Raw genomic sequence first — 54,798 nt, forward strand, 5'->3', positions numbered from 1 at the left:
CGTGTTCTGCCTGGCCCTCCCGGCCGACGCGAGCACCGCGCCCTCCCGCGCCGCCGCCCCGGCGGTCACCGCCGCCCCCTCCACCGTCCACGCGGGGCAGACCGTCCGGCTCCGGACCAAGGCCTGCCCCACCCGGCCCGGCTACGCCTATTCGCCGGCCTGGGGCCGCAGCGTCACCCTGCTGCCCAACGGTGTTCGGGCCGCGGGCACCGCCACCGTCTGGTCGGGCACCAAGCCGGGCACCTACTCGATCTCCGTCGCCTGCCAGGGCCAGCCCTACCCGACCGCCTTCGGCTACCTGACGGTCGTGGCCGCCGGGACCTCGGTCACGTACCGGGTCCAGCACGTCCGCAAGGGCAGCCGCCTCAACATGCGGTCGGGCCCCGGCCTGAAGCACGAGGTGGTCGGCAAGCTCAAGTGGAGGGCGACCGTCCAGGGCTCCCCGGTCAAGAAGGGCGGCTGGGTGAAGATCACCAGGAAGGACGGCACCACCGGCTGGTCGTACGGCTACTACCTTCGCCGCGTCTAACCGGTCACCAGATCGCGGGTCCGTTCGGGCACGTCCCGGCCCGGACGGGCCCGCCCCCGGCAGGTCAGCGCGGCCAGCGCCGTCGTGATCGGCACCGCCGCGACCAGCCCGATCGTCCCCACGATGCTCCGCACGAGCTCCTGCGCGACCACCGGCCCGGTCAGCACCTCACCCAGGGGCTCGTTCCCGATGCTGATGAGCAGCAGCAGGGGGAGCGACGCACCGGCGTACGCGAGCACGATCGTGTTGATGACCGAAGCGATGTGCGCCCGCCCGACCCGCGTCGCGGCCCGGTAGAGCTGCCGGGCCGTGTACCCGGGGTTGGCGTGGGCGAGTTCGGCGACCGTGGCGCTCTGGGTGACCGTGACGTCGTCGAGGACGCCCAGCGAGCCGATGATGATGCTGGCCAGCAGCAGGCCCTGGGTGTTGATCTGGTAGTTCGTCCCGAGCAGCCAGCTGCTGTCGTCGCTCACGCCGGTGAGATGGGCCCAGTCGATGGCCAGCATCGAGAGCACCCCCGTGAGGCCGAGGCTGACCAGGGTGCCGATCACGGCGACCGAGGTGGGCACGGAGACGCCGTGGGTGACGTACAGGACGATCAGCATGATCGCCGCCGCGCCGACGACGGCGACCAGCAACGGGGATCTCCCGGCCAGGATGGCCGGGAGCACGAACGTGAGCAGCAGCCCGAACGTGATCGCGAGCCCGGCCAGCGCGGTGAGCCCCCGCCAGCGCCCGAAGGCGATCACCGCCAGCGCGAACGCCGCCCCGAGCAGCCACATCGACGACGAGCGGTCGTGGTCGGAGACGGCGTAGGTGCCGTCCTGCAGGTCCAGCACGATGACCTCGTCGCCGTCGGCGAACGTCGCGGAACCCGGCGCGGTCGGCAGCAGGGCGCGGACCGTGTGGAACCGCGACAACTCGACGGTCGCCGTCTCCTGGGAGATCGACGTGATCGTCCCCTTGAGCTCGGGAAGCTGGGGCTCCTGCGCTTTGCTGACGTCACCCGGCCACAGGACGACGAGCGCGACCAGCGTCGCGATCGCCAGCGGCACGATGACGGCCAGCACGGCCCAGACGGTTCTGCGGTCGGCGGGCGCGACCGGCCCGTGCGAGTGCCCCATGGCCCGGAAGGGTAACTCAGGCCGACATGATGGCGACCCCCAGGCACATCTCGTCGGCGGTCCCCTCACCCCAGACGACGTAGCGGGGCTCTTCCTTCTCGAACTGCGGCAGCATCGACCGGAGCTTGGCGTCGTGGGTGCACGTCACCCGGACCACGTCACCCTGGCCGACCTTCACGGGCGTGGCGAGCGGGACGAGGGCCTGGTTGTCGAAGTTGTATTCCGGGACGTCCAGGAGCGTCCGGGCCTCGGCCTTGCCGGGGTTGAGCTCGACCTTGATGGACCGTCCGAGCAGATGCATGTGCCCCGTCAGCGCGTGCAGCAGACCCGGCCGCCGCACGGGGATGTCGCAGTGCTGGGTGGGCCCGGGTTCGGCCGCGCCACACATCTGCGCGAGCCCGTCCGGCGTCGCCTGCGACTCGGGCCCGAACCGGCGGCCGATGTCCTGGATGGCGGCCCCACGCTCGCAGAGCGGCCCCGACTCCTCCGCCGTGCACGGCAACTCGACCCCGCCCGGGAAGAGCGCGGTGCTGAGGGGTTCGAGCTGCTTGTCGCTGACCCGCAGCCGGATCGCCGACTGGTCGGGACCCGACCCGGCCCGGGTGTTGTAGTGGACCTGCATGACCAGCTGGCTGCCCGGCGGTACCGGATGGCCGTACTTCGGGTCGAGCAGGGTCTCGGTGGTGCCCGGCGCCCAGTGGGACACCCAACCGGCCTCGCGGACCCCCGCGTCGGCGAAACAGGTCCAGCCCTGGCCGGGGGCCGCGGTGTCCATCTTCTTGGCCTCGGCGACCTGCTCGGGCGACAGCCGGAAGAAGATGGCGTGGTGGACGACGGCGGTGTTGAGCGGCTGGAACTGGGCTCCCGTCAGGAACCCGCTGCCTTCGGTGCCGGGGTCGATGAGGAAGCACCGATAGTCGTCCGACCCGCCGTTGGGTCCTTTGGGGGTGTACGGCTCCGGCATCGTCAACGTGACGAACCGCTCGCCGTCCCGTAACGGGAGCGGCTTCTCCTCGGCCGCCGAATGACCGTGCTTGGGGGTGGCGACGGGGGGTGCCGCCGCCTCCTGAGTGCCACAGGCCGCGAGCGCGCCGAACAAGACGAGGGCGGCCGTAGTTCCCCATAGTCGATTCATACCTTCCACGCTCACCTATGCGGGGCCTCGCGGACATCATCCTTCGGCAGGTGGGTCTCATCCGCTCGGATGGCACGCCATGGCGACCGGGGGATGACTCCCCTGCCGCTATCCCCCGGTGGACAACGCCTTCAGCTGGGGGAACTCCCCGATCCCGATGAGACTGCCGTTGTAGACGGGTGGCCGGCAGCCCGTCCTCACGATGACCCCGACCCCGGGGCCGGCGTGACGGCTGCGGGCGCGGGCGTGCAGGCCGCACTCAGGACAATCGCCGGTAACAGCGGGGAGAGCCTCATGGACACATGGACGCTCCCCGCAGCCAGAGGGTTCACGGCCCGGTCTCAGGCGGGAGCCGTGACGGAACGTTCGAAGCGGGCGCACAGCCTCGGCCGGTGGACGCACCGGGCCCGCGCCGTGCGATGATGACCGCGAAATGACTAGCGCCACGCCAGCTTCGACGCCCTTCCGCGTCGTCCGGGCCGCCGTTTTCGGGGCGGTCTCGGTCATGCTGAGTGTCGGCGCGCACGCCTACGCGGGCGGCACGACCACGGCGGCGTCGGTGTTCGTCGCGCTCGCCCTGTCGTTTCTCGTCGGGTGCGCCCTGGCCGGGCGCGAGCGGCCGATCCAGGTGATCTTCCCGGCGCTGGCCGGGTGTCAGGCCGTGCTGCACCTGATGTTCTCCTACGCCCACACCGTCGAGCCCATGATGGCGGGGCACCACCACCCGGCCACGCTGCTGCCCAGCCTGAGCATGCTGCTCACGCACACGTGGGCGGCGGGGCTGACGGCACTGTGGCTGGCGCGGGGTGAGGCGCTGCTGTGGACGCTGCTGCGCCGCCTCGACGTCCGGCTCCTCCTGCTGCTGCGCGTGGCCATCGAGCCGGGGCATCCGCAGGTCTGCCCGCCGTCCGCCGATCGGGTCGTCGTCCCGTCGTCGGCGCTGTCCCGGCATGAGATCAGCCGCCGGGGGCCTCCCGGCACGTCAGCCTTCGCCACCGCCTGACCTGAGGTCAGCGCGGTTCTCTGACGTTGCCGTTTCCCCTGAAGGGTTCTTTCTCTCATGTCTTCGCGCTTCGCGTTGTCCCTGCTCGCCGTCGCCACCGCCGCCGCGATCTCGTCGTGCGGCTCCACCGAGACGCCGGCCGCCGCTCCCGTCGCCGCCGTTCCGGTCGCGTCCGCACCCGCCGCGTCCACGCCCGCCGCCCCCGCTCTGTCGATCACCGATCCGTGGGTGAAGACGGCGAAGAAGGGCATGACCGCCGCCTTCGGCACCCTGGTCAACAACTCCGGGGCCGACATCACCGTCGTGTCGGGCGCCAGCCCGCTGTCGCCGATGATCGAGCTGCACGAGGTCGTCGAATCCGACGGCAAGATGGTCATGCAGCCCAAGAAGGGCGGCTTCGTGATTCCGGCGGGCGGCACCCACGAGCTGACGCCCGGCGGCGACCACATCATGATCATGGACGCCAAGCAGCCGGTCGAGCCCGGCGCCGAGATCCCGTTCACCCTCACCCTCGCCGACGGCGGCACCTTCGAGTTCACCGCGCTCGGCAAGGACTTCGCCGGGGCGAAGGAGGACTACCAGCCGGGCATGGACATGGGCGGCGAGTCCGACAATGGCTGAGCTGACCCGGCGGGGCCTGCTCACCGGCGGTGTCGTGGCGGGGGTGGTCGCGCTCGCCCCGGCTGCTCCGGCCCTCTCGGCCAGGGCCGCCGAGACCGCGGTGGCCTTCCACGGCCCGAGGCAGGCCGGCGTCGCCACCGAGCCGCAGGCCCACGCCGTCTTCGTCGCCTTCGACCTGCGTAAGGACACCGATCGGGACGCGCTGGCCCGGATGATGCGGCTGCTCACCGACGACGCCAGGCGGCTCACCCAGGGCCGCCCGGCGCTCGCCGACACCGAGCCAGAACTGGCGGCGTCGCCGGCGCGACTGACCGTGACCTTCGGTTTCGGTCCCGGTCTGTACGCCCATGCGGACGCGAAGTCCCCGATCAGGCCGCTGCCCAGGTTCGCCGTCGACAAGCTGGACAAGAAGTGGAGCGGTGGCGACCTGCTCGTCCAGATCTGCGCCGACGACCCGCTGACCGTCACCCACGCCCTGCGGATGATCGTCAAGGACGCCCGTTCGTTCGCCACCGTCCGCTGGACCCAGCGGGGCTTCCGCCGCGCCGCCGGCACCCAGCCGTCCGGGCACACCCAGCGCAATGTGATGGGCCAGATGGACGGCACCGCCAACCCCAGACCGGGCACTCCGGAGTTCGACCTGGCGGTGTGGCGGCCCGACGGCACGACCCAGCTGGTCGTGCGCCGGATCAGGGCCGAGCTGGAGACCTGGGACGCCGCCGACGTCGTGGCCAGGGAGTTCACCATCGGCCGCCGCCTGTCGACCGGCGCCCCGCTCACCGGCACCCGGGAGCAGGACCCGCCCGACTTCGCCGCCGCCGGCGCGCACGGCTTCCCGGTGATCTCCGAGTACGCGCACATCCGCCGCGCCCACGTCGGCGACCCGTCGTTGCGCATTCTGCGGCGTGTGTACAACTACGACGAGGAGGTCACCTCGCAGGGCCACGCCGACTCGGGCCTGGTGTTCGCCTCCTACCAGGCGGACATCGAGCGCCAGTTCGTGCCCATCCAGAAGCGGCTGGCCGAGGCCGATCTGCTCAACGAGTGGATCACCCCGATCGGGGCGGCGGTGTTCGCCATCCCGAAGGGCTGCGACGAGAAGGGCTGGATCGGCCAGGAGGTCCTGTCGTGAAGGCGCTCGCGGCCACGGTCGTGAAAATGGCCGCGGCGCTCACCACCGTGGTCGCGGCGATTGCCGCCATGGCCTTGGTGCTGATTGCCGGGGCCGCGCCCGCGCTGGCGCATGACCAGCTCAAGGGCAGCGACCCCGCCAAGGACGCGACCGTCGAGTCACTCGACTCGATCACGCTGACCTTCTCGGCCGGGGTGCGGTTCCCCGCGATGGTCCTCCACGACGCGGCGGGCGCCACGATCGCGCTGACCGAGCCGGAGGTGCGGGGCAAGGACCTGGTGGCCGGGCCGGTGTCGCCACCACCGCCGGGAAAGTATGTGATCGGCTGGCGGGTGGTCTCTTCGGACGGGCACCCGATCGAGGGTGAGATCCCGTTCACCCTGGCGGGTTCCGCGACCGGCCCCGCGACCGACACCGCCGACAGTCCGCAGGCGGGCAGCACGCCCGCCGCCACCGAACCGGCGGCCCCGAAGGTGAACCCTCAGCCCGTCTCCGCGACCGAAGAGGACTCCGGCGGCGGTTTCCTGTGGGCCGGTGCCGCCTTGATCGTCCTGCTGGGCCTGGGGTTGTTCCTGGTCCGAGGCCGCCGTACCGGCGGATGAGATGAGTGCGGCCCCCGCCTTGGCGGGGGCCGTACCGACAGAAATGCAGGAAGGTTCTAAAGCGCCGCGACCGGCTCTTCCTTGCTGAGCTCCTCGGGGCCGCCCCGCAGCGGGACCTCCTTGACGAAGGCCGCCAGGATCGGCACGACGACCGCGAACACGACCGCCCACAGGAACACGCCGCTGATCGAACCGGCCAGCGACTCCAGGAAGCCGCCCTTGACCTCGGCCGGGAGCTGCGCGATGGCCGCCGGGCTCATCGAGCCGCCCGAGGACACCATCTCCGCGGCCTGCGGGCCGAACTTGTCGGTCAGGCTGTCGGTCAGGTGGTTGTTGAACACCGCGCCGAACAGCGCGACGCCGAACGAGCCACCGATCGACCGGAAGAACGTCGCCGCGCTGGAGGCGACGCCGAGGTCCTTCTGCTCCACGCTGTTCTGCGCGATCAGCATGGTCGTCTGCATCAAGAAGCCCATGCCGAGGCCGAGCACCGCGATGAAGACGCCGGTCTGCCACAGGGGCGTGTCGACGTTCATCAGCGTGAGCAGGGCCATGCCGATGGCCATGATCACGCCGCCGATGACCGGGAACGACTTGTACTTGCCGGTGGTGGTGATGCGCTTGCCGACGTACAGGGAGACGACCATGGAGGCGGCCATCATCGGCAGCAGCAGCAGGCCGGAGTTGGTCGCGGTCGCGCCCTGCACGAGCTGCTGGAACAGCGGCAGGAACGAGATCGCGCCGAACATCGCGAAGCCGAGCAGGAAGCCGACCCCCGAGATCAGGCTGAAGTTGCGGTCCTTGAAGACGTGCAGGGGCATGATCGGCTCGGGCGCGCGGCGCTCGACAGGGATGAAGAAGACGAACGACACGACGGCCAGCACCCCGAGGCCGATGATCTGCCAGGATCCCCACGGGTAGCCATGGCTCTGGCCGCCCCACGAGGTGAGCAGGACCAAAGCGGTGATCCCGATCGTCAGGATGATCGCGCCGAGCCAGTCGATGCGGTGTTCGGTGCGCTTCTTCGGAATGTCGAGTTTGAGCCACAGCCAGACCAGCGAGATGCCGCCGAGCGGCAGGTTCACGTAGAAGGCCCAGCGCCAGTCGAGGTGGTCGGTGATGAAGCCGCCGGCGAGGGGGCCGGCGATCATCGCGAGAGACATGATGGCGGCCATGATGCCCTGGTACTGACCACGCTCACGCGGGGGGACCAGGTCGCCGATGATGGCCATCACGCCGACGATGAGGCCGCCGGCGCCGAGGCCCTGGAGCGCGCGGAAGGCGATCAGCTCGGTCATGCCGTTGTCGACGCCGCCGAGGAACTCCGAGCCGGACATGCCGCACAGGGCCGATCCGACCAGGAAGATGACGATCGAGGTGAGGAAGACGGTCTTGCGGCCGTAGAGGTCGCCCAGTTTGCCCCAGATGGGGGTGGACACCGTCGTGCCCAGGATGTAGGCGGTGGTGACCCAGGTGAAGTATTCGAGACCGTTGAGTTCGCCGACGATGCGGGGCATCGCGGTGCCGACGATCATGTTGTCGAGGAAGGCGAGCATCATCGCCAGGAGCAACCCTGGGAGGATGATCATGACTTCTCTGGACCGCGCCGGAGGAGTGGCGACGGCTTCCGACATTTCGGGGCCCCCTTGTTAACCCGTTTGCTTACTTGCCGACCGGCAAGTGACCGTGGTTAAGGTAAGGTCCTTACCTGCCGCCCGTCAAGCTGGATTAAAGGACACAATTAACGATGAGTGAGCGGACGAGCACCGAAAGTGCGTTCGCCCCCCGGGAGACCCGCGACACCCGTGAGCGCATCCAGGAGATCGCGCTCGAACTGTTCACCGAACAGGGCTACGAGGCGACCTCGCTCCGGGAGATCGCCGAGGCGCTGGGGGTGACCAAGGCGGCGCTGTACTACCACTTCAAGACCAAGGAAGACATCGTCGCGGGCATGGTCGTCGACCGCATCTCCTCCCTCGACGCGATCATCATGGAGCTGCGCGCCCACGAGACGGTCACGCCCGAGATGCGCCGCGAGGCGATCGTCCATTACGCCAAGGGCGCATACGAGGGCCGGGCCATCACCCGCTTCATGGAGCGCAACCCGACCGCGATGAAGCACCACCCGGTGATCATGCAGATGCGCGAGAAGGTCCTGGAACTCAGCGGACTGCTGGTCTCCCACGACGACACGCTGACGGTCCGGCTGAAGCGCGGCCTCGCCCTGTTCGCCATCCACGCGGTGGGCTTCATGCTGCCCGGCCCGGAGATCGACGAGGACGAGCGCTACGAGACTTCACTGAAGGTTGCCCTGGAATTGATCGAGGCGAACGAGGGTTGATCCGCCCGGAAGGGTAGGTGAGCCAACATGCTCTTTGGCAAGGAACACGTTGAGCGTTATCAGGCGACCGACGGCGCCGAGGGTCACGAGTGGCAGGGCACGACAGCGGCCCTGCTGACCACGAAGGGCCGCCGTTCCGGCAAGGAACACACGACTCCGCTGATCTACCAGAAATACGGCGACGACTACCTGCTGGTCGCCTCCAAGGGCGGCGCTGACAACCCGCCCGAGTGGTACCTGAACCTCGAGGCGAACCCCGAGGTGGGGTTCCAGGTGCTGGGCGACAGGTTCCGCGCCCGGGCCCGGACCGCCACCCCGGAGGAGAAGCCGGACATGTGGCAGGTGATGGCCGCAGCCTGGCCCGACTACAACGAATACACGAAGAAGACCGATCGAGAGATCCCGGTCGTCGTCATCGAACGCGTCTGATCACCAGGCGAGCGTCCCCTCCTCGTTGACGAACGTGCCCGACGGGCCGTCGTCGCCGAGCAGGGCCATCGACACCGACACGGCCGCGCCCTGGGCGGCCGGTCGGGTCGCTTGGAAGCCGTTCAGGTCGGTCGCGCAGTAGCCGGGGCAGATCGCGTTGACCTTGATCGGGGCGAGTTCCTTCGCGTACAGGGCGGTGACCATGTTCAGGGCCGTCTTGGACGACTGGTAGGCCAGGGCGTTCATGTCGAACCACGGGCCGTCCGGGTCGATGGCCGAGGCGAAGCTGCCGACCTCGCTGGAGACCATGACGATCCGGGCCGCCGGCGATCTGCGCAGGAGCGGGAGCATCGCGTTGGTCACCTCGACGACGCCGAAGACGTTGACCTCGTAGAGGTCGCGCATCAGCGTGGCCGAAGTCGCCGAGGGCAGGCCCCATTCGCCGATCCCGGCGTTGTTGACGAGGATGTCGAGGGAGCCGAAGCGCTCCTCGACGGTGGCGGCGGCGGCCTTGACCGTCGCGGGCGACGTCACGTCGAGTTCGACGAAGGTCGCCCCGAGGCGGGCTGCGGCCTCTTCGCCCTTCCGGGAATCCCGGGCGCCGATCACGACGGTCACGCCCCGTTCGGCCAGGAGGCGGGCCGTCTCGTAGCCGATTCCCTTGTTGGCGCCGGTGATGAGTGCGGTTGTCATGAGCTCAACAGTGGGCGGGCGGCGTGCCGGGGACGAGAGACCGGCGGAGGCTGGGATCGGTGGTACCACCCACGCCGCCCCAATAAGAGGAAAAATCGGTTCATGGACCGAAACGGGCTGGCCGACTTCCTCCGCACCCGGCGCGCCCGGCTGAAGCCCCGCGACGTCGGGCTGCCCGACGGCGTCCGACGGCGGACCGCGGGGCTGCGCAGGCAGGAGGTCGCCGAACTGGCCGGGATGTCGATCGACTACTACATCCGGCTGGAGCAGGCCCGGGGCCCCCATCCGTCGAGGCAGGTCCTGAACGCGCTGGCCCGCGCCCTCATGCTCACCGGCGACGAACGCGCCCACCTCTACCACCTGGCGGGCGAGCTACCCGGCCACGGAGAAGACCACCCGGCCGGGGTGTCAGCAGGGCCCTCTCGTGCCAGGCAGGCGTCCAGCCCGGTAAAAGCTCCTGGGCAGGGCATTCAGGATTTCCTGGCGACACTGACCGACATTCCCGCCTACGTCCTCGACGCCGGGTTCGACATCCTGGCCGCCAACCCGCTGGCTCTGCACCTGATCCCGTATCTGACGGTGGGCGGGAACGAGATGCGCGGCATCTTCGCCGGTCCGGTGCATCGGCAGGTCTGCCGTTACGCCGACTCGTTCGCCGCGGCGGCCGTCCGCGAGCTCAGGGCGGCCACGGCGACCCGGCCGCAGCTCCGGAACCTCGCCACCGAGCTGGCCGCCGGAAGTCCCCTGTTCGCCGAGCTCTGGGCCGCCCACGACGTCGAGATCCGTCGTGAGCTGCGCAAACAGCTGCTCCATGAGATCGTCGGCGAGATCGACGTACGGAGACAGATTCTCGACGTCCCCGATTCGGGTCAACGATTGATCATGTACGTCCCGGTCCCCGGCACCGGCGCTCAGGAGGCGCTCAGGAGGGTTCGGGAACTGTTGGAGCGACCGGGATTCGCGCGGTCAGGGTGAACCCGCCGGCGGACGCCCCGGCGGCCAGGGTCCCCCCGACCAGCATGATCCGTTCACGGAGGCCCGCCAGCCCGTAGCCGGACTCCCCGAAGACCCGCACGCGCGGCGGCGCGGCGGCGTTGTGGATGACGATCACGAGCTGGTCGTCGGAGACGGTCCCGGTGACCGTGACGGTGGCCCGGGGCGCGTGCTTGCGGGCGTTGTTGAGCCCTTCCTGGACCACCCGGTAGGCGGCGTGCTCGACGCTGCGAGACAGCCGTACACCCTCGATCGCGAAGTTCAGATCGACCCGCTGCCCGGTCGTGTTGCTGTCGGCCACGAGCTGCGGAATGCCGTCGACGCCCCGGGCCGAACTGGGCAGATCCCCCGCCCGCAGAACGGTCAGCAGCTCGCGGAGTTCCGTGAGCGCCCGGACACCCTGATCTTCGATGTCCCTGGCCAGCTCGGGGTTCTCCTCCTCGTCGGTGTCCTCCTGGATCATCCCGGCCTTGAGCACCATCACGGTCACGGCGTGGGTCACGGTGTCGTGCAGTTCGGCCGCGATCCGCCTGCGCTCCCGCGCGGCGGCGTTCTCTTCCCTGATGTGTACGTCATCGGTCAGCCGCTGGATCAGATCGCGGTAACCGCGCACCCACGTCCCGAGGACGGCCGCCACGTACACGGTCGTGAACGCCCGCACCACGCTGACGAGCACGTTGGGATGCTCGTGCGGCTGGTAGTAGTTCCCCAGCGCGAACCCCACGGTCAGCAGGGCCGCCACGGCCTGCCACCACCGCACGGTCCGGTGGGCCGTCATCGCGTAGGCGGCGATCGACACGGGCATCGCCTGCGCGGTGAACAGGTAGCAGACCAGCGAGAACACCACCGAGGGCGCCGCCCACCGCCGCCGTACCAGCATGGCCAGCGACGCCACCACGGCGCTCGCCGTGGCCACCCAGATCGGCGCCGCGATGGCGGAGTCGTTCGGATCGACCAGCGCCGGCGGCAGCGTGTAGACCAGGAGCGTGGCCGACAGGGTGACGTCGACGACCCGCGACCGCCGTTCCTGGTCGAGGGAATCCCAGCGCTCCCGCCACTGGTCGATCGTCTCCCGCATCCCGCCAATGTCGGTGCTCCAGCCGGGCCGCGAGCCCCCTGACACGCGGACTTTCCCGAGCTTGTACGAACACTCTGTTCGTTCGGGCAGGTTCCCGGCACGAGCCACGGCCGGCCTTCGGCCGTCCGCGTCTCGTTTCGCTCTCCCCCTGCTTCGGGGCAGGATAGAGCGGTGAGCCTGATCGAGCGACTGCCGCGGACCCCCGACCCTGATGCCCTCTTCGAGGCGTTCGCCGCCTGGAACGAAGAGCGGGGGCTGACGCTCTATCCGGCGCAGGAGGAGGCGCTGATGGAGGTGGTGACCGGGAGCAACCTGATCCTGTCCACCCCCACCGGCTCGGGCAAGTCGCTGGTGGCGGCCGGAGCCCACTTCGCCGCGCTGGCCAACAACCAGGTCTCCTTCTACACCGCCCCCATCAAGGCGCTGGTGTCGGAGAAGTTCTTCGACCTGTGCGCGATCTTCGGCACCGAGAACGTCGGCATGATGACCGGCGACGCCTCGGTCAACGCCGACGCCCCGATCATCTGCTGCACCGCCGAGATCCTCGCCCAGGTCGCGCTCGCCGAGGGCCGCGAGGCCGATATCGGCATGGTCATCATGGACGAGTTCCACTTCTACGCCGAGTACGACCGGGGCTGGGCCTGGCAGGTCCCGCTGCTGGAGCTCCCGCAGGCCCAGTTCGTGATCATGTCGGCGACCCTCGGCGACGTGAGCCGCTTCGACAAGGACCTCACCCGCCGCACCGGCCGCCCGACGGCCGTGGTGAAGCATTCCGAGCGGCCGGTGCCGCTGGTCTATTCGTACAGGATGAGCCCCTTGCACGAGACGCTGGAGGAGTTCCTGTCGACCGGACAGGCCCCCGTCTACGTCGTGCACTTCACCCAGGCCGCCGCGATGGAACGCGCGCAGGCGCTGATGAGCATCAACATGTGCAGCAAGCCCGAGAAGGAGGCCATCGCGGCCCTGATCGGCAACTTCCGCTTCACGACCAAGTTCGGCCGCGCCCTCTCTCGTCTGGTACGCCACGGGATCGGCGTCCACCACGCGGGCATGCTGCCCAAATACCGCAGACTCGTGGAGAAGCTCGCCCAGGCCGGCCTGCTGAAGGTCATCTGCGGCACCGACACCCTCGGCGTCGGCGTCAACGTCCCGATCCGCACGGTCCTGTTCACCGCGCTGACCAAATACGACGGCAGCCGCGTCCGCCGCCTGCGCGCCCGCGAGTTCCACCAGATCGCCGGCCGCGCCGGCCGAGCCGGCTTCGACACGATCGGCTACGTCTCCTGCCAGGCCCCCGACCACGTCATCGAGAACGACCGCGCGCTGGCGAAGATCGGCGACGACCCCAAACGGCGACGCGGCTACGCCCGCAAGAAGCCGCCGGAGGGCTTCGTCAACTGGAGCGAGGAGACCTTCGAGAAGCTCCAGACGGCCGAGCCCGAGCCGCTGACCAGCCGCTTCAAGGTCTCCAACGCGATGCTGCTGGCGGTGATCAACCGTCCCGGCAACTGCTACGACGCGATGAAGAGCCTGCTGACCGACAACCACGAAGAGCGCAAGAACCAGCGCCGCCACATCAGCCACGCCATCGCGATCTACCGCTCGCTGCTGGCCGGCGGCATCGTCGAGACGCTGAAGGAACCCGACGAGCAGGGCCGCTACGCCCGCCTGACCGTCGACCTCCAGCAGGACTTCGCCCTCAACCAGGCGCTGTCCACCTTCGCCCTGGCGACCTTCGAGCTGCTGGCCCCCGACAGCCCGACCTACGCCCTCGACGTCGTCAGCGTGGTCGAGTCGACCCTCGACGACCCGCGCCAGATCCTGCACGCCCAGCTCAACAAGGCCAAGGGCGAGGCGGTCGCCCAGATGAAGGCCGACGGCATCGAATACGAGGAGCGGATGGAGCTCCTCCAGGAGATCACCTATCCGATGCCGCTGGAGACGCTGCTGTTCGGCGCTTACGAGACGTACAAGCAGGGACATCCGTGGGTGGGCGACCACACGGTCAGCCCGAAGGCCATCATCCGCGACATGTACGAGCGGGCGATGACCTTCACCGACTACATCGGGTTCTACGAGCTGTCCCGCTCCGAGGGAACGGTGCTGCGCTACCTCGCCGACGCCTACCGCGCCCTGTCGCGGACGGTGCCGGAGCACATGAAGACCGAAGACCTGATCGACCTCATCGAGTGGCTGGGCGAGCTGATCCGCCAGGTCGACTCCAGCCTGATCGACGAGTGGGAGAAACTGGCCAACCCGACCGAGGCCCTGGAGCAGCGCGACGAACTGGAGTCGAAGCTGCGGCCGGTCACCGCTAACGTCCGCGCGTTCCGGGTGCTGGTGCGCAACGCGATGTTCCGGATGGTGGAGCTGGCCGCCCTCGACCAGCAGGAGACGCTCGAAGAGATGTACCCGGACGTCGACTGGGCCGCGGGCCTGGACGCCTACTACGAGGAGCACGACACGATCGGCACCGGGCCCTCCGCCCGCGGACCGGCCTTCCTCCGGATCGAGGAGGAGACCGGGCTGTGGCGGGTGCGCCAGGTCATCGAAGACCCGAACGGCGACGGCGACTGGGGTGTGGCGGCCGACGTCGACCTGGCGGCGTCCGACGAGGAGGGGTCGGCGGTGCTCCACGTGGTGGGCATCAACCGGCTCTGATCCGGCCGACGACGTTTGCGTACATGCGGACGGGGTCGGGCGTAGCGGCGTCCACATAGCCGGGGAACGAAGGCAGGTCGCGGCAGAAGCTCAGCAGGCGGTCGTAGACGACCGCCGCTGAGGCCGGACGCTCGCCCGGGTCCTTGCGCAGCAGCCAGAGCACCAGGCGTTCGAGATCCTCCGGTACGCGCCGGGAATGGGTGTCGGCCGTCCTGATCGGCGCCGCCGTCCTCATGGGCCTGACCGTGGTCGGCGCGATCGTCAACGGCGGGGCCGAACCCAAGGTCATCACGGCGAGGGCCGCGCCGGAATCGGAGCAGGCCAGGGCCGAGGCGGAGCCCGAGGAGCCGAAGGCGGCCGGCATCGGCGACACCGTCAAGGACGGCGACTTCGCCTTCAAGGTGACCAAGGTCGAGAAGGGCCTGTCGCAGGTCGGCGAGGGCTTTCTGGTCTCGGAGGCACAGGGTCAATATGTCCCGGTGAGGTCAGCTCCCGGCCTTGGCCAGGTCGACGATGACGTAGCGCCCGTCCTGCTGGTAGCTCAGCAGCCGGTCATCGGAGGCGGGCACCGGGATCGCGACCCCGCCCGCCTGCACCCCCCGCGCCGGCAGCGGTTTCACCCCGAGATCGGCCACCTGCCCGGAGACCAGGTCATACAGGCCCGCCCAGATCTCCCCCGGCCCCGCCATCGTGCTCGACGTGACGAACCGGTCGAGCGCGGGCCGGGAGACCGGCGGGTCGGTCAGCTTGGTCGCCCGCAGCCCCGCCCCCGACCGCGCCGACGCCAGCCGATCAGGCCCCACGCACAGGTTCACCCCGCACAGCGACCCCGCCCGGGTGACCCGCCGCTCCCCCGTCTCGACGTTGATCGCGGTCGTGAACTCACGGGCCGGCGACCCCACCCACGGCCACTTCAGCACGTGCTGCCCGGAAGTCCCCGGTACCGCCGTCGGACGCCCGCCCTCGAAAGGAACCCGCCACACGCCCCCGGCATCGGTCGACCAGACCACGCCCTGGGCGGTCAGCTCCAACCCGGTGACGGTCCCGGTCAGCGCGAACGCCGCGATGGCAACCGGGTCGCCGCCCTCGACGGGCACCGACCAGATCTCCCCCACCCGCCCGGTTCCGTCCCGCCGCGCCGTCCACCAGGCGATGTGCCCGGCTCCGACAGCCACGCCGGAGGGATGCACGACGGTCCGGGGCGGCAGTGGAAGATCGGCCAGCTCGGTGGTCTCCCCATCGGCCAGCTTGTACGCGATCAACGCGTCGGAGCGCTCGAAGCCCTTGGCGGCGGTGACCAGCACGGTGTCGTCATCGAGGAACAGCCGAGGCGTGATCGCCCGACCGTCGGCCAGCACGGCCGGGATCACGTGCACGGCCTGCGGCCAGAGGTTCTGCACGAGCGGGGGACGTTCGACGAGCGCGCTGCCGTTCAGGGTGCCGGTGAGCGCGAGGGCGGCGAGCAGTATGCGCAAAGTCAGCCACCCACAGAGCCGCGTCTTGAGAAAAGCGCGGGCGCGAGGCCCCCACGCTTACTGGAATCCACGTGACTCATGCGCACGTCAGCCTCCCACCGCGCCGCAGTCGGAGACGAAGTCTCCGGTCTGCCGGCAGGTCTGGAGCGCCACATCAGCGCCCTCCGCCGGCTTCAGGTAGTGCCGGACCACGGTTCCGGCGCCGCCGGTGTTCTCGTCGTAGCCCTGGCCCACGCCTCCGACGCCGACGTAGGTTCGCACCGCGTGGCCGTCGGCCTCGGTGTCCCACACGTCGAGCACGCCCTGGTCATAGTCGGCCCGTCCCCCGGTCGGGGACAGGGTCGTCACCGGCCCGCCCGCGGCCGCGCTCGCGGGCGCCGCCAGCAGGGCCACCGTGAACACGGCGGCGACAGCCGATCTGCGACGCATGCAAGCACGATAAGTCACGAATCTATAAAGTGCCTATCAACCGCCGGAAAGTGCGTCTTCCACCTCGGGCACCGCGAAGTCGTCGGGGTCGTCGAGCCAGCCCAGCGGCAGCGACACCTTCTGCCGCTCGCCGCTCTTGCCGCGCGGCCCGTCGGCCGCCTCTCCAGGCCACGGCTGGGCGAGGTCGAGGCCGGACAGGCGCTCCCGCAGCTCGTCGAGGCTGGAGGCCTGCGCGGTCAGCCGACGGGTCTCCGCGCCGACCGAGAACGCCTTCAGATACCAGCCGACGTGCTTGCGGAAGTCGGACACGCCGTGCTTCTCGGAGCCCATCACCTCGACCAGCAGCTCGGCGTGCCGCAGCAGCATGGTCACCACCTCACCCAGGCGAGGCTCGGAGCGCTCGGGCGACCCGTTGAACGCGTGCTCCAGGTCCCGGAACAGCCACGGCCGGCCCAGGCAGCCACGCCCGATCACCACACCGTCGCAGCCCGTCCGGGCCACCATCCGCAGGGCGTCGTCGGCGGTCCAGATGTCGCCGTTGCCCAGGACCGGCACACTGCCGGGCACGGCGTCGCGCAGCCTGGTGATCGCGTCCCAGTCGGCGAAGCCGCCGTAGTGCTGGATGGCGGTGCGGGCGTGCAGCGCGATGGCCTGCACACCCTCTTCGGCCGCGATCCGGCCGGCGTCGAGGTAGGTCAGGTGGTCGTCGTCGATGCCCTTGCGCATCTTCATGGTCACCGGCAGCGGGCCGGCGTTGGCCACGACCTCGCGGATGATCGATCTCAGCAGCCGTCTCTTGTACGGCACCGCCGCGCCCCCGCCCCGCCGGGTCACCTTGGGCACGGGGCAGCCGAAATTGAGGTCGATGTGGTCGGCCAGGTCTTCTTCGACGATCATGCGAGCGGCCCGGCCCATGATCACCGGGTCGACCCCGTAGAGCTGGATGCTGCGCGGCGTCTCCGTCGGGCCGAAGCGGATCATCTCGTACGTCAGCGGGTTGCGTTCGACCAGCGCCCGCGAGGTGATCATCTCGCACACGAACAGGCCGCCGCCCTGCTCGCGGCAGAGAGTGCGGTAGGCGCGGTTGGTGATACCCGCCATGGGGGCGAGCACCACGGGGGGCCAGACGTCGAGCGACCCGATTTTCATCCTCTCATTGTCCTTCACGGGAAGAAGTGACCGGTGCATTAGCCTGATCACATGCTGCTGCGGCTGCGGATCGCGCTGCCAGACCGTCCGGGCGCCCTCGGCGTCGTCACCCAGGCCCTCGGTGTCGCGGGGGCCGACATCATCCAGGTCGTCGTGCTCGATCGGGGCGACGAGCGGGCGGTCGACGACTTCACGGTCTCGTGGCCCGACACCGCGCCGCGTGAGCATCTCGTCCGGGCGCTCGACGAGATACCCGACATCAAGGTCGAGGGGGTCTGGGCCACTCGTGAGGCCCCGGGCACCTATCCGGAGCTGGAGATCCTCAAGTTCCTGACCACCGCCGGTGATCGCGCGCTGGCCACTCTGGTCGACGCGATGCCGGTGATGTTCAGCGCCGACTGGGCGGCCTGCGCGACCGAGCGGGTGCACGAGGTGGTCTGTTCGAGCTGGCGGGCGCCCGAGTCGATCCGGTTCCCCGAGCTCGCGCCGGCCCGGCCGGTGGCGGCGACGCTGGAGTCGGGGGCCCACGTGGTGCACGCGCCGTTGCCGCCGCTGGCGCTGACGCTGCTGCTGGCTCGCGTCGAGGGGCCCGCCTTCCACCGGACCGAGGTGACCCGGCTGGCCCGGATCCTCGACCTCTTCCTGCTGCTGCCGGCGATCGAAGAAGGTGCCCAGCGCGCCTTTCGTTCCACTAAATCCGGCTATTATCTGTAATCCGGTTGCGGCGAAATAACAATCGGTCCCGATTTTCACCGGAATAACACGGAGTCGCGTTGACTCGCCTCATGGCGAACAACGGAAGTGACTTCATCGCCGGGGAGATCAGGTCGCTGCTGACCACCCGCCGGGCGCTGCTGCCGGGCGTCCAGGCGAAGATCGCGGCCTGGCGTGACACCGATCAGACGCTGGTGGAGCTGGCCGCCGCGCTCGACCTGTTGCGCGAGCATCCGTCGATCGCGGCGGAGACGGCTGTCGGACTGGGCTTTCCGCACCTTGCTGACCTGCGGAGTCAGATCGCACTGACGATCGAGCAGCTGACCGCGGTGGAGGCGCGCTACTCCCGGGACACGGTGAACGTCGGGGTGAGCGGCAGCGCGCGGATGGGCAAGTCGACGCTGCTCCAGTCGGTGTCGGGGCTCGACGACCGGCACATCCCGACCGGCAAGGACCTGCCGGTCACGGCGGTCCGGAGTCGCATTTATCACTCGCCGTCCATTCGGCGGGCGGTGCTCAAACTGCATTCGCGCGAATCATTCTTAAAGGAGATAATTCAGCCATACCACTCGGAACTTGGATTCGCCGCCTCCCCACGCACCATTGACGACTTCCGAAATCACGCCTATCCCGACGAACTCCCCGAGCCGTCCACCGATCAGGTGTCACTCCTGCGGCGGCTGCGCGACATCCATGGGGCGCTCTGGTCGTACGAGAAGGATCTGACCGGCGCCGAGATGGTCGTCGACCTCGACGACCTGCGCCCGTTCGTGGCCTATCCGACCCATCGGGAGGTGTCCGGCGACGCTCCGGTCTCGCGGCGCTATCTGGCGGTACGCGATGTGCGCATCGACTGCGCCTTCCCGCATCCCGGGGTCGAGCACCTGGGGATCGTCGACCTCCCGGGCCTGGGTGAGGTCGCGGCCGAGGCCGAGCAGCACCACGTCCGGGGCCTGCAGCACGAGGTGGACGTGATCCTGCTGGTCAAGAAGGCGGTGGACGCCTCGGCGTTCTGGACGGCCGCCGACGCCCGCACGCTGAAGCTGCTCGACCGGGCCCGCGGGCCGATCCGCAACCGGGGCGACTTCGTGTTCCTCGTGGTCAACACGCCCCTGGGCGCCGAAGCGTTGGCCGAGCCGATGCGGGCGCACATGGTGGAGCACGTCAACAACGGGCAGCCGGGCAAATACTTCACGATGCTCGACACCGACGCGAGCGACGCCGAGTCGGTGCGGTCCGGGGTGCTGAGGCCGCTGCTGCACGCGCTGGCGACCCGCCTTCCGGTGATGGACGCCGAATACCTGGCCGGGGCCGAGGAGGCGGCGGTCTCGACGGGCGCGTCCCTGGCCTCGGCGCTGGCCGATCTGCAGGAGGCCGTGCGGGGCATCCGCTCGACCGGCGGCGACGAGATCGAGTCGGTGCTGATCAACGCCGAGGAACTGCGCGAAGACCTGGCCGGCGGCCTGGAGGCGCTGGTCGAGCGGCTGCGGCTGCGAGCCCTGTCGGAGGAGGACGACCCCGAGTACATTTCCGCGATCAAGGGCGTCTACCAGGACGTGAGCGACTGGATCGACGACGGGTTCGGGTCGGGCAAGGACGCCTGGATCACCAAGGCGGTCCGGCGGTTCACCGCCGAGCGGGGCACCGGGGCGTTCGCCGACGACGCCGTCAACTGGATCCGGGTGGAGATCGCCCGCCGGTTCGCCGCCCTCGACAGCTTCTACTCCGGCCAGATCGAAGAGGCCCGCCGCGAGGTCGGCGTGATCCTGCGCGAGAACACCGGCACCCTGCTCGACCGGGAGGGTTCCGAGCTGCTGCGCGACCTCGCCGACCTGCTCGACAACCCGCGCAGGCCCTGTCCGGCGCTGCGCGCGGCGGTGACCGGGCTGCTGGAGCTGCGGATGGAGTACCGCAGCCACCTGCACCCGAGGCTGCGCCCGCATCTCGACGTGCTGCAGATGTCGCAGCGCTCGCCGGAGATCAGGCGCGACGAGGAGGGCGCGCACGAGCTCTTCCGGTTCTGCCAGGAGATGGCCCAGAACGCCGCCCACGAGATCCGCAAGGCGCTGCTGGACGGCGAGGTCACGCCGGTCCAGGTGACCTACGCGGCGGTGGAGCAGTTCGTGGACATCTTCATCCGCTCGGGGCCGATCGGCGACTCGAAGGGGTCGCGGCGGGAGTTCGAGCGGTTCGCGCGGGCCTACCGGAACGAGATCTGGCCCGGCACCTACCAGGGCATCGCCGAGGGCAACGTCCGGCACGACCGGGTGCAGACCCTGATCGAGTCACTCCAGCGCAAGATCGACGGGGCCGGGAGGGCCGCATGACCGCGTTCAAGATCGGGTTGCTCGGCCCGTCGCGGGTGGGGAAGACCTCGCTGGTCACCGCCCTGATCTCCGAGGGGCAGCAGTTGCTGGCCGGCAGCGGCGTGGCGATGCTGCCCGACGGCCGGGCCACCGAAGACAAGATCGCCGACAACTGGGAGCAGCTCCAGGGCGACCTGCTGGCCGGTGAGTTCACCCCCGGCAACCTGCGCGGCACGATGGAGCCGTTCTACTTCCGGCTGGCCCTCGACCCCGGGGTGCCCGGGGCCCGGATCGGCATCGAACTGCTCGACTTCCCGGGCGGCTGGCTCGCCGGGCGCGGGCGCAGCGCCCATTCGGAGAGCGACTGGGACGCCTGCCGGTCGTTCATCACCCGGAGCACCGCCCTGCTGGTGCCGATCGACGCGGCGTTGCTGATGGAGACGTACGAGAAGCAGCATGTGAAGTTGCTGCCCAAGCACCTGACCACCACCCAGGTCGAGAGCGTGGCGCGCGAATGGGCGATCGAGCGCAACCGGCGGCCGCACGAACCGGCGCTGATCGCGTTCGCGCCGGTCAAGTGCGAGGCCTACTTCAACGACAACGGCGGCCTGCGCAACAAGTCGCACCTGCTGCGGCAGAAGTTCGACGAGGTCTACGGCGGCGTCGTGGCGGCGGTCCGCGCCGAGGCGCCGCACGCGCAACTCCTCTACACCCCCGTCGACACGCTCGGCTGCGTGGAGATGGTCAAGTCCGACTGGGTGCTGAACGAGGCCGGCGACTGGACCTTCGACGCGAAATACCGGGTCCGGCGTGACCGGAAGATCTCCCGGATGGGCGTCGACGACCTGATGACGGCGGTGTCCCAGCAGCTCATCCAGGGCAAGCGGACCATGACGGCCGACGAGTCGGCCGACCTGATCCAGCGCGCCCAGCAGGCCCAAGATCTGGCCGACCGCAGCGAGGGGTTCTTCCGCGACGTCCTGATGTGGCTCAACCGCGAACGCCAGGCCCGCCGCGAGGCGGCCGGTCGCCAGGACCGCGAGGCCCAGGAGGCGGTACGCCGCCTGCAGTCCCTCGACACCGTCCTGGAGAAGATCGCCACCCGTAAGTTCGGCCCCCGCGTGCAACGGCTCTAGGAAGGACGGGATGCGCGCCTACCTGCGAACGCGGGGCACCAACCGCGACTACGACTTCATCGGCTCAGGACCCGCGGAGTACTGGTGGCGGGACTACCACGACCGCGACCTCACCGACCCGGAGAAACCCGTCATCCTGGCCGAGTCCACGGGCCCGACCTGGCGCATCTACCTCCAGGGCGTCGAGTCCGACCGCTCCGACTACCGGGGAACCCCCATCGTGTACGGCCTGGTCCTCGAAGGCGACGCCGCCGATGAGACCGGCCTTGCCCACGGCATCGTCGGCGAGTGGCTGAGCTCCATCACGACCGCGTCGGCGGCCCCGGGCAAGGCCCTCGACCAGGCGCTGGGCCCGGTCGACCCGCTCCTCGAAACAGGAGACCGGGAGGAGGGCGAGGCGGTCGTGCGGGCCGTCTTCAGCCCGACCGGCCAGGCGACCGAGGACGAGTCGGGTGGCGATCTCGGCGCGATTGAGCCGGAAAGCCGCCGAACCATGGCCGATCCCGACGCGGAAGACGATCCGGCCCGCTGGCTCGGGGACATCGAGTCGGAAGAGAGCCAGGCCGCGTTCCTCGCGGTGGTCGCCGGGCTGCTGGGCGGGCGCGCGGGCCGGGCGGTCATTCTCACCTACGCCGAGAGCGCCGGGGACGTGTCGGCGCTGGCCGAGGACGAGCGGGGCGACCTGGCCGTGCTGGTGGCCCGGCCGAACCGGGAGATCGTCGAGGGGCGGCGCCCTCTGGGAAAAGCCGAACCGGTCCACCCGCAGCCGGTGGGCCGGACGCCGCACCTCAGGAAACGGAACGGTCCAGCAAATCGGAGAGGACAGTCGATCCCGGTGGAACCACGGAGACGACAGAGCATCATGGTGCCGCCGACCCTGCTGGTGGCGATGGTGTGCCTGGCGTCGGGAGTGCTGGCGGTACTGGCGTGGGAGGTCCTGCCCGCCTCGGACGACCCACCGCGCCCGGCCCCGACCGTCACGGTCACCCAGACGGTCGTGGTCAAGGAGCGGGTCACCGTAGGGCCGACTCCTCAGCCGGACTGAGAAAACTCACCACCTTGGTGACGATCTTCCTGACCCCGAGACCGCGGCACGATGTCCAGGTCGAATGGACCAGCGCCGACGGCCGGCGCTCGGAGGGCAGGGCGATCGGGCGAGACTGGTCCGGCGCCCTGCTGGTCGAGTGGCGGGAGATGACGCCCGGTGACGACCTGCTCCCGGCGGAGGTCCCGGGGTTCGGCCTGTTCAAACCAGGGTTCGACCTGCTCAAGGGCAGCCTTGACCTACTCAGCGCCAGGTTCGACCTGGCCAGAAACGCCGACGCACCGCTGCTCGGCTACGCCTGCCGGCACATGTCCTTCGACCTGACCACACCAGAGGGCATCAGGATCCAGGCCACCGGGGACACCTCACCCCGTGAGGGCAAGGCCAAATACGGCACACCACCCCAGGAGCACGAGGTCTACAAGATCGACTGCTTCGAGGACGGACGTCCCCGGCAGGCCGCGATCGAAAGGGCTGGCCTGCCGCACCCGTCGTCGTTCCCGGGAAGGTTGAACCCCTAGCCGACGCGATCACGCCGTGCAGGCCGCCGTCCCCGGTCGACGCTCAGCCCACGTGATCGCGCCAGGAGTGCTCGGGGTCGTAACCGAGCACCTTCCTGGCCTTGTCGATCGACAGGAGGGTCCCGAACTCGCCCACGTCGTGGGTCAGTTCGACCTCGGGGAACTCCTCGCGGAGCAGGTCGGCCGAGGGGCGGTTCATGATGGTGTCGGCCGCCGCGATCACGAAGCTCTCGGCTCCGGTGACCTCGGCGGTCAGGCCCAGGCGGCAGGCCTGGGCCACGTCGCGCGCGTCGACGTAGCCCCACAGGTTCCAGCGGCGCGAGGCCGCGCTGTCCCAGTAGGACGGCACGTTCGCGTAGTCGTCGAGCAGGTGGATGTTGGAGATCCGCAGCGCCACGAACGGGATGCCCGACCAGGCCGACACGTGCTCGGCGGTCGTCTCGGTCACGACCTTCGACAGCGCGTAGGTCGAGGTCGGCACGGGATAGTGGGCCTCGTCGACGGGGGCGTAGCGGGGGTCGTCGTCGAAGGGCAGGCCGAGGGTCGTCTCGCTGGAGGCCCAGACGACGCGGCGCAGCTTCAGGGCCGCGGCCGCCAGGAACACGTTGGCGTTCATGGTCACGTTGCGCTGGAAGGTGATCGCCGGGGTGGCCATGCCGGGGGCGGGGATGTTGGCCAGGTGGACGACGGCCGTGCAGCCTTCGAGGACCTCCACCGCCTGCCCGTATTCCGTCAGGTCGGCGGCCAGCACGCCGGGGCCGGAAAGGTCGGTGGCCACCACGTCGTAGCCGTGTTCGCGCAGGTAGGCGACGACCACTTTGCCGGCCTTACCGGCGGCGCCGGTGACACAAATGCGTTCCATGGCACCGAAGCCTTTCACATCCGGGCGAGTCGGTTGATACCGGTCGCATACAGGATTTTTGGGGCGTTTTTCTCGCCACGGGCCAGCGTCAGCATGGCGCGGCCGATCGCCTCGGTGGTGGTCACCCAGCGCGGGAGGACCCGCGTGAAAACCGGCCAGAGCGGGGTGCCGATCTTGTACAGCAACCGGTAGGACCGGGTCTTGCTGATCGCGCCGTGCATCGCCCGGATGAGACCGGGGCGCATCGCGTAGGCCCGGTCGAACCGCTCGAACAGCGCGTTCTCCGTCTCGCCCTTCACCCGGGCCCACATCCGGCGCCCGTGGGCGTCGGCGCCCTGGGCCGAGACGTACACGAAAGTCACATCGCGCCGCAGCGTGCGGGCCACATCAGTGGTCATCGTGTACGTCACCCGCCGGTAGTCGGCCTCTTTCATCCCGGTCGAACCGACCCCGAGGCAGAAGAAGACCGCGTCGAACCCCTGGAGGAACGCCGCGTAGCCCGACGGCCGGGACACATCGGTGATCACTTCGGTCAGTTTCGGGTCGGTGACGCCCATGGGCGTGCGCCCGACAACGAGTACTTCGGACACGTCGGGGGCGAGCAGACACTCCCGCAGGACCCCCTGGCCGACCATCCCGGTCGCCCCGAACACGATCACGCGCACATAACCGACATTACGCCTGCACCACCACGGAGGTGACGATGAGCCCACCTTCGGCGGCCCAGCGGCCCTCGAAGACCGGTAGCGGCGAGTCGATGAGGATCCGGGCGCTGAACACACCGTCCCCGAAGGTCACATGGGCCTCTTCGAACCCCAGCCAGCGCCCGGTGATCGGGAACCACGCCTTGTAGACCGACTCCTTGGCGCTGAACAGCAGCCGATCCCACGCCACCACCGGGCGATCGCGCAGCAGCCCGTAGATCACGGCCTGTTCCCCGGGTAACGCGACGGAGTTCAGCACTCTGTCGGGGACGGGCTGGTCGGGCTCGGCGTCGATGCCCATGGAGATCACCACGTCGTCGGAGGCCACCGCGGCGGCCCGGTAGCCGTCGCAGTGCGTCATGCTGCCCACGATGCCCTTCGGCCACAGCGGCTCGCGCTTCGGGCCGGGGAGGATCGGCACGTCGCCGTATCCGAACGGGGTGAGCGCCTGGCGGGCGCACCAACGGGCGGTCGCGAACTCGGCGCGGCGGCGCGGCACGGCCCTCGCGACCACGAATTCCTCCTCCGGCAGGGGGAGGACTCCGGGCACGTCACCGAAGCTCTCGTGCCACCTGATCCCGGGAGGAAGGACGGCTTCCAGCACAGCGGAACCCTACCGTGTGGAGGGTCACGGTAAAGTGACAGCCCAGGAGGTCCGATGTCTGACAGCACACCCGAATCCGCCGTCGAGGCGGAGGTGATCGACGAGTCGGCTGACGGGGTCCCCGACGAGGAGACCACGGAAGACGATCTCAAGCGTAAGTTCCGGGAGGCGCTCGACCGTAAGCGTCAGGCGCAGTCCGACCGGAACGAGAAGGGTGCACGGGGGTCATCGAAGATCCACGGCACGCATGAGGCCGCCGGCGGCAAACGCTCGTTCCGCCGCAAGAGCGGGGGCTGACGTCCACTGAGTGGGGCCGCCATCGGAGGGGGGCCTTCCGATCCGCGTGATCCGGGCGCACTATGGAAAGTGACATCCTGGGCGAAATCGCATGGAGCGGCTGTGCATAGTCACCTTCCGGCGGCGGTCCCGCTGCTGTCCCGAGGCAAGCACCGCAACCCGCGCAAGGGCGCGTGTTTCATGGAATTCGCGTCCTACCTGGCCGGGGAGCGCTGGAGTGATCATCCGGCCTGCACCCATCCGCTGCTGGCGGCCATGGCGCGACTCGTCAACGACTACACCACCGACGCCAACCGGCAACGTCTCACGCCGCTGATCCCGTCGGTGATCGGGCTGACCACCACCGACCCACGGGCCGACGTCCGCATCGCGATGCGCGCGGCGACGACGGCCCTGCCGGTGGTCGCGGCCGAACGTCAACTGGCCCTCGCGGTGTCGGTGCTGGCCTCCGAGCACGTGCTCGCCGACCTCGACGGCCGGGAGCCCGGCCTCGAACCGGCCAGCAAGGAGGCGCTCGACCTGGTGCCCGAGGCGGCCCGCTGGGCCTACGGCTTCCGCAGCGGGGTCAAGGTCTCCCGCCGCGGCTTCCGCCGCTACGCCGCCCCGAACACCGTTCAGCTCGCGGTCCGGGGCGTCTCACAGGCCTGTGTCGACGACCCCGACGCGATCCTGCGGGATCTGCTGACGGCGGCCATCGCCGACGTGCAGGCCATGGTGGCGGCTGAGGTGACGGTTACCGATCAGGTGGAGACCCGGCCGCTGGCCGCCTTCAAGGCGGGACGGTAGAGCGCGCCTCCCGCGAGGATCGCCACACAGGCCGCGCCGAGCATGAAGCCCCAGCTCACGTCGGTCAAGTGGTGCATGCCCCGATAGAGGCGCGACCCCGCGATGGCCAGCGGGACGCCCAGGCCGATCGCCAGCAGCACCCATCGCAGGATCGCGTGCCGGTGCATGTGCAGGGTCAGCACTGCGGCGACCCCGAAGTAGAAGGCGACCCCGGCGCTGGTGTGGCCGGAGGGCCAGCTGGAGGTGGGCGGCGCCGGGTCGAGGTGGGCGACCTCGGGCCGGGGCCGCTGTGAGACGACCGTGGACGCCAGGAAGATCAGCGACTGCGCCCACACGGCGAAGATCAGGAACACCGATTCACGCCACCGCTTGTACGCGATCCTGAAGCCGATCGCGAAGATCGCGGTGGCCACCACGATGACCGGCGTATCCGAGAACGACGAGACGACGTCGGTGATGCCGTTCCAGAACCCCGACCGCTCCGCCGCGATCTCCCGGCTGAACGCCTCGTCCCGCTCGATCAGCCAGGTGTCCCCCAGCACGTTGACGAGCAGCAGGCCGGTGCCGAGCGTGGCGACCAGAAGGGCGAACAGCGGCAGCAGGATCCGCCGCCCCACCTCCTTGAAGTCGACCCGTTGCCAGGGATGCTTCGTCTGAGAGGTCTCAGCGGGACTCGTCGTCACCATTGGGGGCTCCAATCTCGGGCTCGAAGCCCTTCACGAACATGGACTGCAGAATTCCGGCCCGGCCCGTCATCGGGGTTCCCCCTTGCCGTTCGGGGCGACGATCTCCGGCTCGATCCCCTCCAAGTGGGGTTCGATCGGCCGGCGGCCCATCCGGCGGCGCCAGGCCTCGAACCCGGCGGCCGTGGCGGCCACGACGACCAGCGCGAGGATCATCCCGGCGACCACGTCGCTCACCCAGTGCACCCCGAGGGCCACCCGGGTGAACGCGACCGTCACCGACACCAGCCCGGCCAGCACCCAGGCGACCACGCGCCAGACGCCGTGCAGCACCGGCAGCAGGACCAGCACCAGGGTGACCGCCCCCAGCGCCGCGTTGAGGGCGTGCCCCGAGGGGAAGGACCAGCCCGGCGCCCACGAGACCGGGTCGGGCAGCATCGGCCGGGCCCGCTCGACGGCGACCTTCACGGCCAGCCCGATCACGCCGCCCACGATCACGGTCGTGACCGCCCAGATGGCCAGCCGGGGCGCCCCGCGCAGCACCATGTAGACGGCCGCGCCGCCGACCAGCACCCGCCAGGTCTCCGGCGCCAGCGCGTCGGTGATGAACCGCATGACGTCGGCGAAGGCGGGATGCTGCAGGGCGAAACCATGCAGATCGGCGGCCACGCCCTGGTCGAGCCGGTAGAGCGGGGTGAAGGTGTTCTTCACCAGGACAAGAAGCAACATGAACGGGACCAGCAGAATCGCGGCCGCCAGGGCCGCCACTGTCAGCCTGGCGCCCAAGGCGCCGTCGGGTCCCAGCAACCATCGGCGCATCTCCGTCATGGACGCCCGTGCTACCCCGGCGAGGCCCCGACGAACATCAACACCCGGCGCGCGACCGGCCGGGCCGGGCCGGGCGGACCGTCAACAGCCGACGCGCAGCGGCACCTTCATCGACCAGCGGCCGGAGGTGGCGTCCTGGGCGCGGGCGTAGGCGTTGGGAGCGCCGTGGCAGTGGGGCAGGCCGGTCTTCTTGCCCCAGCTCCCGCCGGGGTAGCCGGCGAACTCGGCGGCGGCGATCACGCCGCTCCAGACGAGGTCGCCGGCGGTGCGGCGGACGTACAGCTTGACCTGGCCCACGTTGTAGTGGCTGCCGTTGAGCTTCACGACGTGCTCTTGGGTGGTGATCCACAGTCTCGCCCGGACCTGGCGCGACTCGTTGGCCGCGTTGTCGGCCCGCGCCTGGTCGCGGACCGAGGGGAGCACGCAGACGTCGTCCTCGTGGAAGGCCTCGCGCCAGACGTAGCCGTCTTCGCAGATGTGGGTGTCGTCCACCCAGCGGGTGACCTTGAGGGCGTTGTCGGCCAGGGTTCGGGCCCGCGTCGCCGGGGTCACGCAGACCTTGTCGGCGGGGCGGGCGGTGCGCCAGACGTACCCCTCACGGCAGGTCTGCGGCGCCGCGTGGGCGGGGGCGGCCAGGGTGCCGAGCAGGAGGGCGGCGGCCGTGAGGGTACGCAGAATCATCGGTGGTACTCCAGGAGGGCGCGGGTGTTGCCCTCCCTTATGCACCCGGGCGCCTGCAGACTCCTTGCAAACGCGTGTCAGGCCGACTGGAGCAGGGCGTAGGCGCCGCCCGCGCGGACCAGGTCGTCGTGGGAACCGGTCTCGGTGACGCGGCCGTGCTCCATGACCACGATGCGGTCGGCGTTCCGTATCGTGGACAGCCGATGGGCCACCACGAGCACGGTGCGGCCGGCCACCAGGCGGGCCATGGCCTCCTGGATCAGCTTCTCCGAGCGGGTGTCGAGGGCGCTCGTGGCCTCGTCCAGGATGAGGATCCTCGGGTCTCTGATCAGGGCGCGGGCGATGGCCAGGCGCTGTTTCTGGCCGCCCGACAGGCGGGCGCCGCGCTCGCCGACCACGGTGTCCCAGCCGTCGGGGAGGCGGTCGACGAACTCGGCGGCGTTGGCGTCCTCCAGCGCCCGGCGGATCACTTCGGCGGGGACGTCGGGCAGGCCGTAGGTGACGTTCTCGTGCACGCTGCCCTCGAAGAGGATCGACTCCTGCGGCACGACCGACACGAACCGGCGGTAAGTGCGCAGGTCGAGGGTCTCCATGTCGACGCCGTCGAGCAGGATGCGGCCCTCGGTCGGGCGGAGGAAGCCGATGACGAGGTTGAGGACGGTGGACTTGCCCGCGCCGGAGGCACCGACCAGCGCCACGGCCTCCCCGGGGCGTACAGAAAGAGAAAGTTCTTGGACGCCGTAGGTGAAGGCGACGTCCTGGAAGTCGAGGCGGCCCGTCACCTCGGCGACCTCGGCCTTGCCGTCGTTGTGCTCCAGGTCGGGGGCCTGCAGGACCTCGCCGATCGACCGCACCGACTCCAGGCCCCTGCTGATGATCGGGGTCAGGCTCATCAGCGACGTGATCGCGGCGGTCAGCGTGGTGAAGAAGGTGCTGAGCATGACGACGTCGCCGGGGGTCAGCGCGAACACCCGGTAGTACGACACCAGCGCCGCCCCGGCCAGGCACACGACGCCGAGCGTGTTCAGCAGGATCCAGGCGAGCGAGCCGAACCGCCCGTTGACGAGGTCGAGCCGCAGCCCGCTGCGCAGCACGTTGCGCAGGGTGCCGTCGACCCGGTGCAGGGCGTCCTTCTCCAGGCCGTGCGCGCGGGTGATCGGGATCAGGTGCGTCATCTCGGTCACCCGGGACGACAGCCGCTCGACCTCCAGGCGGAAGCTCTCGTTGTCGGTGCGCATGCGGTCGCGCATCTTCATCACCAGGATCGCGGCGGCCGGGACGACGACCAGGAAGACCGGCAGCGCCTGCGGCACCTTGATCGCGATCACCGTCACCCCGCCGGCCAGCATCACGATGGCCGACAGCCCGATGTCGCCGGCCTGCTGCGACATCGTCTCGACGCTCTCCACATCGCGGATGACCTTGGTCTGCAGCACTCCGGCGCTGACCCGGGCGTGGTAGCCGATGGAGAGCTGCTGCATCCTGGCGCACAGCGAGGAGCGCAGCCCGGTGCTCACCTTGCGGATGGTGCCGCTGAGGCGGCGTACGTAGAGCAGATGGAAGGGGTAGTTCAGGGTCAGCAGCAGGCAGAGCACCCCGGCGTTGAGCCAGATACCGCTGACCGGTCCCCCGTCGACCAGCACGTCGATGATGTTGGCGGTCACCAGCGGCAGCATCCACGTGGGGCTGTGCTTGAACACGAAGGCGACCACCGCGATCAGAAGTGATCTGCGGTGGTCGCGGTAGAGGTAGGCGAGCGTCCGGATCGGATGCTCGCCCCGATAACGGTGGTCCAGTTCACCCATCGAACTTCCTAGCGCAAGAAATCTACAGATTCAGGGTAGATCTTCGCGCATTAGGATTAACGGGTCATATCGTGGCGTAAACGACTTTCCACGCGCCGCCGTAGAGGCACTGGACGGAGACCTTCGCGTGCTTGGCCTCGGAGCAGACCTTCAGCTCGACGAGGGTCGCGTGCTTGTACGTGAAGCTGTAGGACGCCGGCGTCTTGTACGTGCAGTCACGGTAGGTCTTGTGGGTGAAGGGCTGCTGGCCGCCCTTCTGGTAGGTGATGCGGAAGACCGCGTAGCCGCAGGCGGAGCCCTTGGTCAGGTCGCTGATCTTGCCGCTGACCTGGATGTTGGCATCCTCGATGACGGCGCCGGGGTTGGTGATCACACCGGAGACGGAACCGGAGGTGTAGGCCTTCTTGGCGGGGCTGTAGCGGGTGAACTTCTTGGCCGGGGCCTGGTGGGTGAGTTCGGTCTTCGAGGCCACCGAGGGGTCGTCGGCGAACGCGGGGGCGGAAGGGATGAGGACGAGGGCAAGAGCTGCGACGAGGCCACCAAGGAGGCGCACGGCTGGTTCCCTTCAGGGGGTTTTTCTCTGTTGTGTCCCTACCATCTCGGATTCTCCTTGCACGACACTTACGATCCGGTTTATGGCAGGAGTCCTGAACACGCGGCGAGTCGCCTGGGAGGCCGCGCGGGTCTTCGTCGAGGCCTCGACGGCCGACGCCTACTGGTGGCTGGGCGACATGATCACCCGTCACCTGGGCGTCGTCTACCAGCTCAAACTGACCGAGACCCGGATGCACATCCTGGAGAACGACGCGGCCACGGTCGCGGAGACCGGGATGTGGCGGGCCAGGTTCGACGAACTGCTGAGCGAGCGGCCGGACATGACGCCGCTCATCGCGGACCTCACGAAGAAGACGGTCGCCCGCCTTCCCTAGGCTGGCTTTCATGACTTTTGAGATGGTTCGCTGATGCGCGCCGTGGTTTACGACGCCTTCAAAGAACAGCCGTCGGTGCGGGAGGTGCCCGATCCGGTCGCGGGGCCGGGCGAGGTGGTGGTGAAGGTCGCGGCCACGGGGCTGTGCCGGAGCGACTGGCACGGGTGGCAGGGGCACGACGCCGACATCCAGACTTTTCCCCATGTTCCCGGGCACGAGTTCGCGGGTGTGATCAGCGACATCGGGCCGGGGGTGACCGGCTGGGCCCTCGGCGATAGGGTCACCGCCCCGTTCATCATGTCCTGCGGCCACTGCGGCGAGTGCCGGAGCGGGAACCACCAGGTGTGCCCGGCGCAGACCCAGCCGGGGTTCTCCCACTGGGGGTCCTACGCCGAATACGTGGTGGTGCGCAACGCCGCCGTGAACCTGATCGCGCTGCCCGCCGATCTGTCGTTCGGCGCCGCCGCCGCGCTGGGCTGCCGGTTCGCGACCGCGTTCCGCGCCGTCGTCCACCAGGGCCGGGTGCGGCCCGGCGAATGGGTGGCCGTGCACGGTTGCGGCGGGGTCGGCCTGTCCGCGGTGATGATCGCGGCGGCGGCCGGTGCCCGGGTGGTCGCGGTCGACGTCCACCCCGACGCCCTCGCCCTGGCCGCCGCGTGCGGCGCCACCGAGACGCTTCCCCCTGGCCGGATCGACCGGCTGGTCGACGTCACCGGCGGAGCTCATCTGTCGATGGACGCCTTCGGCAGCCCGGAAACCTGCGCCAACTCGATCAGGAGCCTGCGCAGGCGCGGGCGGCACGTGCAGATCGGGCTGCTGCCCAGTGGCGCGGAGCTGCCGATGGGCCGGGTGATCGCGTGGGAGCTGGAGATCCTCGGCAGCCACGGCATGCCCGCCCACGCCTATCCCGAGATGCTCGCGCTGATCGAGAGCGGCTCGCTGGTGCCGGAGCTGCTGATCACCCGGACCATCTCCCTGGACGAGGCGGCCGACGCGCTCGTCCAGGGCGGCAAGCCCGGTGTGACGCTGATCAGCCCTTGAAGCCGCGCAGCCGGAGGCTGTTGCCGACCACGAAAGCCGACGACAGGGCCATCGCGGCACCGGCGATCATCGGGCTGAGCAGGCCGAGCGCGGCCAGCGGCAGGGCGGCGACGTTGTAGGCGAACGCCCAGAACAGGTTGCCCTTGATGATCCGCAGCGTCCGCCGGGACAGCCGGATCGCCGACGCGGCCACCCGCAGGTCGCCCCGGACCAGCGTCAGGTCGGCGGCCTGGATCGCGGCGTCCGCGCCGGTGCCCATGGCCAGGCCGAGATCGGCCTGCGCGAGCGCGGCGGCGTCGTTGACGCCGTCACCGACCATGGCGACGACGCGGCCCTCGCCCTGGAGGCGTTTGACGGCGTCGACCTTGCCGGCCGGGAGGACCCCGGCGATGACCTCGTCGATGCCGACCTGATCGGCGACCCGGCGGGCCACGGCCTCGTTGTCACCGGTCAGCAGGACCGGCTTCAGTCCGAGGGCTTTCAGCTCGGCGACGGCCTTGACCGACGAGGGCTTCAGGACGTCGGCGACGACCATGACGGCGGCGGGTGCGCCGTCGATGGTGATCCGCACACCCGTGCCCTCACTGGAGTCGGCGCGGCCGATGACGATCTCGTGGCCCTCGACCACGCCGCTGACCCCCTCCCCGGGGATCGCCGTGAAGTCGGTGACCGGCGGGAGGTTCGCGTGGCCGCGGGTCAGGGCGCCCGCGATGGGATGTTCGGAGGCATGCTCGACGGCGGCGGCGAGGCGGCGGACGGCTTCCTCCTCGAAGCCCGCTGCCACGGTCACGTCGGTGAGGGTCATCCGGCCCTGCGTGATGGTGCCGGTCTTGTCCAGGAGCACCGTGTCGACGCCTCGCGTCGATTCGAGCGCCTCCGGCCCCTTGATCAGGATGCCGAGCTGGGCCCCCCGGCCGGTGCCGACGAGGAGAGCGGTCGGGGTGGCCAGGCCCAGGGCGCACGGGCAGGCGATGATCAGCACGGCCACGGCGGCGGTGAAGGCGGCCGTGGGACCGTCGACCGCGAGCCAGAAGCCGAGGGTGCCCACCGCGAGGGCGATCACGACCGGCACGAAGACGCCGGAGATCCGGTCGGCGAGCCGCTGCACGCGGGCCTTGCCGGTCTGGGCCTCCTCGACCATGCGGGCCATCTGGGCCAGCGTGGTGTCGGCGCCGACGCGGGTGGCCTTCACGACCAGGCGGCCACCGGCGTTGACCGTCGCGCCGGTCACGGCGTCGCCCGCGCTGACCTCCACCGGCATCGACTCGCCGGTCAGCATCGAGGCGTCGACCGCCGACGCGCCCTCGTGGACGACGCCGTCAGTGGCGATCTTCTCGCCGGGACGGACCACGAACAGGTCGCCGGCCTTCAGCAGCTCGGCCGGGAGACGGGTCTCCTTGCCGTCGCGCAACACCGCGACGTCTTTGGCGCCGAGTTCCATCAGGCCGCGCAGGGCGTCTCCGGCGCGGCGTTTGGCGCGGGCCTCGAAGTAGCGCCCGGCCAGCAGGAACGCGGTCACACCCGCGGCGGTCTCCAGGTAGATGTTGCCGGAGCCGTCGCTGCGCTCGATCGCGAACGAGAACGGGTGGATCATGCCGGGCGTTCCGGCGGTGCCCAGGAACAGCGCCCACAGCGACCAGCCGAACGCGGCCAGCGTGCCGAGCGACACGAGGGTGTCCATGGTGGCGGCGCCGTGGCGCAGGTTGGTCCAGGCGGCCTTGTGGAACGGCCAGCCGGCGTAAGTGACGACGGGGGCGGCCAGGGTGAGCGAGAGCCACTGCCAGTAGGTGAACTGGAGTGCCGGGATCATGGCCATCGCGATCACCGGGACCGCGAGGACCACGGCGGTGATCAGCCGGTCTCGCAGCGGGTCTCGGCCTTCTGCCTGTTTGGTCTCTTCAGGCAATGTCGCGCTGTATCCAGCTTTCTTGACCTCCTCGACCAGCGCCTTCACGGACACACCTGGCGCGAAGACGACGTTGGCCTTCTCGGTGGCGTAGTTGACCGTGGCGGTCACGCCGTCGAGTCTGTTGAGCTTGCGCTCGATCCGGTTGGCGCACGACGCGCAGGTCATCCCGCCGATCGAGAGCTGGATCAGGTTCGGCATGTCATCCCTCCAGCGTGAACGACGCGGTGCGGACGGTGCCGCCGTGCTTGAAGTCGAAGAACAGCCGGTAGGAGCCGCCTTCGCGGGGCGCCTGGGCCATGAAGATCAGCCCGGACATCGGGTGGACGTGCAGGTAGGCCAGGTCGCCCGCCCGCAGCGCCACCAGGTGGCCTTGAGCGCCCAGGTAGGGCTCCAGCTCCTTGATCGGCTGGCCATCTTTACTGACCGTGAAGGAGAGCGGCGAGGGCTGGCCCGGGTTCATCGCGCCCTGGAGGGTGACGGTGTAGCCGTCGACCGTCGACGTTCGGCTCGTGGCCGGGAACGGGTCGGGGCGGAAGTCGCCCGGGGCGGTCAGGTCGGCGCCGAGGGTCATGGCCGGGCCGCCTTCGGGGGCGAAGTCGGCGTACATGCGGTAAGTGCCGGGTTCCGGGAGGGTGAGCGGGATGGTCCAGGTGCCGTCGGAGGCCAGCTCGGGGTGCAGGTGCTGGAAACCACCCAGGTCGCGGGGGGCCACGATCAGGTGCAGCTTCTTCTCGTGGGCGAGCTGGAAGGCGGTGACCGGCTTCCCGTCCGGGCCGAGCACGTGGAAGGCGAAATCGAGGCTCTTGCCCGGCTTCAGCGTGGTGGTCACCGGGCGCAGGCGGTAGCCGTCCTGGGAGATCCGCAGGCCGCCCGGTACGGGTGGGGCGGTCTCCCCGGTCTCCTCATGGGCGTGACCCCCATGGGCGGGCGCCTCCGGAGCGTCCGCGGGCGCGTAGTCGGCGTAGCGGCGCGGCATGGTGTCATTCTGGGTGGCGCCGACCGCGTAGGCCCCGCCGAAGACGACGGCGAGGCCCGCGGCGAACACGCCCAGCTTGGTCACGGTGTTCACGCCGGGCCCACCAAGGTGTAGCCGGCCTCCTCGACGGCGGCCTTTACTGCGGCCTCGTCGATCGGGGTCTGGCTGGTCACGGTCACCTGGCCGGTCGGCACGTCGACCTTGACGTCGCTGACGCCCGCGATGCCCCTGACCTCTTCCGAGACGGAACTCGCGCAGTGGCCGCAGGTCATGCCGGTGACGGAGTAGGCGGTGACGGTCATGACGGATCCTCTTTCACGTTCGGGAAGTTACGAGCGGACGAGCCGGGCGATGGCGTCGGAGGCCTCTTTGATCTTGGCGTCGGCCTCGGGGCCGCCCTTGGCGGTGGCCTCGGCGACGCAGTGGGCCAGGTGCTCTTCCAGCAGGGCCAGCGCGAACGACTGCAGCGCGCGGTTGGCGGCCGACACCTGGGTCAGCACGTCGATGCAGTACTTGTCTTCTTCGACCATCCGCTGTAGGCCTCTGACCTGGCCCTCGATCCGGCGGAGCCGCTTCAAGTGGTCCTGCTTGTTGTCGGTGTAACCGTGCATAGCGACCTCCCCGGGCCTTCGTCCTTGCTCAAGAGTACCCCTAGGGGGTAGTGGTATAGAATCTAGCATACCCCCCGGGGGTTTCTACGAGGAGGACCCGAAATGCACGATCACCATGTGGCGCGGTACCGGCGGCTGTTCTGGGTCATGCTGGTGCTGGCCGTGCCGACGGTGCTGACCTCCGGCATGTTCGCCGCGATCATCGGCTACTCGGTTCCCGACGCGGGCTGGGTCTCGCCGGCCCTCGGCACCGTCATGTACTTCTGGGGCGGATCGCCCTTCCTGACCGGCGCCGTGAGCGAACTGCGGTCCCGCACGCCCGGGATGATGCTGCTGATCGGGCTGGCCATCACGGTCGCGTTCGTGGCGTCGCTGGGCGCGAGCCTCGGCTTCCTCGACCACGAGCTGGACTTCTGGTGGGAACTGGCGCTGCTGATCGTGATCATGCTGCTGGGCCACTGGATCGAGATGCGCTCCCTGGCCCGCACCACCTCGGCCCTCGACTCGCTGGCCGCGCTGCTGCCCGACGAGGCCGAACTGGCCGACGGCTCGGTGGTGCCGCCGTCCGAGCTGCGGGTGGGCGATCTGGTGCTGGTCCGGCCGGGTGGCCGGGTCCCGGCCGACGGCGTGGTCGTCTCCGGTTCCGCCGGGATGGACGAATCCATGATCACCGGGGAGTCCGCGACCGTCCGGAGGTCCGAGGGCGATCGCGTCGTGGCGGGGACGGTGGCGACCGACTCCGGCCTGCGGGTCGAGGTGCGGGCGGTCGGTGAGGACACCGCGCTGGCGGGCATCCGGCGGCTGGTCGAAGACGCGCAGAACTCGACCTCCCGGGCGCAGCGTCTCGCCGACCGCGCGGCGGCGCTGCTCTTCTGGTTCGCCCTGGGCGCCGGGGTGATCACGGCGGTGGTGTGGACGCTGCTCGGGCACCCCGACGAGGCGGTGATCAGGACCATCACCGTGCTGGTGATCGCCTGCCCACACGCGCTCGGGCTGGCGATTCCCCTGGTGGTGTCGATCGCGACCGAGCGGGCGGCGCGAGCGGGGGTGCTGATCAAGGATCGGCTGGCGCTGGAGAGCATGCGCACCGTCGACACCGTGATCTTCGACAAGACCGGCACCCTGACCAAGGGCGAGCCGGCGGTCATCGAGGTGACGTCGGACGACGTGCTGGCCCTCGCGGCGGCGGCCGAGGCCGACTCGGAACACCCGCTGGCCAGGGCGATCGTGGCCGCCGCGAAGGAACGGGGGCTGTCGGTCCCTTCGTCGTCGGGCTTCACCTCCTCCCCCGCGATCGGCGTGTCTGCCGAGGTCGACGGCGCGCGGGTGCAGGTCGGCGGGCCGGGACTGCTCGCGATGGAGGGTGCGCGGGCGCTGCGGGAGGCCTCGGGCTCCACGGTGCTCCACGTGCTGGTCGACGGTCACGTGAAGGGCGCGCTGACACTTGCCGACGAGATCCGGCCGGAGTCGCGGGAGGCCGTCTCCCGGCTCGAGGCGCGCGGGGTCGACGTGGTGATGATCACTGGAGACGCCCATCAGGTGGCCGCCGTGGTCGCTCAGGAGCTGGGGATCGAGCGCTACTACGCGGGAGTGCGGCCGGAGGACAAGGCGGGAGCCGTACAGGAACTTCAGGACGAGGGGCGGCGGGTCGCGATGGTCGGCGACGGGGTGAACGACGCGCCCGCGCTGGCGCGGGCGGACGTCGGCATCGCGATCGGGGCGGGTACCGACGTCGCCATCGCGTCGGCCGGGGTCATCCTCGCCGGCGACGACCCCAGGGCCGTGCTGTCGGTCATGGATCTCTCCCGGGCGACGTACCGGAAGATGAAGCAGAACCTGTGGTGGGCCGCGGGTTACAACATCATTTCGGTCCCGCTGGCCGCGGGGGTGCTCGCCCCGGTCGGGTTCGTGCTGCCGATGTCGGTCGGCGCGATCCTGATGTCGGCCTCCACGGTCGTCGTCGCCACCAACGCTCAGCTGCTGCGGCGGCTGAGGCTCTCGTAGAGATCCTTCGTACGGTCGGCGATGGCCGGCCAGGAGAAGGAGGCGACCGCACGGGCCCGGCCCGCGCGGCCCATCCGGGCGGCCAGGGCGGGGTCGGCGAGGAGCCGGTTGACGTCGGCGGCGATGGCGTGGGCGAAGACGGCCGGGTCGCGGGGCTCGCCGTGCTCACCTGCGTCGATGGGCACCAGCAGGCCGGTCTCGTCGTGGGCGACCACCTCGGGGATGCCGCCGGTCGCGGTGGCCACCACCGCCGTCTGGCAGGCCATGGCCTCCAGGTTGACGATGCCCATGGGCTCGTACACGGACGGGCAGACGAAGACGGTCGCGTGGGTGAGGATCTCGATGATCTCCGGGCGCGGGCGCATCTCGGTGATCCAGATGACGCCCTTGCGGGTGGCCTGGAGCTCCTCGACCAGGGCGGTGACCTCGGCGGCGATCTCGGGTGTGTCCGGAGCCCCGGCGCAGAGCACGAGCTGGGCGGCGGGGTCGAAGTCCCTGGCGGCGCGCAGCAGGTGGGTCAGGCCCTTCTGGCGGGTGATCCGGCCGACGAAGACCACATAGGGCTTGGTCGGGTCGATGCCGTGCCTGAGCAGGGCGGCGTTCGTCGGCGCGGGCGCGTACTCGTCGGTGTCGATGCCGTTGTGGATCACGGTGACCCGGTCGGGGTCGATCTCCGGGTAGCAGGCCAGGACGTCGCGGCGCATGCCGCCGGACACCGCGATGATCGCGTCGGCGGCGGTCAGGGCGGTGCGCTCGGCCCACGACGACAGCACGTAACCGCCGCCGAGCTGCTCGGCCTTCCACGGGCGGTGCGGCTCGAGGCTGTGGGTCGTGACGACGTGCGGGATGCCGTACAACATCTTGGCGACGTGGCCCGCAAAGTTGGCGTACCAGGTGTGCGAGTGCACGACGTCGGCGCCCGCGCAGGCGGAGGCCATCTCCAGATCGGTCCCGAGCACCTGAAGGGCGGCGTTCGCCAAGGTCAGGCCCGGCGGAGTGGCGTAGGCGTCGGCTCCTTCGCGGGGTTCGCCGAAGCAGCGGACCCGCGCGTCGAGGAGCCGTCGCAGCTCGCGCGAGAGGTACTCGATGTGCACACCCGCGCCGCCGTAAACGTCGGGCGGGAACTCACGGCTCAAAAGATCGACACGCATATACGCAGCCTAGTGTTTGCGACCCTTTTGACGGGTTAAGGTCTGCCTCATGAGGGTCATGGCAATTGTGCTCGCCGGTGGTGAAGGTAAGCGGCTGATGCCGCTGACTGCGGACCGGGCCAAACCGGCGGTGCCGTTCGGCGGCATCTATCGGCTGATCGACTTCGTCCTGTCGAACCTGGCCAACGGGCATTATTTGCAGATCGTGGTCTTGACCCAGTACAAGAACCACAGCCTGGACCGGCACATCTCGCGGACCTGGCGCCTGTCGGCGATGCTCGGCAACTACGTGACGCCGGTGCCCGCCCAGCAGCGCCTGGGCCCCCACTGGTTCTCCGGATCGGCCGACGCCCTCCTCCAGAACCTGAACCTGGTCTACGACGAGCTGCCCGACCACGTGATCGTGTTCGGCGCCGACCACATCTACCGCATGGACCCGCGCCAGATGGTGGAGCAGCACATCGACTCGGGCGCCGACGTGACGGTGGCCGCGATCCGCCAGCCGCTTGGGCTGTCGGACCAGTTCGGCGTGATCGAGACCGACCCGACCGGCCGCCGCATCACCGCGTTCCGCGAGAAGCCGAAGGACGCCGTCGGCCTGCCCGACGCCCCCGGCGAGATCTACGCCTCGATGGGCAACTACGTCTTCAGGACCCAGGCCATGATCGAGGCCGTCCGCGAAGACGCCCTGGACCCCAACAGCAAGCACGACCTGGGCGGCAACATCATCCCGATGATGGTCAAAGCGGGCAGCGCCGAGGTGTACGACTTCAAGAACAACATCGTCCCCGGCTCGACCGAGCGGGACCGCGGCTACTGGCGCGACGTGGGAACCCTGGACGCCTACTACGACGCCCACATGGACCTGATCTCGCCCCACCCGGTCTTCAACCTGTACAACGACCGCTGGCCGATCTACACGGGCCACGACCCGCTGCCGCCGGCCAAGTTCGTCCACAACGACGGCGACCGCGTCGGGCGCGCGATCGACTCGCTGGTGTCGGCGGGTGTGATCATCTCCGGGGGTTTGGCGCTGCGTTCGGTGCTGTCGCCCGGGGTCATCCTGCACAGTCACGCGCAGGTCGAGGACTCGGTGCTGATGGGGAACGTGAAGGTCGGGCGGGGCGCCATCGTGCGCCGGGCCATCGTCGACAAGAACGTCGTCATTCCTGACGGGGCCCGCATCGGGTTCGACCTCGAAGAGGACCGTCAGCGCTTCGAGGTCACCGACGACGGCGTCGTGGTGATCGGCAAGAACGAGATCATCGACCGTTGACGTGAGTCATGGCCGACCTTTGAACTTCAAGGTCGGCCATGACGGTAGCGCCCGTTCGACGTCATTGGCTCCGTTGATGACCACCAGCCCGCTAGCGCCCGTTGATTCGCCACGTGGGTTCGACGACGGTCCAGGCGTCGGCCCATTCGCGGCGGACCCGGCGCCACACCAGCATCCGGGTCATTCCCAGCAGGGCGCACGTTCCGACGATGGCACCGAGCGGGATGCCGGTGGCCACGGTCAGCGCGGCGACGACGGTGGTCTCGCGGTCGCGTGGGCGCGGGACCACCTGGCCCTGCGCGTCGGTGTAGATCGTGACCTTCTGGCCTTTTAGCGCCAGGACCGGGGCCTGGATCAAGCCTTCGTGGCTCCGGCCGTCGAGGCCCTGCCAGCCGGCCGGGACGGTCGCGGTGGCCGGGGCGTTGACGGTCGTGTGCATGCGGGCGTCGCCCAGCAGTGTCGCCTCGGTGGCGTGCCGGGCGTGGGCCTGTTGTTGTTCTGTCCGGACACCCTCGCCGTAGGCCTTCATGCCCAGCATCAGCCCGCACACCACGGCGGCGAACGTGACAAGGACGGCCAACCGGCGGACCGTCGCCTCGGCGCGGTCACACGGGCGGCGCAGCGGGTTCCGATCGAGGCCAAGCCAGCGCCGGAACCGGATCACGGGATTTGCAGCCATCTCCCCACCTCTAGGGAGACCTACCACTTCACATCCGGTTTATGCCTATTTCCGGATTTGCGAGCAGGCCTTCCCGACGGTTCGCGTTAGGCTCGGGGCGTGCGTCCAGCCCTCGTCGCCCTCATGGCGCTGCTCCTACTGACGGCCTGCACCGAGGAGGAGCCGAAGCCCATCCCGGGCACGGAGGTGCCGAACGGTTTCCACCGCATCGGCGGGATCGCGAACGGCGTCTCGATCGGCGTACCGACCGTCTGGAAGAGCGCCGACTTCTCGAAGCCCGACGGCGAGGCCCAGATGACCGCCACGGGCCTGACCGGCACGGCACTCGAGAGGGCCAAGAAGGGGATCGCGGCCCTCATGTCCGCGAAGGCCGTCTACGCCGTCGATCCCACCAGCGAGAAGAAGTCCGCAGCTGGCCTCGTCACCAACTTAAGCGGCCTGTGCCGGCCGAGCGTGGGCGCCTCCGACGACGCGCTGATCGCGGTGGCGAGCAAGGAGATCGCCTCCTACGACGCGAAGATCGTCGACGCGGGCCCGGTGACGCTGGGAACGGTTCACGGCGTGCGCATCCGCTACACCGCGGAGATGTACGGCGCCCAGTCTCAGGGCACCCAGTACTACATCCCCTCCCCCAAGGGCACCACCTGCGTGGTGACGCTGACGACCGACCTGGCGGGCATGGAGAGCCTGTTCGAGCAGATCGGCTCGACGATCAGGCTTCTGTGATCCGGACCCTGGGGAGGCTCTCGGGATGGTTCTCCCGGATCCAGGTCACCAGGTGTTCCCTTACGTCACATCGCAGGTCCCAGGCGCTCGCCGAGTCGGCGGCCGACATGAGCGCGCGCACCTCGACCAGACCGTTGGGCAGCACGTCCGTGACCTGAAGGGTCCAGTCCTTCTGGTCCCAAAGCGGGTTCTCCTTGATCGCCCGGTGCAGCTCGGCCCGCAGCTCGGCGATCGGCACCGCCCAGTCAACGCGGAGGAAGACGGTGGCGAGGATCCGGCTCTCGTGCCGGGTCCAGTTCTCGAACGGATTGTTGGCGAAATGGGAGACGGGCAGCATCAGCCGCCGCTCGTCCCAGAGCCGCAGCGACACGTAGGTGAGGGTCAGTTCCTCGACCCGCCCCCACTCCCCCTGCACCACCACGACGTCGTCCAGCCTTATGGCGTCGGAGAAGGCGAGCTGTAACCCCGCCAGCAGGTTGCCGAGGGTCGACTGGGCCGCGATGCCGACCAGCACCCCCGCGATCCCCGCCGACGCGAGCAGCCCAGCGCCGAGCGCCCTGACCTGCGGGAACGTGAACAGCATGGCCCCGAGAGCGACCACGATGACAACGGCGGCGCAGACCCGTCTGACGAGCGCGATCTGCGTCCTGATCCGCCGCGCCCGCCGGTTGGCGGCCCCTTCGACCAGGACCAGCCGTTCCAGTACGACATCCGTCACCGCGTAGGCGGCCTGAATCACGAGCCAGGTGACCGAGAAGATCAACGCGATCGTGGCGAGATGCCCGACCCAGCCTTCGGCGCCCGGCGAGATGAGGCCCCGGTCGTAAACAGCGGTGGCGGTCGCGAGAGCGGCGGTCACGAACCCGGGCCACGTGCAGCGCCGGACCAACGGCCCGGCCAGAGCCCAGCGTTCCCCGATGAGCCTCGAGCGCAGGATGCGTCTGACCAGCTCAACCGCGATGAGGGCGGCGAGCACGGCGATGGCGAGGGAGATCCAGTTCCATGCGTCCGTCACTGGACGAGATCATCACATTTCTAGCATTTTGTCAGATTATTGCCTGATGCCCAGGTCGGTCAGGATGTCCCGGGAGCGGGTGGATTCGACGCCCAGCCAGTCGTGGAAATCCGGGCCGTCGAGGTAGAGCGGGGCCCAGCGGTGGCGGCGGCAGGAGGCCGACCATTCGGCTGAGGCGCTGACGCCTCGGCAGATGTCGAGCAGGTGGGCGCGGTCTTCCTCGCGCAGGCTGCCGGGGGCCAGTAGGCCGCGCCAGTCGGCGTGGATGTGGCGTACACCCGATTCCATCAGGGTCGGCGCGTCGACCTCCGGCAGACGCTCGGGGGCGGAGACGGCCAGCGCTCTGATGCGGCCCGCGCGGATCTGCGGTGCGAGCTGGGCGAGCCCGCCGACGCCGGCGGCGATGCGGCCGTCGAGGAGGGCGCCGAGGAGGCCTTCCTTGCCGGGGAAGGCGGCGTAGTCGACCAGTCTCGCGTCGGCGCCGAGGCCTTTCGCGATGAGGCCGCACAGGACGTGGTCGGGGCCGCCGTAGGTACGGCCGCCCATCAGGATCGAGGCGGTGTTCCCGCGCAGGGTGGCGGCGAGGCCGTCGAAGTCGCGGAGTTTGCCGCCCATCGGGGCGACGACCACCGACCATTCCCCGGCCATCCGGGCGAGCGGGACGGTGCCGACCGTGTTGACCAGGGCCGGCCCGGCTACGAGCAGTCTGCCGTGGCCCTTGCCCCGGGCGAAGCCTCTGATCGTGGCCTTGTCGCCTTCGCAGGTGGTGACGTTGACGGCGTGGGCGAGGCCGCGTCGCCGGACCACCGTTCTGAGCTCGTGGGCGAAGCGGTCGTCCTTGCCGCCCACGGTGGCCGGGACGACCAGGGAGAGCGGCACGCCCAGAGGACGTGGGTCTGCCCCGCAGCCGGCGGCCAATGCGGCAAGCCCGGCTCCCCACAGGAGGAACTCCCGACGCCGCACTCCGCCCTCCCTTCGGTTACACGATGAGCATATGTCTGATTACTTGGCGTTACATAGGCGGGGTCTGGGTTGACGCCGGCCGAGCTTCGTCGATTAACTAATGCATTAGTGGAATGAGGTGAGCGGATTGATCGAGTTCTCGCTCGACAAGAGGTCGGGCGTGGCGACGTACATGCAGATCGTTCAGCAGGTGGAGCAGGCCATGCGGCTCGGGCGCCTGGGCCCCGGCGACCGGCTGCCGACGGCGGCCGAGGTGGTGGGGCGGCTGGCCATCAACCCGAACACGGTGCTGCGGGCCTATCGGGAGCTGGAGTCCCGAGGGCTGGTGGAGCCCCGGCCGGGGCTGGGGACGTTCGTGCAGCGGTCGCTGGGCCGGCCGCGCGACCCCGCTCTGGAACGGGGGCTGGTGTCGTGGGTGCGGGAGGCGCGGGCCGCGGGGCTGGGACCTGAGGACATCCGGGCCCTGGTGGAGTCGGCCCTGTCCGGCGGATTGACGGAGGAGGCCACGGCATGACCGTCAACGGCTCATATACCGAAATTTCGTTACGCCATCACCAACCAGCCGTGGAGGCCGGCGCATGAATCAGGATTTCGTTGCCGGCGACGTACATCCCAGTTCGGTTCCTGCTCTTGAGGTGACCAATGCCGGGCTTCGGTATGGCCGGACCTGGGCCCTTCGTGGGTGTTTCGCCAGCGTGCCGCAAGGGCGGGTGGCCGCTCTGGTCGGGCCCAACGGTGCCGGTAAGTCGTCGTTGATGCGGCTCGCCGTCGGGCTGCGGCGGGCCGATGAGGGTGACGTCAGGGTGTTCGGGCGGCCCCCGCGCGGCGCGAACCTGCCGAGGGTCGCGTTCGTCGCGCAGGACAAGCCGCTCTATCCCGAGCTCACCGTCGCCGAGACGATCAGGGCCGGGGCCGGGCTGAACCCCCGGTTCGACACGCCGGGCGCGCGCAAGCGGCTCGACGATCTGGGCATCCCCCAGGCCAAGAAGGTCCGTCAGCTGTCTGGGGGCCAGCGGGCTCAGGTGGCCATCACGCTGGCCGTCGCCAAGAGGGCCGATCTCATCGTGCTCGACGAGCCTCTGGCCAACCTCGATCCGCTCGCCCGGCACGAGGTCATGGAGGGGCTCATGTCCGCCGTCGCCGAGCGGGGGCTGACAGTGCTGCTCTCCTCGCACGTCGTCGCCGAGCTGGCCGAGGTCTGTGACCACCTGATCCTGGTCTCGCAGGGAAGGGTGCAGGTCGCGGGGGACATCGAGGAGCTGGTGTCGGAACACCGGTTGCTGGTGGGTCCTTCCGGTACGGCTCCCGCCGGAACCTATGACGTCGTCGGCAGCAGCGAGACGGAACGGCAGACCACCCTGCTGGCGAGGGTGCGCGGCCCGATCCACGACCCCCGCTGGACCGCACGCGAACTCTCCCTGGAGGACATGGTGCTCGGCTACCTGCGCACGCCCGACGCGGTGCTCGCCCCGAGGCCGGTGGCGCTGTGACCTGGCTCGCGATACGACAGCACCGCATCCGCATGATCAGCATGGCCCTCGTGGTCGTCCTGTGGGCCGGGTTCGTCACCGCCGAACGCCTCTATCCGGGCATCCGCGGCATCTCGGCGAGCCTGTTCGCCTACCTCCCGCTGGTCATGGGCGTGTTCCTGGGCGCGCCGCTGCTGTCGCGGGAGTACGAACGCGGCACCCACCAGTTCGCCTGGACCCAGAGCGTCACCCGCAGCCGGTGGCTCGCCCCCCAGGTCATCACCGCCGCCGTCCTGGGGCTGGCCACGACGGGGCTGGTCACCGGCCTGATCTGGTGGTCGCTGCGGACACTCCCCCACGAGCTGACCGGCCTGCTCCCCTTCACCTGGACGCTCTTCGCGGTCGCCCTCGGCACGTTCTGGAGCGCCGTCACCCGGCGGACCACGGTCGCGATGGGCTCGGCGTTCTTCGGCGTCGCCGCCTGCCAGCTCATCGCCGAGGGGCTGCGCAACCGGGCCACCCGCGAGTTCGGCTGGGCCCCCGCCACGCTCGGCGCGGTGGAGGCCGCGATCACAGCCGGACTCGCGGGCGCCCTCATCGCGGGCGCGTGGTGGTTCGTCACGCACCGCGATCCCGGCTAGACGTCCAGCACGGCCAGGTCCCCGGGGGAGAGCCGAGGGAGGGCCAGCAGTTCGTCCAGCTGGGCAATCGTGGAGGGGCCGATGATCGGGCTGACCCCGTTCGCGAGCAGCCAGGCCAGCACGACCTGGTTCCGGGTCGCCCCGAGGCCGTCGGCCACCTGTGAAAGCGCGGCGAGCTTCCGGGTGTTCCCGGGGTGGTCGTAGGCCTCGGGGAAGGGGCGCTCAGGTCGTACATAGGAACCGGAAACCAGGGGCGTGTAGGCCCACAGGTCGAGGCCTTCCGAGGCCACGTAGTCGAGGGTCTCGTCGGTCACCCAGGCGAATCGGTGGTTGACGCCCTCCACCCGGGTCCACGGTCTCGGGGTCGTGTACGAGTAGCGCAACTGCAGCGCCGAATAGGGCGCGCCCAGGGCGCGGGCGCGCTCGACCCGCCACGTGGGGTGGTTCGAGACGCCGACGCGACCGGTCAGGCCATCGGCGACCAGGCCCGACAGCGCGTCGGCCGTCTCCTCGAGAGGGACCGACCGGTCTTCCATGTGGGTCCAGAAGAGGTCGACGTGGTCGATCCCGAGGCGGTCGAGGCTCAGGTGCAGCGCCTCCTTGAGGGCCCGCGCCGACAGGCCCTCGCGGTTGGCGGGCCACTCACCCGGGCCCACCGGCTCGGCCCCGGCCTTGGTCGCCAGGGTGAGCCGGTCACGCAGGCCCGGACGGGCGGCCAGCCAGCGGCCCAGGAGCCGCTCGCTCTGGCCGCCCCGACCGCCGGGGTCGTTCCAGAACGCGTAGCAGTTCGCGGTGTCGATCACCGTGCCACCGGCGTCGACGAACCGGTCGAGCAACGCGAACGAGGTGCTTTCGTCAGTCAGGGTGCCGAAATTCATGGCCCCGAGCACGAGGGAGGTCATGGTCCCCAACCTTGAACCCTGGAGTGCGCTCCAGGTCAAACCTGGGTGCAGCCCGAGATCGACGGCACTCCGCTGCTGCCCGACCGGGTGGCCTGGAAGCCGAAGTTGGTGCTCTGGCCCGAGCTCAGGCTGGCGTTGTAGCCCATGCCGCGGATCGTCACACTCGACCCGCTGACCGTGACCTGGGAACTCCAGCTCGACGTGATCTGGTGGCCGGACGGCAGGGTGAAGGGCAGCGACCAGTTCGAGGCCGGGCCGGTCAGCGTGAACTGGGCGACATAGCCGCCGCCCCACTGGTCGAACCGGACGGTGCAGCTTCCGGTCTGCCCCCCTCCCGTGGTCGTCGTCACCGAAGCCGTGTTCGACTGGGAGGAGACGTTCCCGGCGGCGTCGTAGGCGACCACGTAGAACTGGTACGCGGTCGAGCCGCTCAGCCCGGTCGCGCTGAACGAGGTCGACGTCGAGGTCCCGACCTGGGTGAACGACCCGCTGGACCCCTGGCGGCGGAAGATCCGGTAGCCCGAGACGCCGACGTTGTCGGACGAGGCGCTCCACGAGAGGTTCGTCGAGCTCGACGTCGTGCTGCCGCCGTTCAGGTTCGAGGGCGCGCTGGGGGCGGTGGTGTCCTGGTTGTTGCCCCCGCCGGTCGAGTAGGTGAAGTTGTTCACCGTCAGCCCCGCGCCGCCGATCCACGGTTCGAACCCGGCCTGGACGCTGGTCAGGTACCACGACCGCTGCGCGTAGCCGCGGGAGACCGCGTCGCTGTAGAAGGTGTTCACGGCGAAGTCCATCGAGGAGGTCGCGGACGTGCGGACGTACGAGATCACGTTCCAGCCGATGTTGCCGAACCAGACCTGCCAGGTCCCCCCGGCCAGGCTCACCGTCCCGACCTGGCTGCCGATCGGCTGTATGGAACCCTGGCGGTTGAGCCAGATCATGACCTCGGCGCCGGTGTTCTGGCCGTCGGTGCGGGGCGTCGGGTCGAACCAGATGTCGTAGGCGGCGTCCCACGTGCCGCTCGACGGATAGCTCATGCTGACGCTGGTCCGGACGTTGCCGAACGCCGAGGAGGAGGCCTGCATGGGCAGGTTGCTGCCGGTCGAGCAGTTGGCGTAGTGGCAGCCCGCGTAGATCGTCGGGTAGGACGCCGGAGCACCGTTGGTGGCGTTGTTGTGATTGGCCGACTGGATGGTGAAGCCACCCGCCTGGTTGACGTCGATGCACTGGGAGGTGCTCGCGCCCCAGACGTTGTTGATCACGACGTAGCGACCGGACTGGACGGTGGTGGCACCGTACTTCTCGCAGATGACGGGCGCGGCCTGCGCGGGGGTGACGCCGAAGAGCACGAAACCGCCGAGCAACGCCGCCACAAGGGCGATGCGTCTCATGTCACGGACGCTAAGTCGGCTCGGTGAAGCGGCCTATCGAAGCCTTAAGGAAAAGGCGCCGACCTGCGCGAGAGCCTGAAACTTACAGCAGCACGCCCTCGAGGAAGAGATCGAGCAGCCGCTCCTGCCGGACCGGGTCGCTCTCGCACGACCACGCGATGCCCTGGACGACCGACGACACGTCGGCCTGGGTCAGGTCGGCCCGCACCACTCCGGCCTTCTGGGCGCGCCCGAGCAGTTCGGTGCCGACGGAGAAGATGACCTCGCACGATCCCCACAGCGGAGATTCGGGGTTGTTGATCGCCACGGCCAGCTCGGCGGTGAGCCCCCGGGTGGTGGTGATGTGACGGAGCTGGGCCAGCAGCCACTGCCGCAGCGCGAGCCCCGGATCGTCGACGTCGAGCTCGCGCGCGAAGGTCGCCATCGCCTCGAAGCCGTCGCGGAGCACAGCCAGGATCAGGTCCTGCCGGGTCGGGAAGTGCCGGTAGAGCGTGCCGACGCCGACCCCAGCGGACCTGGCGATGTCTTCGAGCGACGCCTCGGTGCCCTTCTCCGCGAACGCCGCGCCGGCCTCGGTCAGCAGACGGTCGTAATTGCGGCGCGCATCAGCCCTCACGGCAACTCCCTTGCATAAGCGGAGGCAGCCTCCGTATATTTACCGGAGTCGGCCTCCGATTATTTTATCGCCCGAAGGGCCTCCCCATGAACCCTCGCCAGCGCATCACGCTGTTCGTCGTCGCCCTCTCCCAGCTCATGCTGATCCTGGACGGCACGATCGTGACCGTCGCCCTCCCCGGCATCCAGGAGGAACTCGGCTTCAGTCCGGGAGGCCTGTCGTGGGTGATGAACGCGTACATGCTGGCCTTCGGCGGCCTGCTCCTGCTCGGCGGCCGGGCCGGCGACATCCTCGGCCGCCGCCGCGCCCTGATGGCCGGAGTCCTGATCTTCACCCTGGCCTCCCTGCTGGGCGGCTTCGCCCCCGGCCCCGAGGCCATGATCGCCTCCCGCGTGCTGCAGGGCGTCGGCGGCGCTCTGGCGGGCCCGGCGGGCATGGCGTTGATCACCGGCAACTTCCCTGAGGGCCCGCTCCGCAACCGGGCCATCGCCGTGTTCACCTCGGTCGGTGCGGCGGGGGCCGCGATCGGGCTGCTCGCGGGCGGTGTGCTGACCGACCTCGTGTCGTGGCGCTGGGTCATGTTCGTGAACGTGCCGATCGGCCTGGCGATCCTCGCCCTGACCCCGCTGTTCGTCCGCGAGACCGCCCGCGTCCCCGGCCGCTTCGACCTGGCCGGAGCCGTGACCGCCACGACAGGTTCTTCCAGTCTCGTGTACGGCCTGGTGCGCGCCTCCGAACAGGGCTGGAACGACGGGTGGGCCCTCGTCTCGCTGATCGGCGGTTCGCTGCTGCTGTCCCTGTTCGTCCTGGTCGAACGACGCGCGTCGCAGCCGGTGCTGCCGCTGCACCTGCTCGCCGAGCGCTCCCGCGTGGCCGGTTACGCGACGATGCTGCTGATCCCGGCCGCGATGATCGGCATGTTCTTCTTCCTGACCCAGTTCGTCCAGCTCCAGCTCGGCTACTCACCCCTGCAGGCGGGCCTCGCCTTCCTGCCGCTGGCGCTGACCATCCTGACGGTCTCGCAGCTCGCGGGCCGCATCCTGCGCGTGGTGAAACCGCAGACGGCGGCGGTCGCCGGCATGCTGCTGATCCCGGCCGGCCACGTGTGGCTGTCGAAGCTCGACGCGACGACGTCCTACTTCCCCGGCATCTTCGTCCCGCTGGTCATCATGGGCGTGGGCATCGCGGGGGCGCTGGTCGTCATGAGCATGCGGATCATCAACGGGGTCCCGGGCGAGGACGCCGGCGCGGCGTCGGGCCTGCTCCAGGCGATGCAGCAGATCGGCGGATCGCTGGGGCTGGCGGTCCTGGTGACGGTGTACTCGTCGGTGGGCCTTGAGGCGACGTTCCTGACGGCGGCGGGCTTCTCGGTGCTGTCGCTGGTGATCGTGACGACCCTGCGGCCCCGCGCGGCTGTGGCGGAACCGAAGGAAGGGATGATCGTCCACTTGTGATCCAGAATGGGAGGGTGGACCCCGCGTTCTCCGAACTGCTCCTCACCTACTGCCAGACCAAAGACCTCGCCGACCTGGCCGCCGCCCGAAATCGCGCGGAGGAACTCGGCGACCCCCATGCGATCATGCTGATCAACAACCTCAGCGCCCTTGCAGAGGGCAAGGACCGGCGTATCGCCACGGCGGCGGACAACGAACCGCTCCTGGCCATGATCCCCGCGTTCATGGCCAAGGACCTCACGTCCCTCCGTGACGCGATCGCGACCTTCCCTCCCGACTCGGTCACGGGCGCGTACCTGCGCTCCCTGGTGATGGGCGACATCGAGGGCCTGCTCAGCGCGATCGACCAGCTGCCCCTGTCCGACCGCAGCACGCTGCTGGCCCTCGCAGCCGAAGGCCAGCAGGAGCTGTACGCAACCACCGGAGAGCCGCACCTGCGGGACGCGTCGATCAGGACCATGGAGGAGCTGGCCCGCCTCAAGGACGGCGTTCGCGACCCTTCGCCGCGCCGAAGATGGTGGCTCGGTCGGCGCCGGCGACCTAACTGATGATCCGCCCGTATCGGAAGAATATGCCCTGACCACTTCTCGAGTGGTCAGGGCATTCCTACGTGGTCACTCCACCGTCACGCTCTTGGCGAGGTTGCGGGGCTTGTCGACGTCGCGGCCCAGGGCCACCGCCGCGTGGTAGGCGAACAGTTGCAAGGGGATCGACAGCAGGATCGGGTCGAGTTCGTTCTGGTTCTTGGGGACGACGATGCAGTCGTCAGCCTGGTCGGACTGGCGGTGGCCGATCATGAGGATGCGGCCGCTGCGGGCGCGGATCTCGCCCAGGGTCGTGAGGTTCTTGTCGAGCATCTCGTCGTCGGGCACGACCGCGACCGTCGGCATGTCCGGTCCGATCAGGGCCAGCGGGCCGTGCTTGAGCTCGCTCGCCGGGTAGGCCTCCGCGTGGACGTAGGAGACCTCTTTGAGTTTCTGCGCGCCCTCACGGGCCACCGGGTAGCCGCGCACCCGGCCGATGAACATCATCCCGGGCGACGCCGCGTATTTGTGGGCGAGGGCCCGGATGTGCTCCTCCTGGGTGAGGATCTCCTTGATCTGGTCGGGGAGCGCGCGCAGGCCGTCGCAGATGCGTCGCCCGTCGGCGGGTGACAGGTCGCGAACGCGGCCGAGGTGCAGGGCCAGGAGGGCGAAGGCCGCGGCCGTGGAGGTGAACGCCTTCGTCGAGGCGACCGAGACCTCGGGGCCCGCGTGGAGGTAGACGCCGCCGTCGCACTCGCGGGCGATGGCCGAGCCGACCGTGTTCACGATGCCGAGGACGCGGCCGCCCTTGCGCTTGAGTTCCTGCACGGCCGCCAGGGTGTCGTAGGTCTCGCCCGACTGGCTGATGGCCACATAGAGGGTGTCGGCCTCGACGACGGGGCTGCGGTAGCGGAACTCGGAGGCGGGTTCGGCGTCGGCGGGGATGCGGGCCAGTTCCTCGATGAGCTGGGCGCCGATCTGGCCGGAGTAGTAGGCCGAGCCGCAGCCGATGATCTTGACGCGGCGGAACGAGCGGGTCTCGCGCGCGTCCATGTTCAGGCCGCCCAGGTGGGCGATGTGGAACCGGTCGTCGATGCGGCCGCGCAGCGTGCGGGCGATCGTGTCGGGCTGCTCGGAGATCTCCTTGAGCAGGTAGTGCTCGTAGCCGCCGGTGTCGTAGTTGGCGGTCTCCCAGTCGACGGTCAGCGGCTCTTTGGCGGTCTCGCGGGCGTCGCCGCCGAAGGTGTTGAAGCCGTCGGCCTTCAGGACGGCCAGCTCGCCGTCCTCCAGGTGGACGACCTGACGCGTGTACCGGACCAGCGCGGCCACGTCGGAGGCGGCGAACATCTCCTTCTCGCCGATGCCCAGCACGATCGGGCTGCCCAGCCGGGCCACCACGACCTCGCCGGGGCGGTGCGCGTCGACGACGGCGATGCCGTACGTGCCGACGATGCTCTTCAGGGCCCGCCGGACGGCGTCCTCAAGCGAGTCGGTCTCCTCGACGGCGCGGCTGATCAGGTGGGCGAGGACCTCGGTGTCGGTCTCGCTGAGGAACTTGACGCCCTCACCTTCGAGGCGTTGCCGCAGCGCGTCGGCGTTCTCGATGATGCCGTTGTGGACGACCGCGATGCGCTCGTCGGTCGACAGGTGGGGGTGGGCGTTGAGGTCGCTCGGCACGCCGTGGGTGGCCCAGCGGGTGTGGCCGATGCCGGTGGCGCCTTTGAATCGGGCCGGCATCACGGCCGCGAGGTCGGCCACGCGGCCCTTGACCTTGCGGGTCTTGAGCGCCTTCGACGCGACGACGGCGACGCCCGCGGAGTCGTAGCCGCGATATTCGAGCCTCTGGAGCCCCTCCAGCAGAATGGGCGCGGCGTCCTTCGACCCGACGTAGGCCACGATTCCGCACATGTAGTTCACCCTCCGTAGATGATCCGGCGGAGCTGGCGCTGCGACAGCTCCGGTGCCGCGACCCGGCGCGCGGGCAGCTCCAGGGCCACCCGGCGGAAGATCTCGTCGTTGCCGAGCCCGCGTGCCCGCATTTCGGCATGCCTACGCCTGACATAGGCATCGGTGGTCTCGCCGAAATAGCTGAGCACGTCGGCGACCACCCTCGCCGCCTCACCCGGACCGAGCGAGGTCGTCCGCATGAGGTGGGCGATGAGGTCGTCGTACGGCACAGAGATGGACCTTACGGAGGAGAAACCGGGAATACCAAGAATCCTGCCCGGAATCGGGCATCAAACTCCGTTTCTGTACGTCCATCTCCCGGCGAGCAGCGTTCCAAGGATCTCCGGATGCCGCAGATCAGACATGTCGCCCACGATGACGAGGTCGGCCGTTTCACCGTGGCTGATCGTCAGCCGACCTCCAGCAGCCGCCGCGAGCGCGATCTCCAAGGGAATGGCCTGCTCGGGATGCCAGGCCGGCCGGTCGTCGTCGGTCCGGGTGACGGCGGAGGCGATGCCGTCCCACGGGTCGAGGGGCGACACCGGCGCGTCGGAGCCGATCTCGATCGTGCCCCCCGCGGCCAGCAGGTCGGCGAAGGCGTAGGCACGGTCGGTCCGCCCCGGCCACTGCGCGTCGGCGACCTCACGGTCGTCGGGCTGGTGGGCAGGCTGCACACCGGCGACGAGACCCGGCAGGGCGAATCGGGGGAAGTCCTTCCGGGAGACGAGCTGCGCGTGCTCGATGCGTCCCGGGCAGCCGAGAGCGTGGAAGGCGTCGAGGGCGATCGTGACCGCGTCGTCGCCGATGGCGTGCACGGCGGGATGGATCCCGTGCTGACTCGCCCGCGCCATCACCCCGGCCAGTTCCGCCGGCGGGAGCTCCAGCAGGCCTCGGGAGGTCGTGCCGGGATAGGGGTCGGCGCAGTAGGCGGTCCGGGTGTTGAGAGACCCGTCCACGAACATCTTGACCGGCCCGACCTGGAGGAACTCACCGATTTCCTGTCCGGTACGCAGCCCGCGCGCGATCGCCTCCTCCAATCGGTCCCGGGGAATGGAACAGGCCACCCGCACGTCGGTCCGGCGGCGCTGCCAGTCGCTCACGTTGTCGGCGTACTCGAAATCGATGATCCCCGTCACGCCCCGCGCCGCCGCGGCCGTCATGGCCTCGGCCACCCACGCGTCCATCTGCTCGACCGGAGGCGGCGGCAGCGCGGCCAGCCCGCGGAAGCAGTCGCCTTCGAGCAGGACCCCGGTCGGGTGATCGCCTCGCCCGATCAGAGCGAGGGCCGCCTGGTTGAACCACGCCGTGTGGAGGTCATTGCTGACCAGGATGATCGGGTGCTCGCCGGGCAGCAGGTCCTTGTGCATCTCGTCGGACCAGAACGCGTCGCGGAAGCCGAAGCCCATGGTGGGCTCGCCAGGTCGTACAGCAGAAAGAATGAGAGAGACGGCGTGCGCCGCGGAGGTGGCGGCCGACAGATCGGCGCGGCGGCGGTTCTGGGCCCACTGCACGGAGTGCACGTGGGCGTCCACGAGGCCGGGCAGCACGATCGCACCCTGGAGATCGACGATTTCGTCGGGGGTGATGCTGTCGGGGGCGACGACACGCCCAGCCGAGATCGCGAACGCGGTGAGCGGCCCACCAACCCCAACTTGGGCATTCCTGAACAGGAGAGACATGCCTTGAACCTTATTTGTCAGTCTTTGTGTCTTTATAGGGGGTATGGTCCGTGTGCATGCTTAAGGGATGCTTGCTCACGAACTGAAGCGTGAACTCGGCACCGTCCCCGAGTACGACCGGTTCGCCACCGTCGACGAGGTCAACGACTACCTGACCGGCCTGGCCGCCGCCCATCGCGACCTCGCCTCGATCGACCGCATCGGCACCTCCCGCCTGGGCGATCCCCTCCTGTGCCTGACCATCGGCACCGGCGACCGCGACATCGTGGTCGCCGCCGGACCGCACCCGAACGAGCCCATCGGCGGCCTGACGGTCATGCACCTGGCCACCAGGCTCTGCGAGGATCCTTTTGTTCGCTATGGGGCCCGCTGGCACATCGTCGGCTGTCTCGACCCGGACGGCACCCGCCTGAACGAGGGCTGGTTCGCCGGCCCGTACACCAAAGCCCACTACGGCCGGCACTTCTACCGCCCGGCAGGTGACGAACAGGTCGAATGGACCTTTCCCTTCACCTACAAACGCTCCTATTTC

General features: G+C 69.6%; 58 protein-coding genes (2 of these 58 running past the window's edge). 27 read left to right on the forward strand and 31 right to left on the reverse strand.

Annotation, left to right across the window (positions count from 1 at the left end):
- Positions 1 to 529: the 3' portion of an SH3 domain-containing protein gene (locus AW272_RS35040; protein ID WP_066374241.1), read on the forward strand. Its footprint begins 38 nt before the window's first position; the window shows 529 of its 567 coding nt (coding positions 39-567); its start codon lies off the left edge, out of view; its stop codon occupies positions 527 to 529.
- On the opposite strand, the gene AW272_RS35045 is transcribed toward AW272_RS35040, so the two are convergent.
- The gene (locus AW272_RS35045) at positions 526 to 1,653 is read right to left on the reverse strand and encodes a YibE/F family protein (RefSeq protein ID WP_066374243.1); all 1,128 of its coding nucleotides are present in this window, start codon (positions 1,651 to 1,653) and stop codon (positions 526 to 528) included. The two genes, AW272_RS35040 and AW272_RS35045, sit on opposite strands and share 4 nt — an antisense overlap.
- 16 nt (positions 1,654 to 1,669) lie before the next feature.
- Complete coding sequence (locus tag AW272_RS35050) at positions 1,670 to 2,788, reverse strand: monooxygenase (protein WP_066374245.1); 1,119 nt, start codon at positions 2,786 to 2,788, stop codon at positions 1,670 to 1,672.
- A gap of 433 nt (positions 2,789 to 3,221) precedes the next feature.
- Between AW272_RS35050 and AW272_RS35055 the strand changes: the two genes are divergently transcribed.
- Genes AW272_RS35055 through AW272_RS35070 form a run of 4 tightly spaced genes read left to right on the forward strand, consistent with a single transcriptional unit; the run spans position 3,222 to position 6,146 of the window.
- Positions 3,222 to 3,791 carry a hypothetical protein gene (locus AW272_RS35055; RefSeq protein ID WP_066374247.1) on the forward strand — a complete coding sequence of 190 codons (570 nt, stop codon included), beginning with the start codon at positions 3,222 to 3,224 and terminating at the stop codon, positions 3,789 to 3,791.
- A gap of 57 nt (positions 3,792 to 3,848) precedes the next feature.
- On the forward strand, positions 3,849 to 4,412 hold the full coding sequence (locus AW272_RS35060; RefSeq protein ID WP_066374249.1) for a copper chaperone PCu(A)C: 564 nt from the start codon (positions 3,849 to 3,851) through the stop codon (positions 4,410 to 4,412).
- The gene (locus tag AW272_RS35065; protein ID WP_066374254.1) at positions 4,405 to 5,544 is read left to right on the forward strand and encodes a Dyp-type peroxidase; all 1,140 of its coding nucleotides are present in this window, start codon (positions 4,405 to 4,407) and stop codon (positions 5,542 to 5,544) included. The genes AW272_RS35060 and AW272_RS35065 overlap by 8 nt, the downstream gene beginning before the upstream one ends.
- A complete protein-coding gene (locus AW272_RS35070) occupies positions 5,541 to 6,146 on the forward strand; it encodes a copper resistance CopC family protein (protein ID WP_083959023.1) in 606 nt (201 codons plus the stop codon). The genes AW272_RS35065 and AW272_RS35070 overlap by 4 nt, the downstream gene beginning before the upstream one ends.
- Positions 6,147 to 6,202: 56 nt before the next feature.
- On the opposite strand, the gene AW272_RS35075 is transcribed toward AW272_RS35070, so the two are convergent.
- Positions 6,203 to 7,735, reverse strand: coding sequence for an MDR family MFS transporter (locus AW272_RS35075; RefSeq protein ID WP_245657882.1), 1,533 nt, complete (start codon positions 7,733 to 7,735; stop codon positions 6,203 to 6,205).
- Between the two features lie 158 nt (positions 7,736 to 7,893).
- Between AW272_RS35075 and AW272_RS35080 the strand changes: the two genes are divergently transcribed.
- Entirely contained in the window at positions 7,894 to 8,487 is a 594-nt protein-coding gene (locus AW272_RS35080) for a TetR/AcrR family transcriptional regulator (RefSeq protein ID WP_066374256.1), read from the forward strand.
- Between the two features lie 27 nt (positions 8,488 to 8,514).
- Entirely contained in the window at positions 8,515 to 8,916 is a 402-nt protein-coding gene (locus tag AW272_RS35085; protein WP_066374257.1) for a nitroreductase family deazaflavin-dependent oxidoreductase, read from the forward strand.
- Here AW272_RS35085 and AW272_RS35090 read toward each other — a convergent pair whose 3' ends face one another.
- Positions 8,917 to 9,609: an SDR family NAD(P)-dependent oxidoreductase gene (locus AW272_RS35090; protein WP_066374258.1), complete on the reverse strand. Its 693-nt coding sequence runs from the start codon at positions 9,607 to 9,609 to the stop codon at positions 8,917 to 8,919.
- Positions 9,610 to 9,711: 102 nt separating this feature from the next.
- Here AW272_RS35090 and AW272_RS35095 point away from each other — a divergent pair, with 102 nt between their 5' ends.
- Positions 9,712 to 10,584: a helix-turn-helix transcriptional regulator gene (locus AW272_RS35095; protein WP_066374259.1), complete on the forward strand. Its 873-nt coding sequence runs from the start codon at positions 9,712 to 9,714 to the stop codon at positions 10,582 to 10,584.
- Here the strand turns inward: AW272_RS35095 and AW272_RS35100 are convergent.
- A complete protein-coding gene (locus tag AW272_RS35100) occupies positions 10,532 to 11,680 on the reverse strand; it encodes a sensor histidine kinase (RefSeq protein WP_066374264.1) in 1,149 nt (382 codons plus the stop codon). The two genes, AW272_RS35095 and AW272_RS35100, sit on opposite strands and share 53 nt — an antisense overlap.
- Before the next feature lie 171 nt (positions 11,681 to 11,851).
- Here AW272_RS35100 and AW272_RS35105 point away from each other — a divergent pair, with 171 nt between their 5' ends.
- Entirely contained in the window at positions 11,852 to 14,341 is a 2,490-nt protein-coding gene (locus AW272_RS35105; RefSeq protein WP_066374266.1) for a DEAD/DEAH box helicase, read from the forward strand.
- On the opposite strand, the gene AW272_RS35110 is transcribed toward AW272_RS35105, so the two are convergent.
- The 4 genes from AW272_RS35110 to dusB all read right to left on the reverse strand — a co-directional run bounded on the left by AW272_RS35110 (position 14,328) and on the right by dusB (position 17,394).
- On the reverse strand, positions 14,328 to 14,705 hold the full coding sequence (locus AW272_RS35110; RefSeq protein WP_157519071.1) for a hypothetical protein: 378 nt from the start codon (positions 14,703 to 14,705) through the stop codon (positions 14,328 to 14,330). The two genes, AW272_RS35105 and AW272_RS35110, sit on opposite strands and share 14 nt — an antisense overlap.
- Positions 14,706 to 14,826: 121 nt before the next feature.
- Complete coding sequence (locus AW272_RS35115) at positions 14,827 to 15,816, reverse strand: hypothetical protein (protein ID WP_066374268.1); 990 nt, start codon at positions 15,814 to 15,816, stop codon at positions 14,827 to 14,829.
- Between the two features lie 87 nt (positions 15,817 to 15,903).
- Positions 15,904 to 16,245, reverse strand: a complete 342-nt coding sequence (locus tag AW272_RS35120) for a hypothetical protein (RefSeq protein WP_157519073.1) — start codon at positions 16,243 to 16,245, stop codon at positions 15,904 to 15,906.
- 36 nt (positions 16,246 to 16,281) lie between these two features.
- Positions 16,282 to 17,394, reverse strand: a complete 1,113-nt coding sequence (gene dusB / locus AW272_RS35125) for a tRNA dihydrouridine synthase DusB (protein ID WP_083959024.1) — start codon at positions 17,392 to 17,394, stop codon at positions 16,282 to 16,284.
- Positions 17,395 to 17,445: 51 nt separating this feature from the next.
- Here dusB and AW272_RS35130 point away from each other — a divergent pair, with 51 nt between their 5' ends.
- From AW272_RS35130 to AW272_RS35150, 5 genes are all read left to right on the forward strand, one after another.
- Complete coding sequence (locus tag AW272_RS35130; RefSeq protein ID WP_066374273.1) at positions 17,446 to 18,108, forward strand: ACT domain-containing protein; 663 nt, start codon at positions 17,446 to 17,448, stop codon at positions 18,106 to 18,108.
- Between the two features lie 71 nt (positions 18,109 to 18,179).
- Complete coding sequence (locus AW272_RS35135; RefSeq protein WP_066374274.1) at positions 18,180 to 20,435, forward strand: GTPase family protein; 2,256 nt, start codon at positions 18,180 to 18,182, stop codon at positions 20,433 to 20,435.
- The gene (locus AW272_RS35140) at positions 20,432 to 21,550 is read left to right on the forward strand and encodes a hypothetical protein (RefSeq protein ID WP_066374275.1); all 1,119 of its coding nucleotides are present in this window, start codon (positions 20,432 to 20,434) and stop codon (positions 21,548 to 21,550) included. Before AW272_RS35135 ends, AW272_RS35140 begins: the two co-directional genes overlap by 4 nt.
- Before the next feature lie 10 nt (positions 21,551 to 21,560).
- Positions 21,561 to 22,595, forward strand: a complete 1,035-nt coding sequence (locus AW272_RS35145) for a hypothetical protein (RefSeq protein WP_066374276.1) — start codon at positions 21,561 to 21,563, stop codon at positions 22,593 to 22,595.
- Between the two features lie 14 nt (positions 22,596 to 22,609).
- A complete protein-coding gene (locus tag AW272_RS35150; protein WP_066374278.1) occupies positions 22,610 to 23,116 on the forward strand; it encodes a hypothetical protein in 507 nt (168 codons plus the stop codon).
- Between the two features lie 43 nt (positions 23,117 to 23,159).
- Here the strand turns inward: AW272_RS35150 and AW272_RS35155 are convergent, their stop codons facing one another.
- Genes AW272_RS35155 through AW272_RS35165 form a run of 3 tightly spaced genes read right to left on the reverse strand, consistent with a single transcriptional unit; the run spans position 23,160 to position 25,286 of the window.
- On the reverse strand, positions 23,160 to 23,978 hold the full coding sequence (locus tag AW272_RS35155) for an NAD-dependent epimerase/dehydratase family protein (RefSeq protein WP_066374279.1): 819 nt from the start codon (positions 23,976 to 23,978) through the stop codon (positions 23,160 to 23,162).
- A gap of 14 nt (positions 23,979 to 23,992) precedes the next feature.
- A complete protein-coding gene (locus tag AW272_RS35160; RefSeq protein WP_066374281.1) occupies positions 23,993 to 24,643 on the reverse strand; it encodes an NAD(P)H-binding protein in 651 nt (216 codons plus the stop codon).
- Positions 24,644 to 24,653: 10 nt separating this feature from the next.
- Complete coding sequence (locus tag AW272_RS35165; protein ID WP_066374283.1) at positions 24,654 to 25,286, reverse strand: 4'-phosphopantetheinyl transferase family protein; 633 nt, start codon at positions 25,284 to 25,286, stop codon at positions 24,654 to 24,656.
- Positions 25,287 to 25,340: 54 nt separating this feature from the next.
- On the opposite strand from AW272_RS35165, the gene AW272_RS35170 reads away from it, so the two are divergent.
- On the forward strand, positions 25,341 to 25,583 hold the full coding sequence (locus tag AW272_RS35170) for a DUF5302 domain-containing protein (protein WP_066374285.1): 243 nt from the start codon (positions 25,341 to 25,343) through the stop codon (positions 25,581 to 25,583).
- Positions 25,584 to 25,685: 102 nt separating this feature from the next.
- The gene (locus AW272_RS35175; protein WP_066374287.1) at positions 25,686 to 26,369 is read left to right on the forward strand and encodes a hypothetical protein; all 684 of its coding nucleotides are present in this window, start codon (positions 25,686 to 25,688) and stop codon (positions 26,367 to 26,369) included.
- Here the strand turns inward: AW272_RS35175 and AW272_RS35180 are convergent.
- From AW272_RS35180 to AW272_RS35200, 5 genes are all read right to left on the reverse strand, one after another.
- Entirely contained in the window at positions 26,324 to 27,055 is a 732-nt protein-coding gene (locus AW272_RS35180; protein ID WP_066374288.1) for a phosphatase PAP2 family protein, read from the reverse strand. The two genes, AW272_RS35175 and AW272_RS35180, sit on opposite strands and share 46 nt — an antisense overlap.
- 66 nt (positions 27,056 to 27,121) lie before the next feature.
- Positions 27,122 to 27,871 carry a phosphatase PAP2 family protein gene (locus AW272_RS35185; RefSeq protein WP_066374365.1) on the reverse strand — a complete coding sequence of 250 codons (750 nt, stop codon included), beginning with the start codon at positions 27,869 to 27,871 and terminating at the stop codon, positions 27,122 to 27,124.
- 90 nt (positions 27,872 to 27,961) lie between these two features.
- On the reverse strand, positions 27,962 to 28,561 hold the full coding sequence (locus tag AW272_RS35190; protein ID WP_066374290.1) for a hypothetical protein: 600 nt from the start codon (positions 28,559 to 28,561) through the stop codon (positions 27,962 to 27,964).
- A gap of 77 nt (positions 28,562 to 28,638) precedes the next feature.
- Positions 28,639 to 30,366 carry an ABC transporter ATP-binding protein gene (locus AW272_RS35195; RefSeq protein ID WP_066374291.1) on the reverse strand — a complete coding sequence of 576 codons (1,728 nt, stop codon included), beginning with the start codon at positions 30,364 to 30,366 and terminating at the stop codon, positions 28,639 to 28,641.
- 64 nt (positions 30,367 to 30,430) lie between these two features.
- Positions 30,431 to 30,919, reverse strand: a complete 489-nt coding sequence (locus tag AW272_RS35200; protein WP_066374292.1) for a hypothetical protein — start codon at positions 30,917 to 30,919, stop codon at positions 30,431 to 30,433.
- Between the two features lie 82 nt (positions 30,920 to 31,001).
- Here AW272_RS35200 and AW272_RS35205 point away from each other — a divergent pair, with 82 nt between their 5' ends.
- Together AW272_RS35205 and AW272_RS35210 are read left to right on the forward strand one after the other, a co-directional pair.
- The gene (locus tag AW272_RS35205) at positions 31,002 to 31,295 is read left to right on the forward strand and encodes a hypothetical protein (RefSeq protein ID WP_066374294.1); all 294 of its coding nucleotides are present in this window, start codon (positions 31,002 to 31,004) and stop codon (positions 31,293 to 31,295) included.
- A 33-nt stretch (positions 31,296 to 31,328) separates the two neighbouring features.
- Positions 31,329 to 32,336, forward strand: coding sequence for a zinc-dependent alcohol dehydrogenase family protein (locus AW272_RS35210; protein WP_066374298.1), 1,008 nt, complete (start codon positions 31,329 to 31,331; stop codon positions 32,334 to 32,336).
- On the opposite strand, the gene AW272_RS35215 is transcribed toward AW272_RS35210, so the two are convergent.
- From AW272_RS35215 to AW272_RS35230, 4 genes are read right to left on the reverse strand one after another with little or no spacing between them, the layout of a single operon-like run.
- Complete coding sequence (locus tag AW272_RS35215) at positions 32,326 to 34,443, reverse strand: heavy metal translocating P-type ATPase (RefSeq protein ID WP_066374300.1); 2,118 nt, start codon at positions 34,441 to 34,443, stop codon at positions 32,326 to 32,328. The two genes, AW272_RS35210 and AW272_RS35215, sit on opposite strands and share 11 nt — an antisense overlap.
- A gap of 1 nt (position 34,444) precedes the next feature.
- Positions 34,445 to 35,314, reverse strand: coding sequence for a DUF8832 domain-containing protein (locus AW272_RS35220; RefSeq protein ID WP_066374302.1), 870 nt, complete (start codon positions 35,312 to 35,314; stop codon positions 34,445 to 34,447).
- The gene (locus AW272_RS35225; RefSeq protein WP_066374303.1) at positions 35,311 to 35,523 is read right to left on the reverse strand and encodes a heavy-metal-associated domain-containing protein; all 213 of its coding nucleotides are present in this window, start codon (positions 35,521 to 35,523) and stop codon (positions 35,311 to 35,313) included. The genes AW272_RS35220 and AW272_RS35225 overlap by 4 nt, the downstream gene beginning before the upstream one ends.
- Before the next feature lie 27 nt (positions 35,524 to 35,550).
- A complete protein-coding gene (locus AW272_RS35230; protein ID WP_066374305.1) occupies positions 35,551 to 35,832 on the reverse strand; it encodes a metal-sensitive transcriptional regulator in 282 nt (93 codons plus the stop codon).
- A 102-nt stretch (positions 35,833 to 35,934) separates the two neighbouring features.
- On the opposite strand from AW272_RS35230, the gene AW272_RS35235 reads away from it, so the two are divergent.
- Positions 35,935 to 37,836, forward strand: coding sequence for a copper-translocating P-type ATPase (locus tag AW272_RS35235; protein ID WP_066374307.1), 1,902 nt, complete (start codon positions 35,935 to 35,937; stop codon positions 37,834 to 37,836).
- Here AW272_RS35235 and glgA read toward each other — a convergent pair.
- Positions 37,806 to 38,987 carry a glycogen synthase gene (gene glgA / locus AW272_RS35240; RefSeq protein WP_066374309.1) on the reverse strand — a complete coding sequence of 394 codons (1,182 nt, stop codon included), beginning with the start codon at positions 38,985 to 38,987 and terminating at the stop codon, positions 37,806 to 37,808. The genes AW272_RS35235 and glgA overlap by 31 nt on opposite strands.
- A 58-nt stretch (positions 38,988 to 39,045) precedes the next feature.
- On the opposite strand from glgA, the gene glgC reads away from it, so the two are divergent.
- On the forward strand, positions 39,046 to 40,263 hold the full coding sequence (gene glgC / locus AW272_RS35245; protein WP_245657883.1) for a glucose-1-phosphate adenylyltransferase: 1,218 nt from the start codon (positions 39,046 to 39,048) through the stop codon (positions 40,261 to 40,263).
- A gap of 91 nt (positions 40,264 to 40,354) precedes the next feature.
- On the opposite strand, the gene AW272_RS35250 is transcribed toward glgC, so the two are convergent.
- Positions 40,355 to 40,942 carry an Rv1733c family protein gene (locus AW272_RS35250; RefSeq protein ID WP_157519075.1) on the reverse strand — a complete coding sequence of 196 codons (588 nt, stop codon included), beginning with the start codon at positions 40,940 to 40,942 and terminating at the stop codon, positions 40,355 to 40,357.
- A gap of 99 nt (positions 40,943 to 41,041) precedes the next feature.
- On the opposite strand from AW272_RS35250, the gene AW272_RS35255 reads away from it, so the two are divergent.
- Positions 41,042 to 41,668 carry a hypothetical protein gene (locus tag AW272_RS35255; RefSeq protein ID WP_157519077.1) on the forward strand — a complete coding sequence of 209 codons (627 nt, stop codon included), beginning with the start codon at positions 41,042 to 41,044 and terminating at the stop codon, positions 41,666 to 41,668.
- On the opposite strand, the gene AW272_RS35260 is transcribed toward AW272_RS35255, so the two are convergent.
- Positions 41,655 to 42,683 carry a mechanosensitive ion channel family protein gene (locus tag AW272_RS35260; RefSeq protein WP_083959025.1) on the reverse strand — a complete coding sequence of 343 codons (1,029 nt, stop codon included), beginning with the start codon at positions 42,681 to 42,683 and terminating at the stop codon, positions 41,655 to 41,657. The genes AW272_RS35255 and AW272_RS35260 overlap by 14 nt on opposite strands.
- 36 nt (positions 42,684 to 42,719) lie before the next feature.
- Positions 42,720 to 43,646 carry a Bug family tripartite tricarboxylate transporter substrate binding protein gene (locus AW272_RS35265; protein ID WP_157519079.1) on the reverse strand — a complete coding sequence of 309 codons (927 nt, stop codon included), beginning with the start codon at positions 43,644 to 43,646 and terminating at the stop codon, positions 42,720 to 42,722.
- Positions 43,647 to 43,764: 118 nt separating this feature from the next.
- Between AW272_RS35265 and AW272_RS35270 the strand changes: the two genes are divergently transcribed.
- The 3 genes from AW272_RS35270 (at position 43,765) to AW272_RS35280 (ending at position 45,756) form a co-directional block, all read left to right on the forward strand.
- Positions 43,765 to 44,160, forward strand: a complete 396-nt coding sequence (locus AW272_RS35270) for a GntR family transcriptional regulator (RefSeq protein ID WP_369408805.1) — start codon at positions 43,765 to 43,767, stop codon at positions 44,158 to 44,160.
- 181 nt (positions 44,161 to 44,341) lie between these two features.
- A complete protein-coding gene (locus tag AW272_RS35275; RefSeq protein WP_245657884.1) occupies positions 44,342 to 45,136 on the forward strand; it encodes an ABC transporter ATP-binding protein in 795 nt (264 codons plus the stop codon).
- The gene (locus tag AW272_RS35280; protein ID WP_066374318.1) at positions 45,133 to 45,756 is read left to right on the forward strand and encodes an ABC-2 membrane transporter-related protein; all 624 of its coding nucleotides are present in this window, start codon (positions 45,133 to 45,135) and stop codon (positions 45,754 to 45,756) included. Before AW272_RS35275 ends, AW272_RS35280 begins: the two co-directional genes overlap by 4 nt.
- On the opposite strand, the gene AW272_RS35285 is transcribed toward AW272_RS35280, so the two are convergent.
- The 3 genes from AW272_RS35285 to AW272_RS35295 all read right to left on the reverse strand — a co-directional run bounded on the left by AW272_RS35285 (position 45,753) and on the right by AW272_RS35295 (position 48,662).
- Positions 45,753 to 46,658: an aldo/keto reductase gene (locus AW272_RS35285; RefSeq protein ID WP_066374319.1), complete on the reverse strand. Its 906-nt coding sequence runs from the start codon at positions 46,656 to 46,658 to the stop codon at positions 45,753 to 45,755. The genes AW272_RS35280 and AW272_RS35285 overlap by 4 nt on opposite strands.
- A gap of 35 nt (positions 46,659 to 46,693) precedes the next feature.
- Entirely contained in the window at positions 46,694 to 48,046 is a 1,353-nt protein-coding gene (locus AW272_RS35290; protein WP_066374323.1) for a glycoside hydrolase family 12 protein, read from the reverse strand.
- Positions 48,047 to 48,128: 82 nt separating this feature from the next.
- The gene (locus AW272_RS35295) at positions 48,129 to 48,662 is read right to left on the reverse strand and encodes a TetR/AcrR family transcriptional regulator (RefSeq protein ID WP_083959026.1); all 534 of its coding nucleotides are present in this window, start codon (positions 48,660 to 48,662) and stop codon (positions 48,129 to 48,131) included.
- Positions 48,663 to 48,748: 86 nt separating this feature from the next.
- Between AW272_RS35295 and AW272_RS35300 the strand changes: the two genes are divergently transcribed.
- The gene (locus tag AW272_RS35300) at positions 48,749 to 50,116 is read left to right on the forward strand and encodes an MFS transporter (RefSeq protein WP_066374325.1); all 1,368 of its coding nucleotides are present in this window, start codon (positions 48,749 to 48,751) and stop codon (positions 50,114 to 50,116) included.
- Positions 50,117 to 50,130: 14 nt separating this feature from the next.
- Positions 50,131 to 50,664, forward strand: coding sequence for a hypothetical protein (locus tag AW272_RS35305; protein ID WP_066374326.1), 534 nt, complete (start codon positions 50,131 to 50,133; stop codon positions 50,662 to 50,664).
- A gap of 66 nt (positions 50,665 to 50,730) precedes the next feature.
- Here AW272_RS35305 and glmS read toward each other — a convergent pair whose 3' ends face one another.
- Genes glmS through AW272_RS35320 form a run of 3 tightly spaced genes read right to left on the reverse strand, consistent with a single transcriptional unit; the run spans position 50,731 to position 54,266 of the window.
- Positions 50,731 to 52,548 (reverse strand): glutamine--fructose-6-phosphate transaminase (isomerizing), encoded by a 1,818-nt coding sequence (glmS, locus tag AW272_RS35310; RefSeq protein WP_066374367.1) that lies wholly within the window; start codon positions 52,546 to 52,548, stop codon positions 50,731 to 50,733.
- Between the two features lie 5 nt (positions 52,549 to 52,553).
- The gene (locus AW272_RS35315; RefSeq protein WP_245657885.1) at positions 52,554 to 52,817 is read right to left on the reverse strand and encodes a hypothetical protein; all 264 of its coding nucleotides are present in this window, start codon (positions 52,815 to 52,817) and stop codon (positions 52,554 to 52,556) included.
- Between the two features lie 60 nt (positions 52,818 to 52,877).
- A complete protein-coding gene (locus tag AW272_RS35320; protein ID WP_066374327.1) occupies positions 52,878 to 54,266 on the reverse strand; it encodes an amidohydrolase in 1,389 nt (462 codons plus the stop codon).
- Between the two features lie 67 nt (positions 54,267 to 54,333).
- Between AW272_RS35320 and AW272_RS35325 the strand changes: the two genes are divergently transcribed.
- Positions 54,334 to 54,798, forward strand: partial view of a M14 family zinc carboxypeptidase gene (locus AW272_RS35325; protein ID WP_066374328.1) — the start only. 924 nt of this gene lie beyond the right edge of the window; only the first 465 of its 1,389 coding nucleotides appear in the window; it begins with the start codon at positions 54,334 to 54,336; the stop codon falls past the right edge of the window.

The sequence above is a fragment of the Herbidospora mongoliensis genome, from assembly GCF_001570545.1.
Taxonomy (GTDB): domain Bacteria; phylum Actinomycetota; class Actinomycetes; order Streptosporangiales; family Streptosporangiaceae; genus Herbidospora; species Herbidospora mongoliensis.

Excerpts from the sequence above, each read along its gene's own strand:
- AW272_RS35045 (WP_066374243.1), bottom strand. The coding sequence starts at position 1,653 with ATGGGGCACTCGCACGGGCCGGTCGCGCCCGCCGACCGCAGAACCGTC.
- AW272_RS35050 (WP_066374245.1), bottom strand. The coding sequence starts at position 2,788 with ATGAATCGACTATGGGGAACTACGGCCGCCCTCGTCTTGTTCGGCGCG.
- AW272_RS35055 (WP_066374247.1), top strand. The coding sequence starts at position 3,222 with ATGACTAGCGCCACGCCAGCTTCGACGCCCTTCCGCGTCGTCCGGGCC.
- AW272_RS35060 (WP_066374249.1), top strand. The coding sequence starts at position 3,849 with ATGTCTTCGCGCTTCGCGTTGTCCCTGCTCGCCGTCGCCACCGCCGCC.
- AW272_RS35065 (WP_066374254.1), top strand. The coding sequence starts at position 4,405 with ATGGCTGAGCTGACCCGGCGGGGCCTGCTCACCGGCGGTGTCGTGGCG.
- AW272_RS35075 (WP_245657882.1), bottom strand. The coding sequence starts at position 7,735 with ATGATCATCCTCCCAGGGTTGCTCCTGGCGATGATGCTCGCCTTCCTC.
- AW272_RS35080 (WP_066374256.1), top strand. The coding sequence starts at position 7,894 with ATGAGTGAGCGGACGAGCACCGAAAGTGCGTTCGCCCCCCGGGAGACC.
- AW272_RS35085 (WP_066374257.1), top strand. The coding sequence starts at position 8,515 with ATGCTCTTTGGCAAGGAACACGTTGAGCGTTATCAGGCGACCGACGGC.
- AW272_RS35090 (WP_066374258.1), bottom strand. The coding sequence starts at position 9,609 with ATGACAACCGCACTCATCACCGGCGCCAACAAGGGAATCGGCTACGAG.
- AW272_RS35095 (WP_066374259.1), top strand. The coding sequence starts at position 9,712 with ATGGACCGAAACGGGCTGGCCGACTTCCTCCGCACCCGGCGCGCCCGG.
- AW272_RS35100 (WP_066374264.1), bottom strand. The coding sequence starts at position 11,680 with ATGCGGGAGACGATCGACCAGTGGCGGGAGCGCTGGGATTCCCTCGAC.
- AW272_RS35110 (WP_157519071.1), bottom strand. The coding sequence starts at position 14,705 with ATGCCGGCCGCCTTCGGCTCCTCGGGCTCCGCCTCGGCCCTGGCCTGC.
- AW272_RS35120 (WP_157519073.1), bottom strand. The coding sequence starts at position 16,245 with ATGCGTCGCAGATCGGCTGTCGCCGCCGTGTTCACGGTGGCCCTGCTG.
- dusB (WP_083959024.1), bottom strand. The coding sequence starts at position 17,394 with ATGAAAATCGGGTCGCTCGACGTCTGGCCCCCCGTGGTGCTCGCCCCC.
- AW272_RS35130 (WP_066374273.1), top strand. The coding sequence starts at position 17,446 with ATGCTGCTGCGGCTGCGGATCGCGCTGCCAGACCGTCCGGGCGCCCTC.
- AW272_RS35135 (WP_066374274.1), top strand. The coding sequence starts at position 18,180 with ATGGCGAACAACGGAAGTGACTTCATCGCCGGGGAGATCAGGTCGCTG.
- AW272_RS35140 (WP_066374275.1), top strand. The coding sequence starts at position 20,432 with ATGACCGCGTTCAAGATCGGGTTGCTCGGCCCGTCGCGGGTGGGGAAG.
- AW272_RS35145 (WP_066374276.1), top strand. The coding sequence starts at position 21,561 with ATGCGCGCCTACCTGCGAACGCGGGGCACCAACCGCGACTACGACTTC.
- AW272_RS35155 (WP_066374279.1), bottom strand. The coding sequence starts at position 23,978 with ATGGAACGCATTTGTGTCACCGGCGCCGCCGGTAAGGCCGGCAAAGTG.
- AW272_RS35170 (WP_066374285.1), top strand. The coding sequence starts at position 25,341 with ATGTCTGACAGCACACCCGAATCCGCCGTCGAGGCGGAGGTGATCGAC.
- AW272_RS35180 (WP_066374288.1), bottom strand. The coding sequence starts at position 27,055 with ATGGTGACGACGAGTCCCGCTGAGACCTCTCAGACGAAGCATCCCTGG.
- AW272_RS35185 (WP_066374365.1), bottom strand. The coding sequence starts at position 27,871 with ATGCGCCGATGGTTGCTGGGACCCGACGGCGCCTTGGGCGCCAGGCTG.
- AW272_RS35190 (WP_066374290.1), bottom strand. The coding sequence starts at position 28,561 with ATGATTCTGCGTACCCTCACGGCCGCCGCCCTCCTGCTCGGCACCCTG.
- AW272_RS35195 (WP_066374291.1), bottom strand. The coding sequence starts at position 30,366 with ATGGGTGAACTGGACCACCGTTATCGGGGCGAGCATCCGATCCGGACG.
- AW272_RS35205 (WP_066374294.1), top strand. The coding sequence starts at position 31,002 with ATGGCAGGAGTCCTGAACACGCGGCGAGTCGCCTGGGAGGCCGCGCGG.
- AW272_RS35210 (WP_066374298.1), top strand. The coding sequence starts at position 31,329 with ATGCGCGCCGTGGTTTACGACGCCTTCAAAGAACAGCCGTCGGTGCGG.
- AW272_RS35215 (WP_066374300.1), bottom strand. The coding sequence starts at position 34,443 with ATGCCGAACCTGATCCAGCTCTCGATCGGCGGGATGACCTGCGCGTCG.
- AW272_RS35225 (WP_066374303.1), bottom strand. The coding sequence starts at position 35,523 with ATGACCGTCACCGCCTACTCCGTCACCGGCATGACCTGCGGCCACTGC.
- AW272_RS35230 (WP_066374305.1), bottom strand. The coding sequence starts at position 35,832 with ATGCACGGTTACACCGACAACAAGCAGGACCACTTGAAGCGGCTCCGC.
- AW272_RS35235 (WP_066374307.1), top strand. The coding sequence starts at position 35,935 with ATGCACGATCACCATGTGGCGCGGTACCGGCGGCTGTTCTGGGTCATG.
- glgA (WP_066374309.1), bottom strand. The coding sequence starts at position 38,987 with ATGCGTGTCGATCTTTTGAGCCGTGAGTTCCCGCCCGACGTTTACGGC.
- glgC (WP_245657883.1), top strand. The coding sequence starts at position 39,046 with ATGGCAATTGTGCTCGCCGGTGGTGAAGGTAAGCGGCTGATGCCGCTG.
- AW272_RS35250 (WP_157519075.1), bottom strand. The coding sequence starts at position 40,942 with ATGGCTGCAAATCCCGTGATCCGGTTCCGGCGCTGGCTTGGCCTCGAT.
- AW272_RS35285 (WP_066374319.1), bottom strand. The coding sequence starts at position 46,658 with ATGACCTCCCTCGTGCTCGGGGCCATGAATTTCGGCACCCTGACTGAC.
- AW272_RS35290 (WP_066374323.1), bottom strand. The coding sequence starts at position 48,046 with ATGAGACGCATCGCCCTTGTGGCGGCGTTGCTCGGCGGTTTCGTGCTC.
- AW272_RS35300 (WP_066374325.1), top strand. The coding sequence starts at position 48,749 with ATGAACCCTCGCCAGCGCATCACGCTGTTCGTCGTCGCCCTCTCCCAG.
- glmS (WP_066374367.1), bottom strand. The coding sequence starts at position 52,548 with ATGTGCGGAATCGTGGCCTACGTCGGGTCGAAGGACGCCGCGCCCATT.
- AW272_RS35320 (WP_066374327.1), bottom strand. The coding sequence starts at position 54,266 with ATGTCTCTCCTGTTCAGGAATGCCCAAGTTGGGGTTGGTGGGCCGCTC.